Source organism: Mesorhizobium sp. M1273, assembly GCF_040318195.1.
Taxonomy (GTDB): domain Bacteria; phylum Pseudomonadota; class Alphaproteobacteria; order Rhizobiales; family Rhizobiaceae; genus Mesorhizobium.
In genome coordinates this window covers 1-53,196 of the sequence record NZ_JAMYLV010000025.1, presented here as the reverse complement: position 1 = coordinate 53,196, position 53,196 = coordinate 1, and the positions used below count along the sequence as shown (strand labels likewise).

Annotated in this window: 66 protein-coding genes and 2 pseudogenes (1 of these 68 only partly in view); 23 read left to right on the top strand and 45 right to left on the bottom strand. The window is 61.9% G+C overall.

The features are described from left to right. On the bottom strand, positions 1-97 hold the start of the coding sequence (locus tag NKH30_RS23300; protein WP_352474222.1) for a hypothetical protein. It extends 158 nt beyond the left edge of the window; only the first 97 of its 255 coding nucleotides appear in the window; its start codon is at positions 95-97; the stop codon falls past the left edge of the window. A 275-nt stretch (positions 98-372) separates the two neighbouring features. On the opposite strand from NKH30_RS23300, the gene NKH30_RS23295 reads away from it, so the two are divergent. Further along, positions 373-705, top strand: a complete 333-nt coding sequence (locus NKH30_RS23295) for a hypothetical protein (RefSeq protein WP_352491006.1) — start codon at positions 373-375, stop codon at positions 703-705. Positions 706-839: 134 nt separating this feature from the next. Here the strand turns inward: NKH30_RS23295 and NKH30_RS23290 are convergent, their stop codons facing one another. Next, positions 840-1,595: a hypothetical protein gene (locus tag NKH30_RS23290; protein ID WP_502911508.1), complete on the bottom strand. Its 756-nt coding sequence runs from the start codon at positions 1,593-1,595 to the stop codon at positions 840-842. Positions 1,596-1,974: 379 nt separating this feature from the next. On the opposite strand from NKH30_RS23290, the gene NKH30_RS23285 reads away from it, so the two are divergent. Next, positions 1,975-2,289 (top strand): hypothetical protein, encoded by a 315-nt coding sequence (locus NKH30_RS23285; RefSeq protein ID WP_352474216.1) that lies wholly within the window; start codon positions 1,975-1,977, stop codon positions 2,287-2,289. A gap of 137 nt (positions 2,290-2,426) precedes the next feature. Here the strand turns inward: NKH30_RS23285 and NKH30_RS23280 are convergent, their stop codons facing one another. The 4 genes from NKH30_RS23280 to NKH30_RS23265 form a co-directional block, all read right to left on the bottom strand. Further along, positions 2,427-2,654 (bottom strand): DUF2934 domain-containing protein, encoded by a 228-nt coding sequence (locus NKH30_RS23280; protein ID WP_352474214.1) that lies wholly within the window; start codon positions 2,652-2,654, stop codon positions 2,427-2,429. An 86-nt stretch (positions 2,655-2,740) separates the two neighbouring features. Continuing rightward, positions 2,741-2,953 (bottom strand): hypothetical protein, encoded by a 213-nt coding sequence (locus tag NKH30_RS23275; protein WP_352452715.1) that lies wholly within the window; start codon positions 2,951-2,953, stop codon positions 2,741-2,743. 124 nt (positions 2,954-3,077) lie between these two features. Beyond that, entirely contained in the window at positions 3,078-3,383 is a 306-nt protein-coding gene (locus tag NKH30_RS23270) for a DUF1236 domain-containing protein (protein WP_352474210.1), read from the bottom strand. A 343-nt stretch (positions 3,384-3,726) separates the two neighbouring features. Next, complete coding sequence (locus tag NKH30_RS23265; protein ID WP_352474209.1) at positions 3,727-4,023, bottom strand: hypothetical protein; 297 nt, start codon at positions 4,021-4,023, stop codon at positions 3,727-3,729. A 168-nt stretch (positions 4,024-4,191) separates the two neighbouring features. Between NKH30_RS23265 and NKH30_RS23260 the strand changes: the two genes are divergently transcribed. Then, entirely contained in the window at positions 4,192-4,467 is a 276-nt protein-coding gene (locus tag NKH30_RS23260; RefSeq protein WP_352927581.1) for a hypothetical protein, read from the top strand. Positions 4,468-4,481: 14 nt separating this feature from the next. Here NKH30_RS23260 and NKH30_RS23255 read toward each other — a convergent pair whose 3' ends face one another. The 6 genes from NKH30_RS23255 to NKH30_RS23230 form a co-directional block, all read right to left on the bottom strand. Beyond that, on the bottom strand, positions 4,482-4,781 hold the full coding sequence (locus NKH30_RS23255) for a hypothetical protein (protein WP_352474206.1): 300 nt from the start codon (positions 4,779-4,781) through the stop codon (positions 4,482-4,484). Positions 4,782-4,923: 142 nt separating this feature from the next. Then, entirely contained in the window at positions 4,924-5,247 is a 324-nt protein-coding gene (locus tag NKH30_RS23250; RefSeq protein WP_036245970.1) for a hypothetical protein, read from the bottom strand. Then, complete coding sequence (locus tag NKH30_RS23245) at positions 5,247-5,450, bottom strand: hypothetical protein (protein ID WP_352491004.1); 204 nt, start codon at positions 5,448-5,450, stop codon at positions 5,247-5,249. Before NKH30_RS23245 ends, NKH30_RS23250 begins: the two co-directional genes overlap by 1 nt. Beyond that, complete coding sequence (locus tag NKH30_RS23240; protein ID WP_352997253.1) at positions 5,435-5,704, bottom strand: hypothetical protein; 270 nt, start codon at positions 5,702-5,704, stop codon at positions 5,435-5,437. Before NKH30_RS23240 ends, NKH30_RS23245 begins: the two co-directional genes overlap by 16 nt. Next, on the bottom strand, positions 5,704-5,916 hold the full coding sequence (locus NKH30_RS23235; protein WP_352997251.1) for a hypothetical protein: 213 nt from the start codon (positions 5,914-5,916) through the stop codon (positions 5,704-5,706). The genes NKH30_RS23240 and NKH30_RS23235 overlap by 1 nt, the downstream gene beginning before the upstream one ends. Position 5,917: 1 nt before the next feature. After that, positions 5,918-6,715, bottom strand: coding sequence for an N-acetylmuramidase family protein (locus tag NKH30_RS23230; RefSeq protein WP_352997249.1), 798 nt, complete (start codon positions 6,713-6,715; stop codon positions 5,918-5,920). A gap of 158 nt (positions 6,716-6,873) precedes the next feature. Between NKH30_RS23230 and NKH30_RS23225 the strand changes: the two genes are divergently transcribed. The 4 genes from NKH30_RS23225 (at position 6,874) to NKH30_RS23210 (ending at position 9,070) form a co-directional block, all read left to right on the top strand. Then, positions 6,874-7,059, top strand: a complete 186-nt coding sequence (locus NKH30_RS23225) for a hypothetical protein (protein ID WP_352564268.1) — start codon at positions 6,874-6,876, stop codon at positions 7,057-7,059. Between the two features lie 502 nt (positions 7,060-7,561). Next, a complete protein-coding gene (locus tag NKH30_RS23220) occupies positions 7,562-7,729 on the top strand; it encodes a hypothetical protein (protein WP_023675755.1) in 168 nt (55 codons plus the stop codon). Between the two features lie 153 nt (positions 7,730-7,882). Beyond that, positions 7,883-8,056 (top strand): hypothetical protein, encoded by a 174-nt coding sequence (locus NKH30_RS23215; RefSeq protein WP_352452704.1) that lies wholly within the window; start codon positions 7,883-7,885, stop codon positions 8,054-8,056. Positions 8,057-8,323: 267 nt separating this feature from the next. Continuing rightward, positions 8,324-9,070, top strand: a complete 747-nt coding sequence (locus NKH30_RS23210) for a hypothetical protein (RefSeq protein ID WP_352474245.1) — start codon at positions 8,324-8,326, stop codon at positions 9,068-9,070. Between the two features lie 28 nt (positions 9,071-9,098). Here the strand turns inward: NKH30_RS23210 and NKH30_RS23205 are convergent, their stop codons facing one another. The 13 genes from NKH30_RS23205 to NKH30_RS23145 form a co-directional block, all read right to left on the bottom strand. Continuing rightward, complete coding sequence (locus NKH30_RS23205) at positions 9,099-9,683, bottom strand: acyltransferase (protein WP_352458146.1); 585 nt, start codon at positions 9,681-9,683, stop codon at positions 9,099-9,101. Between the two features lie 33 nt (positions 9,684-9,716). Next, entirely contained in the window at positions 9,717-12,473 is a 2,757-nt protein-coding gene (locus NKH30_RS23200) for an SGNH/GDSL hydrolase family protein (protein WP_352997247.1), read from the bottom strand. A gap of 142 nt (positions 12,474-12,615) precedes the next feature. Continuing rightward, positions 12,616-12,990, bottom strand: coding sequence for a hypothetical protein (locus tag NKH30_RS23195; protein ID WP_352997245.1), 375 nt, complete (start codon positions 12,988-12,990; stop codon positions 12,616-12,618). A gap of 648 nt (positions 12,991-13,638) precedes the next feature. After that, the gene (locus tag NKH30_RS23190) at positions 13,639-13,935 is read right to left on the bottom strand and encodes a hypothetical protein (protein WP_352997243.1); all 297 of its coding nucleotides are present in this window, start codon (positions 13,933-13,935) and stop codon (positions 13,639-13,641) included. Between the two features lie 7 nt (positions 13,936-13,942). After that, positions 13,943-16,564 carry a hypothetical protein gene (locus NKH30_RS23185; RefSeq protein ID WP_352997241.1) on the bottom strand — a complete coding sequence of 874 codons (2,622 nt, stop codon included), beginning with the start codon at positions 16,562-16,564 and terminating at the stop codon, positions 13,943-13,945. Further along, positions 16,564-17,055 (bottom strand): hypothetical protein, encoded by a 492-nt coding sequence (locus tag NKH30_RS23180; protein ID WP_352501172.1) that lies wholly within the window; start codon positions 17,053-17,055, stop codon positions 16,564-16,566. Before NKH30_RS23180 ends, NKH30_RS23185 begins: the two co-directional genes overlap by 1 nt. 2 nt (positions 17,056-17,057) lie before the next feature. Beyond that, the gene (locus tag NKH30_RS23175; protein ID WP_352851807.1) at positions 17,058-17,726 is read right to left on the bottom strand and encodes a hypothetical protein; all 669 of its coding nucleotides are present in this window, start codon (positions 17,724-17,726) and stop codon (positions 17,058-17,060) included. Between the two features lie 206 nt (positions 17,727-17,932). Continuing rightward, a complete protein-coding gene (locus tag NKH30_RS23170; RefSeq protein ID WP_352997239.1) occupies positions 17,933-20,386 on the bottom strand; it encodes a phage tail protein in 2,454 nt (817 codons plus the stop codon). Further along, the gene (locus NKH30_RS23165; protein ID WP_352997237.1) at positions 20,383-20,985 is read right to left on the bottom strand and encodes a phage connector family protein; all 603 of its coding nucleotides are present in this window, start codon (positions 20,983-20,985) and stop codon (positions 20,383-20,385) included. The genes NKH30_RS23170 and NKH30_RS23165 overlap by 4 nt, the downstream gene beginning before the upstream one ends. A gap of 290 nt (positions 20,986-21,275) precedes the next feature. Continuing rightward, positions 21,276-21,521 (bottom strand): hypothetical protein, encoded by a 246-nt coding sequence (locus NKH30_RS23160; RefSeq protein WP_031211513.1) that lies wholly within the window; start codon positions 21,519-21,521, stop codon positions 21,276-21,278. 201 nt (positions 21,522-21,722) lie between these two features. Then, positions 21,723-22,712: a Coat protein gene (locus tag NKH30_RS23155; protein ID WP_352749432.1), complete on the bottom strand. Its 990-nt coding sequence runs from the start codon at positions 22,710-22,712 to the stop codon at positions 21,723-21,725. A 23-nt stretch (positions 22,713-22,735) separates the two neighbouring features. Beyond that, the gene (locus NKH30_RS23150) at positions 22,736-23,644 is read right to left on the bottom strand and encodes a hypothetical protein (RefSeq protein WP_352997235.1); all 909 of its coding nucleotides are present in this window, start codon (positions 23,642-23,644) and stop codon (positions 22,736-22,738) included. A 207-nt stretch (positions 23,645-23,851) separates the two neighbouring features. Continuing rightward, a complete protein-coding gene (locus tag NKH30_RS23145; protein ID WP_352997233.1) occupies positions 23,852-24,424 on the bottom strand; it encodes a hypothetical protein in 573 nt (190 codons plus the stop codon). A 107-nt stretch (positions 24,425-24,531) separates the two neighbouring features. Here NKH30_RS23145 and NKH30_RS23140 point away from each other — a divergent pair, with 107 nt between their 5' ends. From NKH30_RS23140 to NKH30_RS23125, 4 genes are all read left to right on the top strand, one after another. After that, positions 24,532-24,720, top strand: a complete 189-nt coding sequence (locus tag NKH30_RS23140) for a type II toxin-antitoxin system HicA family toxin (protein WP_352749424.1) — start codon at positions 24,532-24,534, stop codon at positions 24,718-24,720. Between the two features lie 4 nt (positions 24,721-24,724). Beyond that, positions 24,725-25,126 carry a type II toxin-antitoxin system HicB family antitoxin gene (locus NKH30_RS23135; RefSeq protein WP_352541138.1) on the top strand — a complete coding sequence of 134 codons (402 nt, stop codon included), beginning with the start codon at positions 24,725-24,727 and terminating at the stop codon, positions 25,124-25,126. Positions 25,127-25,321: 195 nt separating this feature from the next. Further along, on the top strand, positions 25,322-25,639 hold the full coding sequence (locus NKH30_RS23130) for a YMGG-like glycine zipper-containing protein (RefSeq protein WP_352997231.1): 318 nt from the start codon (positions 25,322-25,324) through the stop codon (positions 25,637-25,639). Between the two features lie 243 nt (positions 25,640-25,882). Then, the gene (locus tag NKH30_RS23125) at positions 25,883-26,185 is read left to right on the top strand and encodes a hypothetical protein (protein WP_352997229.1); all 303 of its coding nucleotides are present in this window, start codon (positions 25,883-25,885) and stop codon (positions 26,183-26,185) included. A gap of 768 nt (positions 26,186-26,953) precedes the next feature. Here NKH30_RS23125 and NKH30_RS23120 read toward each other — a convergent pair. The 11 genes and pseudogenes from NKH30_RS23120 to NKH30_RS23070 form a co-directional block, all read right to left on the bottom strand. Next, positions 26,954-27,274: a Bbp19 family protein gene (locus tag NKH30_RS23120; RefSeq protein ID WP_352997227.1), complete on the bottom strand. Its 321-nt coding sequence runs from the start codon at positions 27,272-27,274 to the stop codon at positions 26,954-26,956. Further along, positions 27,271-29,013 (bottom strand): portal protein, encoded by a 1,743-nt coding sequence (locus tag NKH30_RS23115; protein ID WP_352997225.1) that lies wholly within the window; start codon positions 29,011-29,013, stop codon positions 27,271-27,273. Before NKH30_RS23115 ends, NKH30_RS23120 begins: the two co-directional genes overlap by 4 nt. 180 nt (positions 29,014-29,193) lie before the next feature. Beyond that, positions 29,194-30,357, bottom strand: coding sequence for an acyltransferase family protein (locus NKH30_RS23110; protein ID WP_352997223.1), 1,164 nt, complete (start codon positions 30,355-30,357; stop codon positions 29,194-29,196). A gap of 361 nt (positions 30,358-30,718) precedes the next feature. Beyond that, positions 30,719-31,312, bottom strand: a complete 594-nt coding sequence (locus NKH30_RS23105) for a hypothetical protein (RefSeq protein ID WP_352997221.1) — start codon at positions 31,310-31,312, stop codon at positions 30,719-30,721. Between the two features lie 438 nt (positions 31,313-31,750). Beyond that, positions 31,751-31,987 carry a hypothetical protein gene (locus tag NKH30_RS23100; RefSeq protein ID WP_352472079.1) on the bottom strand — a complete coding sequence of 79 codons (237 nt, stop codon included), beginning with the start codon at positions 31,985-31,987 and terminating at the stop codon, positions 31,751-31,753. Between the two features lie 51 nt (positions 31,988-32,038). Next, positions 32,039-33,064: a methyltransferase gene (locus tag NKH30_RS23095; protein ID WP_352997219.1), complete on the bottom strand. Its 1,026-nt coding sequence runs from the start codon at positions 33,062-33,064 to the stop codon at positions 32,039-32,041. Positions 33,065-33,212: 148 nt separating this feature from the next. Beyond that, the gene (locus tag NKH30_RS23090) at positions 33,213-33,353 is read right to left on the bottom strand and encodes a hypothetical protein (RefSeq protein WP_352997217.1); all 141 of its coding nucleotides are present in this window, start codon (positions 33,351-33,353) and stop codon (positions 33,213-33,215) included. After that, entirely contained in the window at positions 33,347-33,967 is a 621-nt protein-coding gene (locus NKH30_RS23085; protein ID WP_352997215.1) for a phage terminase large subunit family protein, read from the bottom strand. Before NKH30_RS23085 ends, NKH30_RS23090 begins: the two co-directional genes overlap by 7 nt. 330 nt (positions 33,968-34,297) lie before the next feature. Continuing rightward, positions 34,298-34,915 (bottom strand): annotated as a pseudogene (locus NKH30_RS23080) (terminase large subunit domain-containing protein); the annotation flags it as partial. Further along, positions 34,893-35,297 (bottom strand): hypothetical protein, encoded by a 405-nt coding sequence (locus NKH30_RS23075; RefSeq protein ID WP_352997213.1) that lies wholly within the window; start codon positions 35,295-35,297, stop codon positions 34,893-34,895. The gene NKH30_RS23075 and the pseudogene NKH30_RS23080, both read right to left, overlap by 23 nt. Positions 35,298-35,300: 3 nt before the next feature. After that, entirely contained in the window at positions 35,301-35,705 is a 405-nt protein-coding gene (locus tag NKH30_RS23070) for a hypothetical protein (protein ID WP_352997211.1), read from the bottom strand. A gap of 372 nt (positions 35,706-36,077) precedes the next feature. Here NKH30_RS23070 and NKH30_RS23065 point away from each other — a divergent pair, with 372 nt between their 5' ends. Both NKH30_RS23065 and NKH30_RS23060 read left to right on the top strand, forming a co-directional pair. Continuing rightward, positions 36,078-36,905 carry a class I SAM-dependent methyltransferase gene (locus NKH30_RS23065; RefSeq protein WP_352501191.1) on the top strand — a complete coding sequence of 276 codons (828 nt, stop codon included), beginning with the start codon at positions 36,078-36,080 and terminating at the stop codon, positions 36,903-36,905. Positions 36,906-37,619: 714 nt separating this feature from the next. Further along, positions 37,620-37,925: a hypothetical protein gene (locus NKH30_RS23060; protein WP_352472199.1), complete on the top strand. Its 306-nt coding sequence runs from the start codon at positions 37,620-37,622 to the stop codon at positions 37,923-37,925. 39 nt (positions 37,926-37,964) lie between these two features. Here the strand turns inward: NKH30_RS23060 and NKH30_RS23055 are convergent, their stop codons facing one another. Beyond that, positions 37,965-38,396, bottom strand: a complete 432-nt coding sequence (locus NKH30_RS23055) for a DoxX family protein (protein ID WP_352997209.1) — start codon at positions 38,394-38,396, stop codon at positions 37,965-37,967. A gap of 269 nt (positions 38,397-38,665) precedes the next feature. Then, a complete protein-coding gene (locus NKH30_RS23050) occupies positions 38,666-39,418 on the bottom strand; it encodes a tryptophan 2,3-dioxygenase family protein (protein ID WP_352997207.1) in 753 nt (250 codons plus the stop codon). Between the two features lie 155 nt (positions 39,419-39,573). Between NKH30_RS23050 and NKH30_RS23045 the strand changes: the two genes are divergently transcribed. After that, positions 39,574-40,050 carry an Lrp/AsnC family transcriptional regulator gene (locus NKH30_RS23045; RefSeq protein WP_502897310.1) on the top strand — a complete coding sequence of 159 codons (477 nt, stop codon included), beginning with the start codon at positions 39,574-39,576 and terminating at the stop codon, positions 40,048-40,050. A 5-nt stretch (positions 40,051-40,055) separates the two neighbouring features. Here the strand turns inward: NKH30_RS23045 and NKH30_RS23040 are convergent, their stop codons facing one another. Continuing rightward, positions 40,056-40,529 (bottom strand): Lrp/AsnC family transcriptional regulator, encoded by a 474-nt coding sequence (locus NKH30_RS23040; RefSeq protein WP_352453704.1) that lies wholly within the window; start codon positions 40,527-40,529, stop codon positions 40,056-40,058. A 112-nt stretch (positions 40,530-40,641) separates the two neighbouring features. Between NKH30_RS23040 and NKH30_RS23035 the strand changes: the two genes are divergently transcribed. Beyond that, on the top strand, positions 40,642-41,208 hold the full coding sequence (locus tag NKH30_RS23035) for an RBBP9/YdeN family alpha/beta hydrolase (protein WP_352773092.1): 567 nt from the start codon (positions 40,642-40,644) through the stop codon (positions 41,206-41,208). Between the two features lie 52 nt (positions 41,209-41,260). On the opposite strand, the gene NKH30_RS23030 is transcribed toward NKH30_RS23035, so the two are convergent. Further along, a complete protein-coding gene (locus NKH30_RS23030) occupies positions 41,261-42,220 on the bottom strand; it encodes a prohibitin family protein (RefSeq protein WP_352465360.1) in 960 nt (319 codons plus the stop codon). 226 nt (positions 42,221-42,446) lie between these two features. Between NKH30_RS23030 and NKH30_RS23025 the strand changes: the two genes are divergently transcribed. The 5 genes from NKH30_RS23025 (at position 42,447) to NKH30_RS23005 (ending at position 44,365) form a co-directional block, all read left to right on the top strand. After that, entirely contained in the window at positions 42,447-42,806 is a 360-nt protein-coding gene (locus NKH30_RS23025) for a hypothetical protein (RefSeq protein WP_352685189.1), read from the top strand. Further along, positions 42,803-43,111, top strand: coding sequence for a hypothetical protein (locus NKH30_RS23020; protein ID WP_352472092.1), 309 nt, complete (start codon positions 42,803-42,805; stop codon positions 43,109-43,111). Before NKH30_RS23025 ends, NKH30_RS23020 begins: the two co-directional genes overlap by 4 nt. Before the next feature lie 11 nt (positions 43,112-43,122). Beyond that, the gene (locus NKH30_RS23015; protein WP_023675702.1) at positions 43,123-43,305 is read left to right on the top strand and encodes a DUF3606 domain-containing protein; all 183 of its coding nucleotides are present in this window, start codon (positions 43,123-43,125) and stop codon (positions 43,303-43,305) included. A gap of 209 nt (positions 43,306-43,514) precedes the next feature. Then, positions 43,515-43,712 carry a hypothetical protein gene (locus tag NKH30_RS23010; RefSeq protein WP_352472094.1) on the top strand — a complete coding sequence of 66 codons (198 nt, stop codon included), beginning with the start codon at positions 43,515-43,517 and terminating at the stop codon, positions 43,710-43,712. A gap of 41 nt (positions 43,713-43,753) precedes the next feature. Then, the gene (locus NKH30_RS23005; RefSeq protein ID WP_352997205.1) at positions 43,754-44,365 is read left to right on the top strand and encodes a hypothetical protein; all 612 of its coding nucleotides are present in this window, start codon (positions 43,754-43,756) and stop codon (positions 44,363-44,365) included. A 15-nt stretch (positions 44,366-44,380) separates the two neighbouring features. Here the strand turns inward: NKH30_RS23005 and NKH30_RS23000 are convergent, their stop codons facing one another. After that, positions 44,381-45,286: a S1C family serine protease gene (locus NKH30_RS23000; protein WP_023675699.1), complete on the bottom strand. Its 906-nt coding sequence runs from the start codon at positions 45,284-45,286 to the stop codon at positions 44,381-44,383. Between the two features lie 248 nt (positions 45,287-45,534). Here NKH30_RS23000 and yghU point away from each other — a divergent pair, with 248 nt between their 5' ends. Beyond that, complete coding sequence (gene yghU / locus NKH30_RS22995; protein WP_352997203.1) at positions 45,535-46,422, top strand: glutathione-dependent disulfide-bond oxidoreductase; 888 nt, start codon at positions 45,535-45,537, stop codon at positions 46,420-46,422. A gap of 218 nt (positions 46,423-46,640) precedes the next feature. On the opposite strand, the gene NKH30_RS22990 is transcribed toward yghU, so the two are convergent. The 3 genes from NKH30_RS22990 to NKH30_RS22980 all read right to left on the bottom strand — a co-directional run bounded on the left by NKH30_RS22990 (position 46,641) and on the right by NKH30_RS22980 (position 49,363). Further along, positions 46,641-47,465: a hypothetical protein gene (locus tag NKH30_RS22990; RefSeq protein ID WP_352490956.1), complete on the bottom strand. Its 825-nt coding sequence runs from the start codon at positions 47,463-47,465 to the stop codon at positions 46,641-46,643. A 326-nt stretch (positions 47,466-47,791) separates the two neighbouring features. Continuing rightward, the gene (locus NKH30_RS22985) at positions 47,792-48,046 is read right to left on the bottom strand and encodes an exopolysaccharide production repressor protein (protein ID WP_352472098.1); all 255 of its coding nucleotides are present in this window, start codon (positions 48,044-48,046) and stop codon (positions 47,792-47,794) included. Positions 48,047-48,241: 195 nt separating this feature from the next. After that, complete coding sequence (locus NKH30_RS22980; protein ID WP_502898851.1) at positions 48,242-49,363, bottom strand: KamA family radical SAM protein; 1,122 nt, start codon at positions 49,361-49,363, stop codon at positions 48,242-48,244. A gap of 491 nt (positions 49,364-49,854) precedes the next feature. Between NKH30_RS22980 and NKH30_RS22975 the strand changes: the two genes are divergently transcribed. Further along, positions 49,855-50,286, top strand: a complete 432-nt coding sequence (locus NKH30_RS22975) for an SAM-dependent methyltransferase (RefSeq protein ID WP_352997201.1) — start codon at positions 49,855-49,857, stop codon at positions 50,284-50,286. 61 nt (positions 50,287-50,347) lie between these two features. Here NKH30_RS22975 and NKH30_RS22970 read toward each other — a convergent pair. Next, positions 50,348-50,641 (bottom strand): annotated as a pseudogene (locus NKH30_RS22970) (ABC transporter ATP-binding protein); the annotation flags it as partial. A gap of 405 nt (positions 50,642-51,046) precedes the next feature. Between NKH30_RS22970 and NKH30_RS22965 the strand changes: the two are divergent. Further along, the gene (locus NKH30_RS22965; RefSeq protein ID WP_352997199.1) at positions 51,047-52,918 is read left to right on the top strand and encodes a hypothetical protein; all 1,872 of its coding nucleotides are present in this window, start codon (positions 51,047-51,049) and stop codon (positions 52,916-52,918) included. Positions 52,919-53,196: the final 278 nt, after the last annotated feature.

Sequence of the window (53,196 nt, the reverse complement as noted above, 5' to 3'; positions counted from 1 at the left end):
TCGGCATGTGCTTGTCGAAGCGCCAGTTCTCCAACGCCGCCAGTTCATCGACGGTCAGCATGATCTGCAATCGTTCCGGGCGTTCCAGTTCGGACATCTCGGCCTCCTGTCACACCAGCCTAAATGCAGCTGAGTTAGTGTGTTCCTAATTTTCTGTAGAGTTAGGTACGTGAGCAGAATGCGTCAAGGCCATCGGATCAGCGAGTCATGCAGAAGTCAGATGAAGCGGATCAAGCGTCAGATAGGCAATCAACAAAATACGCTAACTATTTGACATAAAACGAGTTTTTAAGGAATTTCGCTTGCCAATCGCGAATCCTGGGCGCATCGTGGAACATGAGGGACAAACCGCTCCTGAAGGGAAGGTTTTCCATGCGCTACGGATTTTCGGTTCGCCTGCACGAAGACGTCAGTTCCCGAGTTCGGGCTGTATTGCGGTCCGGGATTGCCATCAATCTGACTGCTGTCGCCGAAGCCGCGCGACTGCAGAACCTCGCCGAGAATGTTGCGCGCGAAGACATCGAATGGCTCGTCATGCAAGCAGCCCAGCTCTACGGGGCGGCTATCGAGTTCGATGGCTTCGCGGAAACCGATCTGACGGAGTTCGCGTGCCCCGAACTGATGCAAAGCAGTCCCGCGCCGGGCTGGGACGCCTTGGAAGACGAAGCGTCCGCTTCGCCGGATCCTGGCCGTCAAACACACTGAGCGCGTGTGAGCCCCGCCATGCTGCCGCCACGTGCTCGGAAAAAAGCCCGCCGCAATGGCGGGCTTTGGACTGCTGGAGCTTTGGTGGACGAAGGCCTCTCGGCCCGGTCCGACATTCATCCGATGTATTCGCCTTAGCGGCGGGCGATCAGCAGGCACAATTGGCGCAGATCGCTGTCGTAAGTGCCTTCGCTGCTGAGCACGTCAACGCAGCGCTTCTTCATCCTGGCCAACTTGTCGCCCGACATGTCGGCAACGACCTGAGGCAAGCTGGGATTGCTGGGATTGCTGGGGTTGCTGGGATTGGAAGGGCTGCCCGGGTTGGACGGATTGCTCGGATTGGTACCACCGCCGATCCCGACACCGGCGCCGACATTGATGCCGCTGCCGATCCCGACCCCCGCGCCAGCCCTAACGCCGCTGCCGATACCTACCCCCGCGCCGGCAGCAATGCCACCGGAACCGCCGATCGTCGCGCCGGCACCGGCGTTGATGCCGCTTCTGCCCCCGACCGATGCGCCGGCGCCCGCCGCGATTCCGCTGGAACCGCCAACCGTCGCGCCGGCACCGGCGTTGATGCCGCTACTGCCGCCCAACGACGCACCGAGGCCTGCCTTGATGCCGCCGCTGCCGCCAACCGTCGCGCCGGCACCGGCGTTGATGCCGCCGCGACCGCCAACCGTCGCGCCGAGGCCGGCTTTGATGCCGCCGTTGCCGCCGATGGATGTTCCAACACCAACGGCAATTCCGTCCGCGGCATTCACGGGCATCGAGAGCATGAAAATAACTGCGCTGCCTGCCACCGCATCGGTGATTGTTTTGATTAAGGTGGTCATAACACTCTCCTTGCTGTAGTTGCGCTGAACAGCCCGCGACGTCGCCGGTTGCATACCTACTAATTTGCAAGAAGATGATCGGTTTCGTTGCCGATCAGCTCGCTGGCCTCATGGTATATTTTCAAATAACAGCCGCGTGAAATTTGTAGTGAAATCTTCCGAAAGTTTTACTTGGGATGGCCTCTACCGATTGAAGCGATGCGAGACTCAGCTGATGGCGCCGCAACAGACGAACGTTGCGACGGTCGGCGGCCAAAGAAGGCGAATTCCTAATCAGCAAACCACAACATCAAACCTACCTACGGTAATAGAACAAGGGGGGCCGAGAAGATCCGCGCTGCGCGGGTTTGCTTCACTGTGCTGCGTCATTTTTGCCGGAACCTTTCCATCACCCGGGTTGTTTTTTCTGTAGTCGCCACATGATGATAACCCAATGATGGAGATCAACATGCTTACGAAAATCGTGACAGCTTCCATACTTGCAGCCGGTCTGGCGACCGCGGCGATGGCCCAGAACGCCGGGTCGGACAACAATGCGCCTGGCAGCGAGAAGAGCATCGTCGTCCAGCCCAAGCCGAACGGTATTGACCCTGGCACGACCCGCAGCACGATGGGCACGACGGGTACCATGAACTCCAATGCGGATGAAAACTGCCCTGCAACCCCGCAAGGAGCTCAACCCGATGCATCCAACAAGCCTGCCGGGACGGTTTCACCGACTGTCAACGACAACAATTGCGGTAAGTAGTTAGCCGCGCCAATCGGGCTCGCCATCGCGGGCTTGCGGCAGCAGGACCGGTCAGGACTGGTTTTGCTGCCGATCATGCAACGATGTATGGGCCGACCACCCGCGAGATCCAGCGTTGGAATCAAATCCGCTTGCGTTCACGCTTTACGTGGTCGCGCCTTGGATTTGCTTCCGTCCTTGCTGGCGGCCGGCTTAGGCTGGCGTGCTTTCGGCTTCGGTCGGCTGGCGGTCTCCGGCGCGGCGGTTTCTGCGTCGATTTCGGCGGTAGCCTGATCCCAATGCTGCTGATGCGCCCCGTCGGGCCTGCCTGCCTGTTCCCAGATCGCGTGTGCTCGCTGGCGAATCCGTTCCTGCCTGTCCGTCACTGATACCTCCGTCGGCTCGGTTGATGCGTAAGCAACCTTGTTCTAGCTGAAATTTCGACCGGCGTCTTGAGCGGCAGGCGACACCGTCATTGAACCTCTCTGTCACACAGGACGGCGACCCCGAGGAGCGCCGCCTTCTTGATGATCAGCCCTTCAAGGTCCGCGTCCGAGCGCTCGGTTCCGGTGCGTTCGCGCAACAGTGCTATCGCCGCCTTCATCGACAGCAGGCCATCGCCTCGTTCAGCAAGCAGTTTGTCGACGGCTGCGGCCACGTTGACCGGCTCGACATGCGGCAGCATGGGAATGGCTCCTTTCCTTGTTTCGAGACGACAGCGGCTCCATCCCGATCCCTCGGGATGGAGCTCTCATTTGATAATTTAGGCCATGACCTTCCAAATCCGGTTCGCGGTTTGGCAACGCCGATCACTCGATGACCTGCACGATCTTGCGGGTGTCTGGGTCGACGAGCACGGTGCGATTGCCGACGACGACGTATCTGTACCGCACGTCTGGAACATCGATCGGTTGCAGCTCGACCGTATCGGGCAACGTGGAACCGATATTGAGCTCCACCCCCAGAAGACTGATCGACGCCAGCGGGTGCTTGTGGACGTATTCGCGGATGACCGTCTGCTGTTTGGGCGTGACAATCACCTGGTCCGCGGTGGCCACGCCGACGCCGGCAAGCAACGCCAATCCCGCCGCAGCAGGAACAAGGTGGATTTTCATCGTCTACTCCTGTTGTTACGGGCCTCGCCCTTACAATTGCGACGCGGCATTCCGGTCGAAGCGGCGAACCCTCTAGGCAAACGCCCACGCCACCTTGTTGTTCCGTAAGTGGCGGCTAATCGAACAGCGGTGAAGTGCCCGCGCGATGCGGCGAATGGACTGCGAATGAGCTTGCGGTGGCCCGCGTCGCAAGACGCGGGCCGATCGGTTTCCCGATCAGCAGCGATACCGGAGGGGGGTGATATCTACTGCGTCTGAAATAACATTTAGGACAAGCTAATGTTCCTCAGCGAGTGCAACAAACCTGCCGGCGCGAGCGGCGCGAAGTTGCCGCTCGTCGCTGCTACTGCTTTGGCGGCTGTGGCGGCACCTCGCCGGGCTTGATCACCGGGGTCTTGCCCTCATCCGGCGGTGGCGCCGCCATGCCCTGATCGCCCGTTGGCGGGGGCTTCAGGACCCCACCGCATGGCTCGAGCGTATCGGACAAATTGTTGCCGGCCGGCTTCTGCTGCTGGCTGTTCTGGTCCGGCGGCTCGACTTTGCAGCGGTCGGATTGCGCCTGTTCGCCCGGCTGCGCGGCCGCCGGCACCGCCAGCAGCAGCGCACCCAACATGTACGGCAAGAAAATGAGCGGTCTCATGTCGAGCTCCTTTCGCGCCAATATCTTCTGAATGTGAAGGCGGGCCGGCGCGATTGGTTCCGTCGTGCGGCAACGCGCGCGGACCGCGGCGGCCCGGAACCGGCCGCCAGACTTATGAGTTCAACCACAGAGCCAATTCAGGGCCGCTGACATTATGGAGAACCGGCGATGGAACCGCGCAGCAAAGAACGAACCGACGACGAGACGGAGAGCCCGACGATCGAGCAGCAGGACTGGGATGCCATCCGGAGCGGGAGAATCCTCCCTGACGGCGTGCCGCAAAACGGCGATATTCGCTATGACGTCGAGAAAAGCGGCGAACTGCCGGAGGAGGACGACGATAACGCTTACCAGGACAGCGACGAGGCCTTGCCGGACGATACGGATGAACGTGTCATTTCGCGCGATCTCGCACGCGAAGGTGGCCCTTTCGACGAGGAATGAGCCGCCGCCTGCTTTCAATTCGGGAGGTCGAAGAGCGGCTCCTGGCAGCGATAGACCAGACATTGACCGTCACGCGTCTTGATATACGCGGCGCGCGGCACCTGCGGCCAGTCGCATTCATTGCCGAATTGGCGGACGTAACGGTCGTAGGTGTTCTGGCCGGTGGTGAGCACGACAGAGCGATGCCTCTGGATCAGAAGCTGCGTCTGTTCGCATGTCATCGCGCGGCTGTCCGGCCGCGCGTCGGCCGTTGCGGCAAACAGAAGCGCCCCGGCTGTCAGGACTGCCGCTTGTGTCTGGACCTTGGCAAGCATGACACCATCTCCCATGCCTAACGCGCATCTTGGTCGGGCAGCGCCGGATCGAGCCGCCCTGTCGCGAAAGAAAGATCGTACAGAATGCGAGCAAAAATGCAAAAAGCCCGCCGCACCTTTCGGCTCGGCGGGCTTGGGCGGCTTATTCCTCCTTCACCGGCCCGAACCGGCGCACGATAACCTCGAAGACGATGTCCGAGATCCACATCGCCGAGACGCCGATGAGGAACGCCGCGGCCAGCGTCGTGGTGTCGTCGTCCGGAGAAGGAATGGGCAGGCCGGCGGCGCGGAAATAATGCACGACCGGCAGCGTCAGATAGGCCGCCGCCAGCGCGCCGCAGATCGGCGAGGCCACCATTTCGCGGACCTTGTAGCGATGGCGCGACAAGGCCCGCAAAATGCCGCCGGACAGGCCGGCGACCAACACCGGCGCCTTGATGCCCAGGACGTCGAGCAATTCGTGCATCATGGCGTCCACCCGCACCATCTGGCGCCCTGCCCGTTGAAGGCGTTCATCTCGTCGAGCTCGGGCCGGCTCATGGCGGCAACGACCGGGGAGGATGGCCGGCGCGGCTGGTTGTGGTCGCACCAGACCTGGCGCGGATTGCCGGCCGGCGCGGTTGTCGTGCAGCCGGCGAGCACCACGCAGAGGATCAGCGCCTTGCCCATTTCTCAGCCTCCGCCCTTGCTGCCGCATCGGCCATGCCGGCGGCCTTGCGCTCTTCGGCGGCGGCCTCGCGCCTCATTTCCAGACGATCCTCGGCGGCCGCGACTTTTGCCTCTGCCTGTTTGACCGCCTCCTTCCTCGCCCGGTTGATGCCGCCGGCAACGTAAAGGCCGATGCCGCCCGCCACAGCAGCGAATGCCGTCATGACGAGCTTGTTGCCGATGATGGCGCTGAGAATGCTGAGAAGCGCTGCCATCACAAGTCCTCCGCGCGGCGGCGGCGCAGGAACTCGGTCAAAACGCCGTTGATCACAAGAAACCAGGGGAACCATTCCCCCGGAACGACCGGCGAAAGAACCTGCGGGTCGACATAGGTGACGATAGTCGCGATGACGCCGATGGCCGCCTGAAGCCGCGCCCAGAATATTGTCTCGCTGTCGCGGAAAAAGCTCTTGATCCGGGTCCGCATGTCATTTCCTTCCGAATAGCTTGAGGATGGCTGATAATTTGAGGATGGCGGCGATCAGCGCTGCCCAGAAGCCGGGCCTGGCGACAGCCACGGGAGGCCCAGAGGGCGTAGCGGTCGCTTGTGGAACGGCAATTGGCTTAGCGGGCTCTGGCGGGACTGCAGGGGTGACCGCCGATGACACCGGACCGGCAGACGGCCAGGGGGTGTCCTTGATGCGCGACCATTTGCGATAGGCCTCGGCAAGCCTGGTATCGTAGGCGTTCTTGCGATAGCCGGCGCCGTTGTAGCCCTTGGCGAATCCCGACCAGTCATGATTGCGCAGATTGTCGTCGAGCCGCTTCTCGACGATGAAATCGATCGCCGCGCCGAGCTGCAGCGCCTCGTCCGCCATCATCGCCTCGGCCATCGCCTGCACGGTAAGGAAGCCTGCCGCCTTGAAATTCTCGCCGAGGACCTGACCCAGCCCCCATGACGCCGATTTGAGCGCCGCGGTTTCGTCGATCGCACAAGCTGCCCTGAGCCGTGGGTAGCTATCCCTGGGATAGGGCTTCTCGCCCCACTTCGGATAAGCGAGGCCGGCGGCTACCGCTTGTGCCCGCTTGGCACCCGACAGGCTGCGGTAGAAGACGTGCGGTTCGAACAGGATGACCGGCCGGCCAACGGCGTCGAAGCCGTGCCCGCTGGTTTCAACATCGAGGAACGCGTGCATCTCGTCCTCGCCGACGCCGATCCGGGCACCGAGTTTCGGCAAGTCTATATCATCGAGGCGCCTGGCGGCGCCCCTGAACGTCATGTCCATGGGCAGTCCTTTCCGCCCTCGCGGGCAAGGTTTTGAGGTTGAAAAAGCAGATGCGTGGCGGCAAAGCAGAATTGGGCGGCAGCCCGTGCCGATGTTGCCGTGGCAAGGAAGGTTGATGTTTTCCACCTGCCGTGTGAAATGGCCGCGGGATGGTGCACATGTCTGATGATGAACAAACCGCTGCGGCGCGCTGGTCGGTGAAGTCCGAACTCCGCGCCGTCGGTCGCGACAAGCCGCTGCTCGCGGTGCTGGCGGCGATCCTCTGCCTCTATTGTGCGTTTATCGCCGGACCGATCGTCTATGCGGTACTGGCCATCAACGGCATTGCGGATTTCTTCAAATGAAGCCAGTTCCGGCGATCTCGCTGCGGTCCGGCGCGCTGCGTCTACCCGCGCCGAAATTGCTCGGCCTGGATGAAATTGCTTAGCCGGGATGAAACTGTTCCCGTCTATCGTTCGTACCTGTAGCGGGTACGGGAGGACACGTGACGATAAGAATCAGGCTTCCAGGCGGGACTTTGAAGATCAAGAAAAGGGACGAGCTGCGGCGTCGCGAGCAGAATCGCGAGGTGCCGGTTTGGCAGGTCGGCAATTACTTTGTCATCTGGTGGCCGAGCGGCGTGTCCGATCGCCCATCCTCGCCCAGAAAATCCTCGCCCAGGAAATAGCCCGCGCACCAGACGATGCCGACTGGGTAATGACGCCTCCGTGCGGGATCGGGAACGGCCGCGCGCACCAAACTTCCGAGACCGCTCGACTAGCCCCAGAAATAGTCAGCGGGCAGGCATTGACTCTTCCGCAGCGGAAGGTCTCTGATGCTGCATTGCACAATGGGGTGGCGGAATCGATGGCGGTGCGTATCAGGATGCCTGGCGGCACACTGAAGGTGAAGGTGTACCGCGAATTGCGCGACCGCGAACGCGCCCGCCGCATACCCGTCGTCAAGATCGGCCGGATCTATTTCACCTGGTGGTCGAACCGCCAGCGCCTGATTGATGATCAGTCGCCAGGATGAAGCTCCTTCGGCCGGCCCTGCCCGCCTGGCACCGCGAAGCCTCCGCAGCTCGCAAAATAAGTTGATGATCCTGCTGTTGACTCTTCCGCAACGGAAGGTCTCTACTTACCGCATTGCACACAATTGCTGCGTTGCACAACGGGAGTTGAACCGATGGCAGTGCGTATCAGGTTGCCTGGCGGCACTCTGAAGATGAAGACCTATCGTGAGTTGCGGGCCAGGGAACGCGACCGCCGCGTGCCTGTGATGAAGATGGGCTCGCTGTATTTTGTCTGGTGGTCGAAAAGCCAGGACCCTCACCAGAAGCCGCAGGACAGCAGACGGTAGCCCGCCGGCGCGGTGGGTCTGCGTCGGCGATGAACCCTGACAATTCCGAAATACCGCCCGGTTGTAGGATTTCTGGTCGGCTTGCTGTGCCATTGTTGGTGCGCACAGCATCCCGAGCGGCCCTCGCAGAGCAATTCTTCTGACGAACTTTTCGGCGATTTTCAAATGGCCTCCAGACTGGCGGACACGCGCGTTTGCAAGCTTGCAAACCACCGCCGCTTGTCGCAAATAATTGTCCGCGGGCGGGCGATCAGGAGTCATCCATTGATGAATGTCCAATCGCGCATGCATGCTTTCCTTCGCTCAAGCCCCCTCCGATATTATTTTCACCTCGCAAAGGCTCGCCTTGCCGGGTCTCCGCAATCAGACGAAAGTGTAATCCTGTCGCAGATTGTTGGCCAAAGCCCGAAAACGTTCTTGGAATTTGGTTTCCATCCGACGGAGTACAACTGCATTGGGCTTAGTGAATTCAGGGGTCTGCTCGTCGACGGCGACGCAACGACCGTGCGGTTGGCGCGCTCGCTGCTTCCAAAGCGGATTGAAGTGCGCCAGAGCTTCATTGATCTCAACAACATCGAAAGTCTCGCCACGCATTTTCCGCAACTTGGAGTGCTTTCCGTCGATGTCGATGGAAACGACTACTGGTTTCTGCAAGCCTTGCTGCCAGTGCGCCCGGCCGTCATTGTCGCGGAGTACAATGCCAGCTTCGGGCTCAACCCCGTCACCGTGCCATACGATCCGTCGTTCGATAGGGCCGCAAAGCACGAAAGCGGTTGGTATCACGGCGCCTCGATCACCGCTCTGACGCAGCTCTGCAATAGTCACGGCTACAAACTCGTCGCTGTCTCGGCGGCTGGCGGCAACCTGTTCTTCTTGCCGCAGACTGTGGCCTTGCCCGGACTAGAGCCTGTGGAGGCGTACCGCGAGAGTGCACTTCGCAACGGCTGGTCAGGAACCACGGCGAAGGAGCAATGGGAGCGGATCAAGCACATGCCCTTCGTGACAGTGAGCTAACCGTGTGATGAGCATTAACCCAAAGGCATCATTTCACGACCCGGTCAGGCCGCACCAGGGCGTCAGCAGGGACGTCGGTTCGCACTATGGAACCGGCGGAGATAATCGCCCGATCGCCGATCGTGACACCCTTCATGATCATGGCACTGTTCCCAATCCAGACATCGTCTCCAATCACGATCGGAGCGGAGCGGATGCCAGGGTCGACTCTAGGATGGCCCCGCTTGAAGATGGCTTGCATCTGCGCGAAGCGCTTCTTCGGGTCCATAGGATGCGAGTTGGTGTCGTGGATCGCCACACCCCATGAGACGTGTACCCGCTTTCCGATCTTGATCCCCACCGGGTCTGACGACCAAATCGTCGAGCTTGGGCCAAGATAGAACCAATCATCAATCTTGATCCGACCCTCGTGGGCAAAGACCTGCAAATGCCCATCCAAATGGCTGTCCGCGCCGATTGAGACGCGAGACCGGTCGCCGTGGATATTAAAGATCTCTGCCCCGGCGCCGAACTTCGTGCGCGGCCCGATGACGGCATTCTCCCTAGCGGCGCCCGTGGCGATCCACGACCAAAAGCGGCGGCGAAGAGTGAGAACGGTGGAGAAGACGCGCATTCGCGAACATCTGCCACACAGGACCATTCCAGTCTAGGCTCCGAAGAAGCCCCGGCGCGACAGACATCGGAGTTCCTCAGCGTCGAAAGTTCCGTGACGCAGACTGCCCGCAGCATTCGGATGGAGCTCATCGCCCATGTAAAGCAACGAGGTCAGGTAGCCGATGCCACTCTCACCACCTACGTCGATTAACGGTATGGACAGCAGCTTCGCCACTTCGCGCTCGGCGTTGAAGAACTGGTCCATGGTGTTGCCCTGGCCATTCACCCGACCTATCCGGTGCGTCGCGTGTCCAGGGCTGCCGCTGTAGGTGCCAATCATGACGATCTTGGCGTTCGGCGCACGCGCTCGGATGGCGGCGCACGCCGCCCACAGCGAACCATAGTGAGTGGCGTAGGTCGTGTCGCCGAGAGCGCCCAGGGGCGTCTCCTGCGCGCCAAAGGCGTTCGGGCCCGGCTCCAGGATTACCAACTCCGCGTCGACCGGAATGTTGGTGATCGCATTGGACATTCCGTAGCTCGGATAGGCGGTGGTGCTCAGCCCCAAGGCCGAGCCACTGACGGCTAGATTGGTAGGGACCATACCGGTCAGACCGGCGAGGACGGGAACGTAGTAGGCTCCGGCCGAAATACTAGAGCCGATCAGCGTCAATTTCTTACCAACCAGGGCGGCCGAGCCGTCGTCATATGGATCGCCGCCGATGTTGGCCGGATCCGACAGTAGGCCAAGATACAGAGCGCCATTGGCGACTGCCGTCACGCCGGCGCTTTTGGTCCAGGCCGAGTTGGAGAGGTTTTCCGAAGACGAGAAGACATTCGGCCCACCATTGATGCTTAGAGCCGACCTTTGGACATAGAATCCAGACACACCATCGCCGACATACGGGTGACCGCCAGCAGACGGGAAAATACGCTGTTGCCAGTTCGTCGCGGCCGTGGCCGTTGCCGTCTTCGTGACCGTGCATTCGTACCAGCCGTTGCCAAGAGCGACGATGCTCGCGCCCGTGCCGGTCGCAGTCCCGGTGTCGAGATTGAAGGTGCAGTCGAAGATGACGGCGTTGTTGGAGTAGAGATTGAGACGATTGCGTTCGGCCTTTTTGGCGGTGACTTTCCAGACGATATTGTCGCCATTGACCACGGACCTGCCCTGATAAACGGAAGGATTGCCAGAGCCGACCATTTCGACAAGCTTCGACGCCGTCATTCGGCCTCTGACGGTCACGTCGAGGCCATCGACAAGCGGAGGCAGGGAGATCAGCACCGGTTCATAAGGGCTGACCGTGGTGGTAACCGTCACGTTCTGCTTCGTGAACGCGGCGTTGGCGGGGTCGCTGCTCGGGAACAGGTTAGCCGGCAGGCCCTGCTTGCGCAGCACGATACTGCGAATGTACATACCGCTGGTTCCATCGCCGGTGAACGGAAAAACGCCAGCAGCCGACATGCGTGCCTGCACATTGTTCGTAATATTTGCCGCAGCCAGGACGACAGCCTTGCACTCGTACCAGCCGGAGCCAATATCCGTGATGGCAGCGCTGACGAGGTTCGCGCCAGAACTGCTTGAGACGATACCCTCCTCAAGATTGAAGTTGGCTGTATAGGCCGCACCAGCCCCCGCGTGAATAAGCTGCAGAATGCTTCGCTCTCCAGCTTTGGCAATGGCAATGTGCTCGATCGTGTCGCCCGACACAAAAGAGTAGGATCGATATACAGATGGGCTGACTGATCCGGCCGCCTCAGTTAGCCTGGCGGTCGGAACGCTAAGGCCTTCGATCATTGCAAGGCTATCGACGCTCGAAAGGAGAGCAGCCGTTGCCGCGCGAACGCCCGTATCGGCCGCCACAGGCCCGGCCGTGACATTGTACAGCCTAAGCACACCAGTCGAAACCTCCGTCCAGAAATACTCGCCGACATCGACATTCCTGCCCAGCACCGCCGCGGCGGCGGCGCCGGCGAGCCCTGCCGACGCCGCAAAACTGAACGTCGGCGCCACTGTGTAGGAGCCCGGCGCCGTGATCAGTATCTGCGTCAGCGCGCCGCCCGCCACGACGAAGCGGCCGGCAGCGCCCGAACCGGTCCCGCCGGTAAACGCCAGGTCGAACGTGCCGTTGGCGCCGCCGGAGCCTGGCGTGATCGCACCGTTGCCGGCGACGCCGAAGCCGATTGCCGCCGCAGTCGTCGGGAAAATGCCCTTGCCGTAGAGCGAAGCGTCGCGTGCAGCCTGAGCGCTGATGACGGCGGCCGCGGCCGCGACGGCATCGGAATTGGTGGCAGCCCGGTCGGCTGTGGTTTGTCCGGCATTCGCGGCGGAAGCGGCGGCACTGGCGGTTGCCTGGCCGGCGCTGGCAGCGGCGGCATCCTTCAGCGCCTGGGTTTCATCGCGCAGCGCTTCAACCTCTTCGACCACATCGGCGATGTCGGGCGGAACGGATGCGGCGATGGTGATGGCATCGGCGCCGATGGCCGGCTCGTCGGCCGTGAACTCGAACACGCGGTCGGCGTTGACCGACCCGACCTGGGTGTGAACGGTCGTGCCCTTCTGCAGGGTGCGCGTAGAACGGGCGTCGGCGGCGCGGAACCAGTCGCCTTCGCTCGCCGTGTAGATGCCGTTCTGCGTCGGGTCGGCCTGGTCCTTGACCAGCACGCGGTCGCCGACCTCGGTCGGCACGCCGTCGATGGCCTGCAGGCCGTGCAGGAGGATGTCGGCCGTGGTTGCGAGGCGCACGGGTTCGCGTTCGCCGGTCAGGAGACGAACGGCGGCAGTTGCAGGTCGGGACATGAGGGCTTGCTCCATAAAAAAAGCCCCGCATAAGCGAGGCTGGAAGGGGGTTCGGTGCTGTCGGTGGGAGACTTAAGCTACGCGGCCGGACACCGCGCTATCCGGCGCAGCCGGCGATTTACATTTTCCGGACGGAGAGCGGCAACGCGGTCGAGGGCTACAGCAATCCGCCAATCAGCCTTCTTGTGCCGCCCATTGCCGCCAGCCCGCAGGCCATGCCGGCGCAGTCGGCGACCCAGTCGAGGATATCCATATCGCGCGCGATCAGCTGCACGCCCTGAAGCAGCTCGATCGCCGCGCCGGTAATGGCAAGGAGCAAAACCAGTCTCGTCTTGTGCTCCGGCCAGCCGAGGCTTCCGAGTGCCGCCAGCACCGCGAACGCCGCGGCGTGGTTGAGCTTGTCGTGCTGGAAGGTGAAGCCCATGTCCAACTCCTGCAGGAAGCGCACCGGCGAAAGCGCGAGCAGGAGGACGCCGGCCAAGGTGAGCAGAAAAACGATCCTTGCCATGGTCGGAAAAGTGTCTGTGCGCAACAGGTCAATCCTTCATCTGAAACAGGAGGCGATCCAGAAGGCACCACCGACTGGGACCGCTCGGCGGTTAGCAGGCCATAAGCCAGCATCGTGACCACAATCAGACCGCTGGCAAGTTGCCATCGCCGGCGGGGCGTACTCACCGGTGATCGCGCCAGCACTGATCTGGTCGAGCCGTGCATCACTTTGGGAGCAACGGAAGCACGTTCTCGTCAAGAAACTTCAGACGGCTGCCCAACATTTCGGCGTAGGCAGGGGTCGCCGGCACGTTGACGGGGATAATGTCCGCGACCGACTTTCCCTCTCGCGCGGCTTCGACCCACTCTTCCATGGCGCCTATCTAACCGTCCAGGGCAACATGGGGTGGACGCTGTCTAGATTCGGAGCGGCGTCATTCATGTTGTTCGCCTTCTGCTTTTGCCATCTTCTATTAGCCCAGCGCGCATAATCTCCAGCATCGCTGTGACGCTGTATATGATCGGCCCTGGTAGGGGTAGTATGTTTTGATACATGATCTGCCCCACCGTCGTCTCATCTCGAACATTAGCCTATAATCCTTGCGCACGCCAAAACCGTCGTGACTCGTCTATGCGTTCACTTCCAACCGGACCAAAGCGGAAGTAAACTCCGCCACCATTCAGAATGTGTTTAGGTGATTTTGTCGCGCTTCCATGGCGAAGACTTTGTATCGCGGCACGCACGCCAGCCTAACGGCAAATCCGCCAACTGTGCAACAGTTCCATCAAGCTCGACCACCTCGACCAAGGCCACTAAAATTAGGTCATCTTGATCAACTTCAGCTTCATTTCCGTAGAATTGCCACGACTCATTATCGTCGCCGTCATCATCATGTGACACATACGCAATCCAGCCGCCCCCCCTAAATATCTTCCGAGTCGACATAACGGCTGTGTTTTTTGGGTTTTCGAACTTCCATTCGGTCATATGTCACCTATTTATTCGATTTTTCTATATTCTCAAACCCAGCCGTAAGACGAAGATTTTTATGGCTATTTGATCCTGACGATTTTGTCTTGTCAGCGGGATTAACCGGATCTATGTGATCGATATGAGCTTCATTTTTTGGAGGAGTTACGCCTCTTTTGCTTTTCTTTGCTGGAATTATTTCTATACCACTCTCATCCGATCTCAAAATTCCATCATTCACCCTTTTATTTTCCTCGAAAATAGCTATCCTCTGCTTCTTTGTTGGATCCTTGCCGGACGCAACGTTGGGAGGATCTTCCAAATGCGTATAGGGCCTCCTTATTTCTCGGGCCTTGCCGGTCGAGATCGGAATCTCTTCTGCATTGACAGAAACCGGGGGAGCCCCACTATCCAGTACGATATCAGGTTTAGCATTCGCAGAACGCCCGGCAAGCCTTGCCACCACCTGGCTGCCAACTGCACTGAGTCCCTCGGCAAGGACATTGCCGCCCGCCTCCCAAAGCGCGCCGTTGGCAATTCCCCAGGGGACGCTCTGTCCTGTGTTGAAGGCGTATGCCCCGCCATAAGTGCCACCCGCCACACCCCCGACGCCAGTTCGGGCAGCAAGACCGATCAAGCCGTTCTCTGCCGCCGCGCCAACGCTTGCCCGGCCCAGCAAACCGAACAAACTCTCCGCCAGGTCATATCCGCTTAAGCCGGTGCCGAGGGCTTCCGCCGCCCAACCGGCCGAACCGGCCCGGTCCTCGGCGTCCTCGGTCTTGGCCTGTTCATCTTCGAGGAGGTGCTGGTAGTTTCCTCCCGACCAAGCGGAGTCCAGCCCGGCGGAGATCGCATCCGCACCGCCGGCGGCCGCGCCCTTAGCCGTGAGGCCGCCGACATCCGAGAACGCCAAGCCGAATTGCTGTAGCCACGGCATGGTGCTGTACTGGGCTTGGGCCGGATGTTCCCCGATCCACGCCAGCCCGTTCTTGAGCACTGCAACCTGGGCTTCCAACGACTCTGGCGCGACGTTCGGATCTTGGGCGGCCTCGGCTCGCCACTGGGCTTCCGCCGCCACAGAAATCTGTTGGGTTGTCGCCTTGCGGGCATCAGGATCGCGAACCGCCAGGACGATCGAACTCAACTTGGCAAGGCGTTTTTCGAACGGCACACCTTGGTCGATGTATTTCGCCGCCTGCTGGCCAGCTACGGCCCAGGGCATTGGCAGTATTCGGTCGAAGCCCAACTCCTGCTGAGCAGCGACGGCCCAGGTGACGGCAGCCTTATAATCCTCAGGAGCTGTGATCTTGTCCCAGTCCGGAGCATGGTTCGGGAACAGTTGGCCGACGTAACCGGCGGGATCGGCGCGCCTGGCACCCAGCACCAATTGCGCGGCGCCGGCCCTTATCTCATATTGCTCCCGCTCTTCCGGCGAGCCGTAGGGGCCGGGTTCAAAATCCCGAATCTGGGCGTGTATCGCCTGGTTCGGAACGGGTCGCATGTCGAAAACCGCGCGGCCGATATCAGCCGTTATGTCGAAGGCTTGGAGACGCTTGCCGCCATCTTCGGCGCCGTACACGGCAGTGAAGTCTTCGGCACCCGGTGTCTTGCCAGAATAGCTGCCGGTATTGGCAATGGCAGCCGGCGCGTTCTGCAAGGCGATGTCGATGTTCGTGCGCGCATCGACCAGGCTTGCCACAGTCGCTACCTGCGCCTTCTGGCCGAGATCCTGAACCGTGTCCGGTGACAAGTCGGCAATCCAGGGTCCTGCGGCAGCCCAAGCCGTATTTCCGACGGGCCCCACGGAACCCGTGCGGATAGGTGTTTCGTCGGACGGAAGGCCACCTACGGGCGCTTCGCGCGTCGCCAGCACGCTGGACCCACTCGCCCGAGGTCCGCCCACAGCTTCGATGGTATCGTCCTTAGTCCTGCCGTCCGTTGAGACCGGCCCAGTCCCCAGCACCTCCGCAGCGCGCTTCGGGTCCTTGGCGATCATCGCCCGGACAAGCGCCTTTGCCGTGTTGCTGCGCCAGTCGGCCTCGGCCGCCTGGCGGGCCACCGGGTTGCCCATCTTGCCGATCAGCTCGAGCCCGCTCTGCCTGATCGCCTCGAACGTGCCGCTATCGTCCGGGTCGCCCTGCGCGATGGCGCTTGTGTAGCCGTCCTCGACCTTGCTCCACTCGGCCTGCTCATAGTTCTGGCGCCGCGCGTGCTGCTGCGCGGCCATGCGCGCCGAGCCGGCCAGCCGCAATGCCTGCTTTTGGGCGAGAAAATTGGCGCGTTCGCCCTCCGGCACTTTCGCTACGGTGTCGTCGAAGATCTGGTCGAACAGGCCGGGCCTGACGACGCCGTCGCTGCGCGGATCGAGCTGGCCATACATGAAGTCGTGCAGGCCGCCGCCGTCGGCCGGCGCGGGCTGCACCGCCACGGCCTCGGCGTGGGCGATGCGTGCGTTCAGCTCGCGGCCGATAATGTCGGCGTCGAACGCGTCCTGCTGCTGCTTCTGTTGCTTGAAGCGCTCGGCAATCGCCGAGAGCTCGTCGCCAAAGCCTTGCATGGCGGCGCCCACCGGCGAGCCGTCGGGATAGGAGGCCACAGTGCCGGTATCGAGGCGGCGCTGGGCAAGCTGGAGCGGGATGGTGGCCATCAGTAGAGGCCTCCACCCGGCGCCGGCGGGAAGGCGCTTCCGCCGAACGTCACCGCCTTGGCCGGGTCGTAGATGCCGGAGATGCCGGACACGAGATTGCTGCCGGCCTTGAAAATCGAGGCGCCCACCGCCTGCCTGCCGGAAAAGCGCGCGATCGCCGCCTGCGTGGCGAGACCGTTCTGGCGCAGCTGCGAGCCGTACTGGATCGCCTTGAGGTCGAGCTGGCCCTGCCTTGCATTGGCCGCCATCACCTCGGTCGGCGAACCAGAAATAGCGACGCCCGAAGCGCCGGCCTGGGCACGCGCCTGCGCCTGCAGCAGATCCTGCTTATGGCGCTCCTGGCCCTGCTCGAAGGCCGAGCTTTGGGCGTCGGCCCGCGCCTGCTGTTCATAGGCCTTGGCCTGGTACTCGGCCATTTGCTTCGACTGCTGGCCTTCCGCCAGCGCGCCGCCGACCGAAAGCGCCGTGCCGATAAGAGCTAGTGTGCACATGGTCAGCCTCGTTCGCCGGCGGGAATGAATTTGCTTTTGATGCCGCCGACCGGTGCGCCGATCGCAGGGCGCCGGTCGAGCACACCGCCCGGGCTGAGGAAGGACAAAAGCAGCCGGTCGGCCTGGATTGCCGGGCGGCTGAGACGCGATGGCGCGGCGGCGCGCGGGCCGGCCATGGCGGTGCGCCGGATGGTGGTCAGGTTGATCTTCAGGTCGACGGCGCCGTCGGCATCGAAAAGGCCGTTGGCGGCGATGATGGCGCGGCTCAAGGCATCGGCCGCGAACAGCTCCTGGCGCAGCTGCTCGATCAGCCAGTGGACCGTGCGCCAGCGCTCGCCGAGCGCCTCGGCCTTTGTCCTGACCTCGTCGCCGGGCGCAGGCGTGGCGACGGCAGCTTCGGCGGGGGGTTCGTCCAGGGGGGCGCCAACGCGGCGCTCGTCCGCGTCCTCGATGGTTTTCTCGATCAGTGCGATTTCAGCGTTGCAGTCGTCCAATGCGGCACGCGCCGCCGTCAAATTTCCGGCGCCGAAGATCGCGTCAAACTTTTCCGTTTCCAGCTCGCCCTTGCGGGCGATCGCATCGTTGAGGTCGGTGTCGAGCAAGGCGATGACGGCTACAAAATCGGCAGCCGTCCGCGCCTTGCCGAGTTGCTCGGCATGGGTTGGGGTCACGGGTGGGTTCCTTGGTTGGGGAAGCGATGGAAGACGGAGCCGGCCATCTCCCCCCTCGAGGGGGAGATGGCCGGTAGGCCAGAGGGGGTCGTCTCGCGTGGAGCTCCAACCCCCTCAGTTTGCGATGGGAGGCCGCGTCAGGACGTGCCGACCCCCTCTGTCGCCTTCGGCGACATCTCCCCCTCGAGGGGGGAGATCAGCAGTTTCTAAGGCTCGGCGTCGAACACCGGTGTCATCGCCCTGATTGTGCAGGGCGTTGGATTGACGTGGCGGATCTTCACCCGCCCCTGCCCTTCCCAGCTATCGTCGATCGGCACCTCGACATTGCCGGTGAACAATTTCGCCATCCCGTCGGGTGCAACCACAGACGGAATGCGAACCTGCTCCCAGCGGCCGCGGATGAACGACTGGACCTGAAGCCCGGTTGTGTCGGTTTCCAGCAGCGAAAGAATGAGCTTGGCCACCTTCTTGCGCCGCCCGACGATCGATCCGTCGCGACCGCCGACGTCGAGCTCCAGCGTGTTGGCTTCGGACTGGTAGCCGAGCCCGACCTGCCATTTGGCTGCCGTAGCCCCACCGGGCAGCGAAACCGCGCCAGCAGCCACAGCAAGGCCCTTGTAGACCTTGCCATCGGCCAAGACGTCGAGTGTTTCGCCGTTGAGATGATCAAGCCCTGAGACCGTGCCCACAGCGGCGCCCGAATAGGTCAGGCCGCAGTCGACTTCGAATGCATCGCCGATCCCGCCATACTCGAACGGCGCGGTCTTGATTTCGATATAGCGCCTGGTCACGCCGCCGATCGTGCGCTTGACGATCAGCCAGAGATCGTCGTTGCCGTCCTGGCCGGGCGTCACCACGGCGCTTTCGACAACGGCCCAGTTCGATCCTGCGAAGCTTCCGGCGATCTGGTGGATGTGCATGCCGCGAACGTCCTGCGACGGCTGGTGCGTGTAGCCGCCGAGTTCGCCATCCCCGAGCGGGAACCAGAGCAGCGGATCGGGGTCGGTCTGGAAGGCGAGTTCGACGACGCCTTTCTTGGGAATGTGCTCCGATATCTGACCGACATCGTCGGAGGTGAAGCGGCCGGTGGCGTTTTGCGTCAGCTCGGCGATCGATTTCCGCGAGCGGGTGACATAGAGGAACGACTGCCCCGCATCGACGGGACGCAGCGGGGCACAACCGAAAGTCCGGGACCGGCGGTTCTTGAACGAGGACGGCGTCAGCGCCTCGTCGATGCCGGAACCCGACAGCGCCCTCACCCCGCCAAGCGTTCCGATGATCAGCGCACCGTCCGATTCCGCCACCCACGTAATGTCATTGGCCTGGCCGCCACCTGCCTGCACGAATTCCAGCGCGTCGGTGTCTTTCTCACCGGTGGCGAAGTTGTCGAAATCGCCGGTTTGCGAGGCATAGACCGAGAATTTTCGGCTGAACGCCAGGCGCTCCTCGTAAAGCGAACCGCTCTGGACATACTTGCCGGGCACGAACGTGCCGAGACGCCAGCGAATGATCGGGCTGAGATCGGGCAGAGCATGCCCGTACAACTGGACCGTGACCACCGTGGTGCTGGTCCGGGCAACGACCTTGGCCCAGCGCCAGAAGCCATCCGCGCCAAGCAGACGAATGGCGCGGCCGATATCGCTGGTCTGGAAGCCGATGCCGTCGTTGATGCCGACGATCGAGGAGGCCGAGAGATCGAACGGCGTTTGCGACGGCGCGTATTCGTGCAGGGCCAGTTCGGCGATAGCGGTTCCATCGCTGCCGCCACCTGAAAACAGTAGCTGATAATATTCGTAGGCAACCGTGTTGTTGAAGCCGTCGAAGAAACGGGTTTCCGACTTGGACCAGCCGGTCTCTCCGTCGCGGCTGTCGAGCGTCGTCCAGTCGGTGCCGTTGTGCGAGGCCTGGAATTGCCACTGGCTTGGCGATGCAGTGTCTGAGTGATCATTCGTCGCGGTAATCCAGTAGGCGTCGACCGTCTTGGCCCCGCCGCCGAACTGGTAGCGCAGATACCCGCTCGGAAAGCCCGCTATGTTCTCCCCCTTCTGCTTGTCGCCATCGAACACCTGCCACACGTCGGATGAGCCGTTGCTGTTGCTGACCGTGCCGCTTGGCAGCGTATTCGCGACCATGACCGGCATGGCGTTGCCGGTTGCGGCCGGCGTTAGCGTCGTGGCGGTGGTGTTGATCTTGTCGTAAGGGCCGTCGAGAAAGACGAAATCGGCCAGCGTCCAGGTCGTGTGCGCGGTGCGCGTCAGCACTTTGACCGGATGATCCTTATGGGTGATCCACATCTGGTCTGCCGACTGGACGAATTGCAGGTCGAAGAGATCGGCCTCGGGATAAGGCGAAACGACTTCGACCGTGCCGACGCGCGCGCCATAGGCATAGACGCGGATGTAAAGATCGCCGAATTCGAGCGCATAGGCCTGATCAGCCGAGAAGATGAACGGGATCAGCCGTGTCGCCTTTGACGGAGCCTTCACCTGCGCGCAAAAATAGGTGCCGCCACGCTTCCTGATACCGCCATGCGGCAGCGTGACGAAATTGGTGCATTTGGACAGCGCCGCCCGGTAAAGCTCGAGCGAGGCGCGAGCATGCAAGCGGGGAGAAATCTCGCCGCGGATGAAAGCATCCTGGATCGGATAGAGCGTGGTCATCGGCCGACGCCCCGGCTGTCGCCGCGCTGGAAAGCCCAGGACGTCGTCGAAAATCTGCCGCCGCGCTGGATCGCATTGGCCGAGTAGGCTGCATCCAGCGCCCTGTCATAGGCGCTACGGGCGACGTCGATCATGCTGGCCTTGTGGGTCAACGGATGGGCGATCTTGATGGCGAGCGCCGCCACTAGCACCTCGGTGAACAGCGCGTCCCAGTCGTTGGGGTCTGTCAGGTTGGCGACATAGCGGATGATGCGCGGCCCGGCCTGATCCGAATAGATCAGCCCGGCCTCCTGCCGCCATGAGAGCGGCACGCCATCCGGCTCGCCATTCCCTGTCAGCGGCAAGGGCCGCAGGCAATCGGCGGGAAGCTCATAGGCGAAGTTCAGCGTGCCAGCGCCGCCGCCGGTGTCGAAGCCGGCGACCGAGGCCGCCAGGATGGCGAAGACAAAGGCATGCTTGGTCAATTCGGCCTCGCGGGTCAGGTCGAAATGCAGATTGAGCAGGCGCGCCGCCTTGGCGTCCTGGTCGAGGCTTTCGATCGGCGCCTCGTCGAGCACGGCGAGCGCCATGTTGGCGATGTCGAGCGGGGTGATGGCCATGGCTCAGGCCTCTGTCTGTATGGTTGGTCGGAGAAAACGGGGCATGGTGCCTCCACGGCAAAAAGCCGCTTCGAAGCGGCTGGGGATTTTTTGTGATTTGTGGCTTGGGCAGAACGTTGCACGTCTCGTGCACGGGGGCCGTCACGACGCCACCCGCCCGTCATGAAACGGCGTGGCAGACGCTTCGTCAGCCGTCTTTTTCCCATTCGAGCAAGGAAGACGGCAATGCTTCGGCTATTGCAGTTTCACGACACCGCCGCGCAACGCGGCGATGTCTTGCCTGAATTGTGTCAGCCGACGTGTGCGCCGGTCGAGATCCCTGTTTCAGCTGACTTGGCAAAGACGCTTGCTTTCACCCTTCCGGCACCTCCCGCCAAAGCCAAGCCCCTGTCCAGGGCGTCCTGAAGACTTGGCGTGTAGTAGGCGGTGTCTTCCAGGCCGCTGAAGAAGTTTATGCGATGAACTTCCCCTTTCTTGCTCATGACAATGCCCGCTTTTCGGAGCACTTCCTGAACTGTTTTGTACTTCATGTTCATGGTGACCTCCCTTACCAAGACAAGGCAGCATCGCCCTTTCTTGTAACTGTTTGGTGCCGTCGATTGGCCAAAGGGCAACATGAATGTTGTAGCGAACGCCAAAATTCACATCACTCCGACGCAGCGCAGCGGGTGAACTTGGGATTCGCCGACCTGGTGTCCCGAAGGGGCGGGACGTCTGACGCCCGCTCCTTCGCCCGATCAGGCCTCGGTCGTCTTCAGCGCGATGAACGTCATGTGCTTGACGCTCGACGCCGTGCGGTCCCAGTTTGCCGCCAGTGCCAGCTCGGCATCGGTGGCGAATTCGCCGGCCGAGGACGCATCGAGGAAGCGGGTGCCCGGCACATGCGGCACGAAATGCCGGCGGCCGACCATTTCGGTGACGCCGCCGCCATGGCCCTGCCGCGGCTTGCGGTCGAACTCGAGCGGGCCGCCTTCGGTATTGACTGGCAGCTCGTTCCACAGGATTGCCTTGTCCTTGAACATGAACGCCGTGTAGACGCCGCCGGCAACCGGAATGTCGTCGTCGACGACAGCCCTGAGCCCCATGTAATAGGGGATCAGCGGCCCGCCCTGCTCGGACGACGGCACATAGTCGATGAGGTCGGCGAGCTTCAGCGCCTTCATCTGTTTCGAATGCATCCAGATCGTCTTGAACTTGTCGGCGCGGTCGCCCATCAGGTAGGCGGCCTCGATGATGTCGGTGTCGACGATGGAGGCGCCGGTGACGCGCACCAGGTCACTGCCGTCATTGGCGATGTTGTCGGCCAGCACGCCTTTCAGTATGCCCAGCAGCGTCAGCTTGTTGGCGCGCTGCCAGTAGTCGGTCTGGCGGCGCACGACAAGCTTCTGCGGATCGTCGCCGGCAAGGATCGAGGTCAGGTCCGGGATGCCCCAGGCCTGCGCACGCACATTGCGGGCCGCGACTTCGCGGCGCGCGCCGATCTTCTTCATCTCGATCGAGTCGGCCGGGTCGTCGTTGACCGGCTCGGACGGATCGTTGCCGAGGTCCTTCCAGCCGGGCATGTCGACGGAACGTCCGCCCAGGCTGAGCTTCGAGGCGATCGACGGGTCGGAAAACAGGATCCCGGCCTGGTAAATCTCCAGCGACTGGACGTGCTCCTCGAACGAGTATTGCGCATAGACGGACGGAACGATCGCGTCCGCGATACGGGTATAGGCGTCTGCCATTTTTGTCTTCCTTCAGGTTTGGGTTAAAGAGGATTGTTGGGCATCCACAGGTCGGGATTTTCGCCGGCCTCGCGTGCCAGCCGCCGGGCGCGGGCGGGGTCGCTTTTGACCAGGGCTGAGATGCCAGTCAGGTTGCGCTCGCCGGCGGCATTGCGCTTGAAGGGATTGCCTCCGCTCAAGGCAGCATTGCCGTCGATCGTGTCTTCGCGGAACATCGCCTCGCCGATGGCGTGGAACGCCTTGGCGATCTGCGGGTCGGTCAAGGCACCGTCCGGCAGAAGGATGCCCTTCGCCTTGTAGGCATTGACCAGGCCGAGCTTCTTCATCGCCCGGTTGGCGACCTCGAGCTTCTGGCGAAAGCCATCGCTGCCGGTCGGCCCCCAATCCCTGACGAGGTCGTCATGCGTCGTCTCGACCGAGCGGGCAACAGCGATTTGCTGTGCCTTGGCCTGCTCCGCCATGTAGCCGACGAAGCGGTCGTGATAGGCCTGTGCGACCTTCGGGGTAGCACCTGCCTCGACCGCCCAGGCCTTGGACGCATTGGCGAGCTCGTCCGAATAGGCGAAGTTTTCGGGGAGCCCGTCGGGGCGCCGGTACTCGACCTTGTCGGGTGAGGTCAGCGGACGCATCGCCTCGGGCAGCCGGGCATGGAACCTGTCCCAGTCTTCCGCGGCTGCATCGGCTGCCGGAACGCGCAGGCTCTCGCCCTGCTGCCGCTCCAGCTCCGCATAGGAGGCGAAGACCCGATCGAGGCTTTCAGGCTTGGTCCAGCCCTTGGTTTCAGCAAGCTTGCGGTTGCCTTCGGAAAGACCGTCAAACCAACTTTTGGCCGCAGGCGGGGCGGACCCGCTGTCCCCGTTGGCCGGTGGCCGTGCAAGGTTGCCCGCCGGTGGCGTCGCCACCACGGACCCGGCGTCTGCCAGATCTGTCATGAGAAGATTCCTTTTGTTGACGTTTCAGAGGAGAGCCGATGGCGACGCTGCCAATCTCCCCCCTCGAGGGGGAGATGGCCGGCAGGCCAGAGGGGGTAGCCGCGCGTGGAGCGCCGACCTCATCTGTCGCCGGGCGTCGCGCCCGGTCGAACCGACCCCCTCTGTCGCCTTCGGCGACATCTCCCCCTCAAGGGGGAAGATTAGCGCCTACGCATTATCGCCCCAGTTCTCCCAGAGCAGGGTGATGGTGCCCGACACCGCCAGCGTGCCGTCGGCGTCGATATCGGTGCCGGTCGCAAACGCCAGGTTGAGATAGAGGTCGACCGGCGTCACGGTGCCGTCGAGCGTCAAGGCTGCGGCAACATCGGCAATCGACGCGCTCGACGGCGCGGCACCCGCGCCATCCAGCGTGCGGCCGGTCGCGGCCAGCACATTGACCATGGTGCCGGCAAGCACCGCGCTCGATGCTGCCGTCGAGCCGAGCGACCAGGTCAGCGCGGCATTGTCGTTGATGGTCGAGGCGCGCGGCGTCAGCACGGCGAACTGCAGTCTTGCCGTGCCGCCCTTGATGCGGACCTTGCCATCGAGAAAGTCGAAGAGCTTCTGGCTGGCAAAGCCCTGCGCATCGGTGACCGGCACCGGCATGGCATTGAAGGAGAAGACGGTGCGGTAGGCGCCGCCCTGCCCAGTCGTCCTGGCGGTAAGCCCCGCCCTGGGCGGGGCAAGGCCGGCTTCTCTGGCGGCGGCACGCGAAAGCGTCCGGGGAAGACCTCGGGTCATTTGATTTCTCCATTCTTGCGGGATTGAAAACGGGGTCGGCTGGGCCGCCGCACGCAACAGCGGCAAAAGCTCATGGACATTTGGATTTATGTGTATTTATACACAACATGAAGGGCGCCGATGTCATCCACAGGCTGTCGGCGGATGGCTGGTACGAAGTGGCTCGAAAAGGAAGTCACGCCCAGTTCAAGCACAAATCCAAGCCGGGCCAGCTGACAGTTCCGCATCCCAAGCGCGACATCCCGATCGGCACTCTCAAGAGTATTGAAAAACAATCCGGCGTGAAGCTGAGGTAGAGAAATGCGGAACTATATCGGATTGATCCACAAGCAAGCGGACAGCGACTTCGGCGTCTCCTTTCCCGATTTTCCGGGCCTGGTGACAGCCGGCGTCAACCTGGATGATGCCCGTGCCATGGCCGGGGAAGCACTGGCCTTTCATGTCGAGGGGCTGGTCGAGGATGGCGAGGCCATTCCCGAGCCGTCATCCCTGGAGGAAGTGATGTCGGACAAGGACAATCTGAGCGGTGTCGCCATCCTGGTTCCCTTGAAAGCTGAAGCTGCGAAGGTCGTGCGTGTCAACGTCACCATTCCGGAAGATGTCCTCGATCAGATTGACCGATATGCGGAGCGCCACGGCTACAGCCGATCCGGATTTCTGGCCGCTGCGGCGAAAAAGGTAATGCAGATCGAGGCAGCGTAGCGCTCTCGAAGGCGCGACTGGAGATGAAGCTCTTTGGGTCTTGTTCGGTTACTTTCTTTGCGGATCAGGCCGTCAGACAAAAACAACCATGTCTTATTTCGTGAGGCACGGTGCCTATGTTCCGCCGCAAATGCGACCGTACTTGGCAAAATCAGCCTGCGAATTAGTTCATAGACTTCAAGGGAGTATCAGACGATGACCATGTCCAGAGCCATTGCCGCCATGTTCGTAACCGCCGCGCTGGCAGGCTGCGCGCAGACCGAAGCACAGCAGAGAACCAGCACCGGTGCGCTGCTCGGCGCCGGCGCCGGCGCGCTTGCCGGCCAGGTGATCGGCGGCAACACCAAGAGCACGGTCATCGGTGCCGGAGCCGGCGCCTTGCTGGGCGCCGTCGTCGGCAACGCCACCACGCCGCAGCCGCGCAGCGAACAGCTTTGCCGCTATCAGGATCGCACCAGCGGCCGCATCTACACCGCCCCCTGCGACGACCGCTATTACAACGGCGATTATTGATCGTTAGCCCCTTCTCCCCGTTTTACGGGGAGGAGGTCCCGGCAGGGGGATGAGGGGCAGCGCAAACTTCTGAAATGCCGGCACCGCCCCTCACCTGCCTGCCGGCATCGCTCTCCCCGTAGAACGGGGAGAGGGGCGCAGCGTCAACCTCGCGCATCCGTTTCCCTGACGATTTGGTCCTTCCGCTGATTAGAGGTCAGCGCTATCGTCGGCTATCCAAAGGGGGCGACGATGCGATTTTTGATGACCTCACTGCTGGTTGTTTGTTCGGTTTCCGCACACGCCAGACAGGCTGTCAGCGTCGAGCGGATCGGCGATTGTCTGGTCTTGCCGGTAACGGCGGTCGACAATCACGTCAAAGCCACTTTCGAGGTGGCACTGGACAAGGCCGGCAAGGTCTTATCGGTCGCCGTTGCATCCTATGAGCCACATTCGGAAGCGGCAGCGGAGGCGGCCCGGCAGCTTTCGAAATCGGTCCAGCGGTGTTGGCCGGCGGGCGTCAAAACGAGTCCAATGCGGATCACAGTGGATTTGAGCGAAACTTAGCTACTGCGCAATCTCAGAGAAGACCCGTTCAACCCACGAAATTTTCGTCCACGAACATCTCCGCAAATTTCTGCGGTGTGAGAGTTACATCATTGTCGCGGGCGATTTTGAGGTTCCTTGCCCACATATCCCGGATCGCTGCCGGCATTCCCTCAGGCATGTGCATAGACTGGGCTATTGCGTCATGCCATTGTCCATCGCCGCCATAGATAGATTGCAGTTTTGGGGCCCATCTTTTTCAAGCCATCCTCCGACTCCTGAGAAAGTTCTCCGATGGCCCAGAGCACATAAAGCTCCAGTAGCCTAAGCAGCGGCTGTCCATCATAACGTGGGTCAGTCGACATTTTTACTTCCTACGCATCATTTTCGGCGTAATAAATGAGCCTTTCACAGATGGCCGACAGGCTGGGCTTTTCCTTCAACGACGCAACCCAGGCCTCGCAATGAATATCTCGATAAAGTATGTCAGGCCCGCTTTGGCTGCCTCCGCTGGCACCAATCCCTCTTCCGGCTCGGTCGCAACCATTGCATCTGAACCCTCGGTCCTCTTCGTCAAAATCTGACAGCCGTCCAACGATATCCAATAACTTGATTATTCTCCCCACAAAGAAAATCCGCCTCGGCGGTTCGGGTGCAGCGTCTTCTGGAAGATAGTCCCAGCATCATGTTGGGATCTAGGGACGAGTTGCATTACACCGGGTTCGTAAACTTGCACAATGATCAGCCGAAGTGGGTCATGGCCTCCGCAAGGTCAGTGCTCCCCGCACCCTACGTCTCCGCCCTCGCCGCCTTCTCCAGTGCCGCCAGTTGCGCCTCGTCCAGCGTCAAAAACCCCATAATATGCTGCACCACTTCGGCCCGCGCATTGCTGAGCGCGCTGTGCAGCTCGAAGCCGTTCGGCGTTTTGGTCTTGGCCAGCCACTCGCCATAGGACGGGCGGCGGTAATAGCCGGTTGCGGCCGCCAGGTCGGCCAGCACCATTTCGCCGTCCTGGCCCGAGAACACTCTGAGATAGGCCTTGGCCAGGGCATCCTGCGCCTTGGCCGGGCCGCCGGCCTGGCTGGAATGGGCGAAGCTTTTTTGGCTCATACGCCCTGCCCGCCCGAAGCATCTTGCGCAGCCTGCGGCATCAGCCCGCCGAGCCCGTCGAGCAGGCCGCTGTCGCGCGCCTGCACTGCCGCCGGCACGGCATCCCTGGCGACCTTGCCGGCGGCAGCCATCGCCGCCATGCCGGCCTGTTCAGCTTGAGCCTTGGCGCGGGCATCGCGGATGCCCGCCACCTCGTCCTGGCGGCGAAAAATGCGTTGCGGGCTGCGGCCGGCGCCCTGCACGATCTTCAGCGCCGCGTCGCCGTCGATATTGTCCATCACGCCGGGATCGAACTGCGCCATCTGCATGGCGGTGGTGACAACCTGGATGGTGTCGCGCGCCTCGGCCGAACGGCGCAGCACGTCGAGCGGGCCGGTGAAGGTCGGCCGCAACGCCTTGCCGGCAAGGCTCGCCGGCGGCAGGAAGCGGCTATCTTCCTCGTAAAGTCCCTTGTCCTCGAGAATGCCCAGCTCGCGGTCGAGATTAGAGGCAAAGCCGGCCTGAATGATCGAGCCGGACGGCCCGAGCAGCGCGCCCTTCTCCTCTTGCCGGATCAAGGCCTCGGTCGCCGTCATCTGCGGGTTCTGCACCAGCGTTTGAAACAGGTTGACGAACATCATGTCGCGGATCTCCTCGGCCCGGCTGTCGGCATAATTGAAGGCATAGGTCGGGTTCTGTCCGGTGGCGATCGGCGCGATCAGCGGCCGGCCGGCATCGTCGATCAGCCCGGGATAGTTCTCGCCGGGATTGAGCACCGGCACATAGTCGAGCCTTGCCTTGGAGGCGGTCGCCGGATCGGTGATCTGCTGCAAGGCGCGCAGGCCGGAGCGCCGCACGGCGTTCTCCTCGCGCACCGTCGTCAGCGCCTCGATGGTCGGCGAGATGCCGTAGGGATCGCCCTCGTAGCGGCGCCAGTTGAAGCATGACACCGGGAACGAGCGAAAACCGCTTTCCCTGACGATCGCCTCCTCGTCCTCGATCACGTGATAGGAAGCGAACGCGGTATCGAGATACTGGTAGGAGCCGCTCAGACTGTACATCTTGCGCTCGTCGCGCGGCTGGATGCACTGGATCAGCGAGATTTTCGTCTCGCATTTGGCGGGGTCGTCGACCAGGATTTTGATCCGCGCCGGCAGTCTGTCGTAGCCGAGCAATTGCGCCGCCTGCCGCGCCGTGCGCTCGTAGCGGCGGTGGAAAATGTCGACCTGGCCCCAGCGGTTGCGCGAGAGATAGCCCTCGACCACCGGGATCGAGGCATAGCGGATCAGCGTGCCGCCAAAACCTTCCTCGGCATAGAGATAGGCCGGGCCGTAGCGCACGACATTGCGCAGGCAAGCCTGCGTTGCCGGCACGAAATTGGAATTGGCGGAATAGCGCAGCGAGAACAGGAAGTCGCGCAGCGCTTCCGCCCATTCCTTTTCCTCGTCGGTTTCCTCGTCGTTGATGGTCGCGGTCGACAGCCCGTGCCATTTCTCCGACTGCGGAATGATCAGGCTTTCCAGCCCGGCGGCCAGCCGGTTGGCGGCCGAGTTGATGGTGTTGGCGTAGACACGCGCACCGCGCCGCTCCTGCCGCTCGGCCTGCGAGTCCGTGCCCGCGTGGCGGCGGCCGCTCCACATGTCGGGAGCATCGGGATCGCAGAATTCGGACACCGCCTCCCAGACATGCTCGTATTGGCTGCGCTCGCTCTCCAGTTCAGCCTGTCGCGATAGAATATCGCGAGCACGGGAATCGCTCATGGTCAGCCTCGCTTGATGGATGAATGGGAAAAGAAAGATGGCGGGACGTCGAAACTGCCAATCTCCCCACTTGAGGGGGAGATGTCCGGTAGGACAGAGGGGGTCGTCTCGCGTGGATCGGCGACCCCCTCTGTCGCCTTCGGCGACATCTCCCCCTCAAGGGGGGAGATTGGAAGCGCCTTATTCCGCCGGCGTCGTCTCCAGCGCGGCTTTGCGCCCAAAGCGCTGCACCACGAAACGGCCCATCTTCTGGCCGGGTACTTCGATCAGCGTATAGGTGATCCAGGACAGCAGGCACACCACCGGCAAGACGACGACAACAACGACCGCGAAGCGCAACGGCGCCGACAGCTCGTGGCCGAACTGGGTGATGACCAGAGCCGCCACCGGCTGGAGAACCAGCAGATGGATCAAATAGATGCTGAAGGAAAGCTCACCCATCAAATGAAAGAACCTGTTGGCGAGCGTCATGGCGATCTTTCTGGCCACGATGCCCATCGTTCCCGGCAGCATCCGGTAGAGAACCAGGGCAAAGAACCCCAGGACGAGCGCTTCCCGCATCAACAGCTTGCTCAGCCCATAGTCGCCGCCGAAGGGCAGCGCCGCCAGCAGCATGGCCAGTGCCAGATGCACGAAAGGCCGCTTCTGCCTTTGATGGACGACGCCCGCCAGCAGCATCCCGCACAGGAAAATCTGCATCTTCAACGGCAGGAACGACGGCATCGGAAAGTGGACCGACAATTGTCCCATCAAGAACACCATCGCGCTGCCGATCGCGGCGACCAGCATGGCCGCCCATAGCCAGTCAAGCCTGCGCACCAGCAGCATAATGGCCGGGAACAGCGCATAGAACTGCATCTCCAAGCCTAGGCTCCAATCGGGCAGCGGCGTGCGATAGGCGAAATTCGGCACCAGGCCGAACAGGAACAGCAGATGGGCGCCGATATTCTTCAGGCCGCTGTCGAGATAACGCTCGGGCGCCTGCGGCGACCGCAGCAGGAACTCGTCGATGACCATTCTCGACCCGTAGAGATAGGGGCCAAGCGCCAGGGCAGCGAACAGCATGACGTAGAACAGCGGCGCTATCCTGAAATAGCGGCGGGTCCAGAATTTCAGCCAGGTTTCCGGCCTTTGCCAGGGCTCCTTGTCCTGGCGCAGCTGGTAGTGGAACACCATCAGGAAGCCGGACAGCATGATGAACAGATCGACGCCGAGGTCCGGTTCGCCAAGAATAGGAATCTGCCAGCCGGTCAACAGCAGGCAGTGCCCGATGAGCACCCAGATCGCGGCAAGCGCCCGAAGCCCGTCCAGGCACTCGATGCGCGATGACCGGGCTTCTGTCATGCCGAACTCCTCGGTAGCCATGTTGCAATGCAGCATGGCGGCTGAGGGAGGAATGTCAACCGTGCGGAAGGAACACGATTTGCGCTCGGTTGTTACGGAAAAGGCGGAACATCTGAGGGCAATTGTAGAGGCATGCACTTGAACACCCGGGGCGCGAAGGATCGCGGCTTACGCGATCCCGGCAGGCAAGCTCCCGTCTATCTCTTCTTCAACCTTGCATGCCGGCGCCAGTACCACCAGGCGAGCACGCGGTTGCGGAACACTCTTCTCATGGCGCCCATGTCACACCCCCAGCAGCACGCGGCGCTGGCCGGTGAGCTCACTGGGCGACAAATCGGTCTTCACCGTTCCGGCGGTGCCGTCATTGGCCGCAAGCTGGGCCCGCAAGGCGGCTTCGCGCGCCTGTACGTCCTTGTCGGCAATGGTCGGTGTCGGCGGCAACGGCTTCAGCGCCGGCGGCTTTTGAAAAAGGCACATGGTTTTCTCCTGAGTGAGAGGCTCTTGTCCAGTCGTAGAGCAGAAAATCCTCGCCGTTCCTGCCATAGCCCGGCAGGCGGCAGCGTTGCGTCGCGCCGAGCCGGCCTAGCCAGCGCAGCGCCAAATCATTGGCGGCCAAGGCGCGCGCCTCGACCCGCCAGGCGCCGCGCGCCGCAACCTCCGGCCCGAGCACGGCATGAAAGAACTCCGTAATCCCAGGCACGCAGCGCCTCATGCGGCGCGTGCCCCAGCTCCAGGCGATCCATAAGCCGCCGCGCTGCTCGGCAGCGCCAAAGCCGGCCTCCGGATTGCCGTCGAGCTCGGCGACATAGGCAAACCCTTGCAGCGCCGTCAGCGCCAGCAGCGCAGGCGACCAGGCATCGAACTGGCAATCGATCTCGGCCCGGTCCTCGGGCCGGAGGTTGGCGGCGATGTAGGAGAGGTCGCGCAGGGTGGCGGGAATGATGCGGAGGGTCATGTTGGGTCACTTTCCGGCACGCTGCGAAGCGGAGAGCCCTAGGGAAACGAGGCGCCAAGCTAGATTGACTCTCTTTGCCGTCTGGATTTCCTTGGCCTGTGACTTGTGGATGTACCTATGGGAACAAGCGCATGACTTGTAGTAACTGCGCGCCGATCGAGGAGACCCGTACGATCTTTAGCACCGGTTGTCTCGCGGCGGCGATCACGATGGCCAAAGAGGCCATACGCGACGGTATTCTGCAGCAAGTACCGGGTGGTCCTATGTCGAGTGTCATCCCGCTTTCGGATCTCAACCCGGATGGACCATGGGACGATCTGCTTCGTTACCGCTTTCGCTGCACGACCTGCGCACAGGTTTTCTTGCTCTCCGCAGAGACCTATCATGGCAGCGGCGGCGAATGGGCTAAGGAGCCCGGCTAAGCTTTTCGGCACTTCCTCACCGAAACGCCCCCAGCGGATCGGCCTGCCCGGCCTTCCGCCGCGCGGCTTTGAACATCGCCGGGTCGACCTGCGCCTCCCTCAGCATCATCACGCCGTAGCGGGTCGCGGCCATCAGATCGTGGCGCAGCTTCACCACTTGGCCGTCCCTGCGATGATAGAGACGGAACTCCTCGAACCAGGGCAAAAGCGTCGAAACCATCTTGAAGCGGCTTGATTGCATGCGGCCAAGCATCGGCCCGACCGCCACCGAACCGCCGGCGAACTGCGCGCGGGTGCCAAGCCTCTACTTGTAAGCCACTGCTGCGCTTGCAGGTCCCGCCAACGGAATAATCTCGCAGCGACTAAACCCTGCCTCTTTGCACCACTCGGTGAACTGGGCGCCGGTGAAGTCAAACGCCTCGCCAAATTCGATCAGCATGTTCAGCGACATCATGAGACCGAAGCCGTTTTGCCTGCGTTCGTCGTCGATGATGTTCTCGATGGCGACCAGCGCGCCGCCGGTCGGCAATGCACGGTAGGCCTTGGCGATCAGCATTTTCTTGTTCTCGAGATTCCAGTCGTGAAGGATCATTCCCATCGTGATGATGTCCGCCTTGGGGAATTCGTCCGCGAAGAAGTCGATCGTCTCGGCGATGACCCGGCCGCCGAGATTGCGCTCCCTCAAGCGCCGTTCGGCGATCGGCTGCACATCGGCGAGATCGCACGTCCGGCATTGCATGTGCGGATGCCGCGCCGCGACGATGGCCGAAAGCTGCCCGGTTGCGCCGCCTATATCGGCCAGCGTCTTATAGTTGGAAAAGTCGAATTTCTCGGCAAACGCCGTGAAATTGCCCATGGAGATGCCGCTCATCGCGTCCATGAACTGCTCCAGGCGCGCCGGGTCCGCATAGAGCTCGCCGAACATCGACTTGCCTGTCTCCTTGATCTCGTTTTGAGGCTTTCCGGTTTGCAATGCCGGTGTGAGATCGCCCCAGAACCGATACAGTCGTGCGTTCGCCATCTCAAGGATTCCACCGATGTATTGGGGGCTCCGCTTGACCAGGAACAGCGCGGTCGATGGCGTATTGCCGTATTTGCCGGTTTCACCGGCGCCGTCCCTCTGCAGCAATCCGAGCGCGACGAGGGTGTCGAGAAAATCATACGTTGCGCGCGGATGCAGCCCCATCGCGCCTTGCAGTTCGAGGCCCGTTTTGGGGCCGTCCGCAAGCAGCGAGAAGAGTCCCAGTTCCACGGCGCTCAACAATGTCTTGGCTGGCCAGAACCCAAAGCCAATTTGCAGTATGTGGTCTGGAGAAATTCCGTTTTGCATCTGATCCTCCCCTATCGGCGAATGCCCCGGCGAGGCCACGCCGATGCGTCCCTTGAGCGGGATCATTCGATGCTACACCACGTCCACGGACGTTCACTACAGTTTTCCAATCGGAGCCGGAGCGCATTGCCTCCCTCCCCGATTTTCCTCACCGAAACGCCCCCAGCGGATCGGCCTGCCCCGCCTTCCGCCGCGCCGCCTTGAACACCGCCGGGTCGACCTGCGCTTCTCTCAGCATCATCACGCCATACCGCGTCGCCGCCATCAAATCATCGCGCAGCTTCACCACCTGGCCGTCCCTGCGGTGATAGAGCCGGAACTCCTCGAACCACGGCAAAGCGTCGCAAACACCTTGAAGCGGCCTGAATGCATGCGGTCGAGCATCTCCATCAGCCCGGCTTCGACCGAGACCGAACCGTCGGCGAACTGCGCATGGCTGGCGAGCATGTTCAGCCCATGTGCGGAATATTGCTTCGCCAGTGCGGTGCCGGCGCCTTCCAGCGTCTCGCGGCGGCCGTCGCGCGGCCATGCCCAAGGCAGCCATTCGCCCCATGGTTTCAGCGTCAGCGCCTGCATGGCCGGAGTTTGCTGCGAAGCCCGGCAGGCCTTTGTGACATAGACGACATCGGCCTCCGTATCCCAGGCGAGCTCGACAGCCGCCGAGGGATGATCCCAGCCGAAATCGAGGGCACCCAGCCGCGGCCAATAGCGCGGCAGCGGGAACGGTTCGCAGCCGATCAGCTCCTCGGCCACCGGAAAGATGCGGCCGGAGCCGAGCACCGGAATGCCTTTTGCCCTGGCTTCCCGCTCATGCGCCGGATAGGCGGCAACGATCTCGGCGCGCTGCTCCGGCGTATAATGCCCGGCATCGTCGATGGTCATGAAGGTGACGTGGCGGGTCATTGAGTGGCCTCGCGGCATTGAATCGTAGTGGCAGGCGCTGGACGTATGGTGTTGTTTGACAAGGAACTTTCCGATGGCGGGACCGCGCCCCTCTCTGTCCTGCCGGACATCTCCCCCACAAGGGGGGAGATCGGATGCCACTCCAGCTTTCGCCAACCTCCAACGTCGACTGCAAAGCGCGGCCGGTGAAATTGCCAATCTCCCCCCTCGTGGGGGAGATGTCCGGCAGGACAGAGGGGGGCGCGAAGGAACGCAACGGATGAGAGGAGCGAATGCTTCTTTCCTGAACTTGCCTCACCCCCTCCCCATCCCTCCCACCTCCTCCGCCGACAAGAACAACAGCACCACATCGCTCATGCCGAGCAACGGCGTGAAGGTGACGATGGTGATGCCGCCGGTGGCGTTGGTGCGGGTCAGCCCTTCGGAGTAGATGTCGAGCGGCGGTTCCTCGTCGAACCAGACGCCGTGCAGCGTTTCGCCCTGCCATTTCTCGCGACCCTTCTCGTAGCTCTTGAACGACAGCACCGATTCACCGGCCTGGACGTCGCCGCCGCCGCCCCAGCGCACCACGACGCTGTCGAGCGCGCCCGGCGCCCGTCCCGCCATCGTGCTGACGAGGGCGTCGGCCGGGATCATGCCGGTGCCCCAGGCCGCCTGCTGCTGCGGCGGGCCGATCAGGATGCGCTGCGGGTTGTCGCGCGTGCTTTCGCCGGTGACGCCGGCCGCCCACATCCGAACCGGACAATCGAAAACCTTGCCTTGCCACCAATCTGGATAGCGGCCGGTGAGGTGCATCGCCCATTCGGCGCCGCCGGCCCTGGTCTTGCCGAGCTGGTTGCCGGCCATGAACAGGCGCTCGCGATTGGTCGCGCCGGCTGCATGGAACTCGGCCTGCCTGGGATACGGCCGATAGGCGGCAAGCTGGTTAGTGCGGCGCCTGCGGTCCAGCTCCGCCAGCAGGCTGAGATATTCCGTCCTTGCCGCCCGGCTCTGCGAGGCCTTTTGCGAAGCCCGGCTTCTCGAGGAACGGCCTAAGGACGGCTTCGAGGCCGCGGATGCGCTGCCTGATTTCGTCATCGCTCAATGCATCCAGATTGTTGATGTTGACATTAAGATCCTTGGGCAGCACCGACAGCACGAGCTTCAGGTACTGATCGGGCTTTTCGGCGCGCACCTCGGCGATGACGCCGGCGCCATGGGCGCGAAAATCGGCGCGGATCGCTTCGAGAAAGCCGTCGGCCAACGTCTTCTTCGGCCGCCTGGTTCGGCCGGGCTTGCCGGGTGCTTGATCGTGCGGCTGCGGATCGCCGGTAGAAGGAGCCTTGGCCATGCCCTACTCCGCCGTCCCGGCGGACATCGGCTTCTTGTTGCCTGGCCGCACGATGCGCTTGCGCGGCCTGGCCTTCTTGCCGGCGAGTGCGGACTTCGGCTTCCGCAGCTGGCTTGCCGGTTTCGCATCAGTCGTCGTGCCGGGCTTCATCGCACCGGCGTCGGGCAAGGCATTCAGCCTTGCCCTGAGAATTGCCACCGCCTTGTCGTCGAGTGCTCCCGACGGGAAGCCAAAGCCGCCGACCGCATCGACGGTACCGCCGCGCATCATGCCGATCCGCACGCCGGCGGCCACCTGCTCGAAGCGGCCATGGCGGGCATAGGGTGCGGCGCCGGCGAACTCGCCAATAGCGCTGACGACCTCTCGGCCGTCATCGTCGGTGATGATGGTGGCGTAACGGTTGGACATGGGGTGTTCTCTGAAATGGGCGCACGGGCGCGTTGGGAAATCTATGGACGATAGGTGATTGCGGACCGGGATAGTCGGTCGCGTTCATTCGCGCCGACATACCTCGGCAGCACACGCAACATTCGGTCGAACAGGAGCCCGAAATGAAAAACCCGCCTCGGCGGGCGGGTCGTTGGAGCCAATTGGCACCATACCCAAATTAGTAGCATAGCTGCCGGCACAAAGCAAGAACAAAATGTGGCGCGGCGGCAGAAAAATGCACTGACGACCTCGCACCCTCGTCGGTGAACGGCTGGAAGGAAGGCGAAAAGGGCGGGCATTGCGTGAGACTTGCGTTGATGGGATGGTGGTTGCGCTTGAGGGGAACGCGTCATGGGCAATGTCACCAGTCACTACGGCAGCGAGGGCAGCGACGGCATCGTCGATCGCATATTGGCCGCGATCCCGGACGCCGACCCGGCCGGCAAACTCGCGGCCGCGCAACTCTATCCGTTCGATCAGTTCCATGGCCGCGAACTGACCGCCACGCAGGAGCATGCGGCCCGTCTTGCTCCTTCGCCGACAGATCGAATCCTGGATATCGGCAGCGGCATTGGCGGGCCGGCAAGGTTTCTGGCCTCGGCCTATGGCTGCGAGGTCGACGGCATCGACCTGACACCAGCCTTTGTCGCCGCGTCGAGCCGACTGACCGCACTCAGCGGACTGGCAGACAAAGTTCGTTTCCATCAGGCCGACGCAACGAAACTGCCTTTTGGCGACAGCACCTTCGATGCGGCGATCTGCTTCTATGTGGGCATGAACATCGAGAACAAAGCCGCGGTCATCGACGAGGCCTGGCGCGTGCTGAAACCGCGAGGCAGGCTGATCTGGACCGAAGCCGTGCTCGCCGGCGGCGAGCCCTACTATCCCATGCCCTGGGCGGTTTCTGCGGCGACCAGCCACCTCGCCGATCGGGAAAAATTGAAAACCCTGTTTGTCGATGCCGGATTTCGCATCGACGAAATCGTCGACGAAACCGGCGAACATGTTGAGCTGGCGCTGAAGAGGGCCAATTCCGGCGTCGTGCCCTCGCCGGCGCAGCAGCAGGCAAATGAAGTCGTCATGGGTGCGGAATTCCTGCAGCGCCGCCGCAACTATATCCGAAGCCTGAGTGACGGAAAGCTCGCCTCGCTCGCCGTGATCGTCTCCAAACCGGCCTGAAAACAAAAAACCCGCCTCGGCAGGCGGGTCGTTGGAGCCAATTGGCACCATACCCAAACTAATAGCATAGCTGCCGGCACAAAGCAAGAACAAAATGTGGCACGGCGGCAGAAAAATGCGAATTCCGTTCAGCGCCTCGCCTTGTCCGCCTCCCGATTGACCTTCCAAGAAGACCGCTAGGCTGCATTCCTTCGCGCCCCTCTCTGTCCTGCCGGACATCTCCCCCACTTGAGGGGAGATCGGCTTTCGCGCCGGCTTTCGCCAATCTCCAACGTTGCAGGAAGAGCGCAACGCCGAAACCGCCAATCTCCCCACTTGAGGGGGAGATGGCCGGCAGGCCAGAGGGGGGGTACTGTCCCGGGCGCTGTCCCGCCGACTTAAAGCCGGCAACACAAGCAACGTTCGATCAAAAAGAAGCCTGAAAACAAAAACCCGCCTCTGTGGGCGGGTCGTTGGAGCCAATTAGCACCATACCCAAATTAGTAACATAGCTGCCGGCACAAAGCAAGAACAAAATGTGGCGTTGCGACAAAAGAACCGAATTCTCTTCGGCGCCTCGCGTTGCCCGCCAGCCACTTTGTGGGCGCGAACGCAGCGTCGGCAATTGGCGCTTCCTCCATTTGCCGAGGCATCTCACCGGCCGACGAGCAGCCGCAGCCGCGGATCAGAACAGGCATTCGCGCGTTTGAACCCCAGCCAATGGGAGCAAAAGCCATGAACGTCGCCAATCTGCAACTCGAAGGCCTGCTGATGGCCATCGCATCGATCAATCAGGTCCTGGTCCGCAAGGGCGTGGTCTCCGTCGAAGAGATAGACATCGCCTTGCGCAAGGCCGAAGCCAGCGAGACCAACGAGGAAAGGTCCGAAGGCATGTCGGCGTCGAGCCGCGATGCCGTCAACTTCCCGATCCGGTTGCTGGAGTTGGCCAATCAATGTCAGCCGGAGACGGACATGCCGTCCTTTTCGAAACTGGCGCGCATGGTCGGTCAGATCAAGGAACCTTACAACGACCAGATGTGACGCGGCGACCGAGGATGACCGCCGCAGCAAGCTTTGGCATCACCCCCTGCCAAGCCTCAGCGTCAGGACGCGGCCCGGCCCGTGCACGGCGGCAAACAGCAGCCCGGCCAGGAAGGTGAAGTGATCGACGAAGAAGCCGAACTCCGCCTGGTTGCCGGCCCAGTGCGACGGCCCGTGGAAGGCAAAGCCGAGGAACAGCACATAGGCGCCGGCGACGAGTGCTGCCCATGAGAAGAAGGCGCCGGTCAGGAAGCATAGAACGAGGACGACCTCGAGCAGGGCTGCGCACCAGGCCAGGAACAGCGGGAATGGAAACCCGGCCGCCGCGATATAGCCGGCGGTGGCGCCGATATCGACGAATTTGAAGATCACGGCCATCAGGAAGACGGCGGCAAAGATCAGGCGGGCGATAAGGATTGCCGCGGTCTGCCACGGCGACTGAACGGATGATTGAGCGGTTTCCAAGGTCATGATGTCCTCCCAGAGTTGCGATGGTTGTGCCCCAAGGACGCACCACCAGCCGCAAGCCCGACATCATCCCCCGAAAAACCTGAGAGATACAAGCGCCGGCACCAAAGTGGCGCCTTCCCTTCTCCCCTTGTGGGAGAAGGTGTCGCCGAAGGCGACGGATGAGGGGTGCTCCAGCTTGGCGCCGGCGGCACTCCGTCCAACACCCCTCATCCGTCTCGGCGCTGCGCGCCGATCCACCTTCTCCCAGAAGGGGAGAAGGGAAGGTTGTACTACCCCACCTTGACCCCCGGCTTGCTGATCGGCTCCCTTACCGTTCCATACTGGCTGCCCCAGCGGTCGGTCATCGCCCAGCGTATGTCCCAGAGTTCCGGGAAGAAGCGGTGGCGGGCGCCAGCTTCCAGCAATTCGACCGGCCGGCCCTTCAGCGATTTCGCGCCGAGGCCGATCGTGCGGTGGATGAGATAGAGGTGGTTGGCACGGAATTTCTGGAACAGCTCGTCGAACTCGATCAGCGCTTCGGCAACGACATAGCTGTCGCCGTGATCGTAGCCGGTATCGTAGACATCCTCGACCGAAAGGCCGCGGTCGTCGAGGTACGACGCCTTGAAGGCCCGCCACAGATCGGGCGGCAGACGCAGCAGCTGCTTGAAACCCGGCGATTCCTGACCGCTGCCATTGCCGAGCTGCAGCCGGATCTGCTGGTACTCCTTGGGCGACATGGTTTCGAGCAGGTCGAGCTGCGCCGTCATCAGCCGCAACAGCCGGTGCACGCGCCCCATCAGCGTGACGATGCGATGCGTGTCCTGCTTTTCCAGGAAATCAACGACATCGACCAGCGTGTAGGCGATGAGCTTCATCCACAGCTCCTCGACCTGATGCACGATCTGGAACTGCAGCTCGTCGGCATTGACCATCTCGGCCAGCGGCTTCTGGCAGGCCAGCAGCCTGTCGCATTTGAGGTAGACGCCATAGTCGCGCATCTCAGGCGTTTCGATGCGGGCATAATAATCCTGCTTGTCCATGGCCATGCTCCTTGCCGCGGCCGTTGGGCCGCAGGCGCTTGTTGGATCCCGTTCCCGAGTCTAATCGCCTTCTTGCCGAACATTGTCCCTTTCTGTTATTCGATTGGTGCAAAATGAAGGACAAACACTGCATCTGAAGCGGATAGGAAGAACGAATGATGCTGGATGCGGTCGACCGGAAGATCGTCGCGGCGCTCGAACGTGAGGCCCGCATCTCCTTTGCCGCGCTCGCCGACGAGGTCGGCTTGAGCAAGACGCCGTGCTGGAAGCGGGTCAAGGCGCTTGAGGACGCCGGCGTCATCCGCGGTTACTCGACCCGGATCGACCCGGCCAAGCTCGGCTTCGGCATCGAAGCCTTTATCCAGGTGTCGATCGATTTCGAACTGTCGGACGCCTTCGAGGCGGCAGTGCAGAAGCATCCGCTGATCCGCCGCTGCCACGCCACGACTGGCGAGGCCGACTATCTCCTGCAGATCGTCACCGTCGACATGATGGCGCTCGACAGGATGCTGCGCGAGGAGCTCAGCCGGCTGCCCGGCGTGCGGCGCACGATCACCTCGATGGCGATGCGCGAGATCAAGGGCGGCATCTCGTTCGCCAATGCCGTCGGGCATACGCAGACCAAGCGATAGACCGGTCAGGCCCTGGTCATCAATTCGCGTCCCAGCCGCTTCGGTTGCTCGGCGCGCAGAACCACATTTGTCGTCACCGTGCCGTAGTGGCCGATGCTGTCGACGATGCTTTCAAGATCGGGCGGTGACGGGACCACGACCTTGACCAGAAAACAATCCTCGCCGGTCACCCGCAGCACCTCGACCACCTCCGGCAATTGGGCGAACTTCTTCAGGCAGGCCTGGATATGCTCATGCGTGGTGCGCAGGCGGATGACCGCCATGGTGCCGAGCCCGAGCGCTGCCGAATTGATCACCGCCTTGTAACCGGTGATGACGCCGCGCTCCTCCAGCCGCTTCACCCGTTCCGAGGTGGCGGGCTGGGACAGTCCGACGCGGCGGCCAAGCTCGGAGATGCCGATGCGGCCATCCTCCTGCATGATCTCAATGATCGCCAGATCGGTGGGATCGAGCCTTGGCCGATAATCGCCGTTCCGCATGATCGCCCTTTAATCCATCGGATTTCGTCGCTGCTTTCCGATGATCTCTCATTCCGCCACCTGGGAGAAGACCTAGAATTGCACGCGCTGCATCAGGAAAGAAGGGCTTCGCATGACCGACTTCATCATTGTGCCGGGCATCGGCGGATCGGGCGAAGCCCACTGGCAGACACGTTGGCAGCAGGCAAACCCGGCGATGCGGCGGTTCAACCCGGCGAGTTGGGACGCGCCGGACGTCGACGACTGGGTGGCTGCGCTGGAAACCGCTGTATGCCAGGCAAGGACACCGCCGGTGCTCGTCGCCCATAGCCTCGGCTGTCTGCTGGTCGTACACTGGCAGCGGATCTCCCCCCGCTCTATCGGCGGCGCGTTGCTGGTCGCGGTTCCGGACCCTGCGTCGCCGGCCTTCCCCTCCTCCGCCCGGGCCTTCGCCGACGCACCGCAACAACGGCTTCGCTTTCCGTCGCTGATTGTCGCCAGCACCAACGATCCCTACGGCTCGCTGGACCATGCCAGGGCGAAATCCGAGCGATGGGGCAGCGATCTCCATATCGCCGGACCGCTTGGCCACATCAATGGCGACAGCGGGCTCGGCGACTGGCCGGCGGGAATGGAGCTGCTGACAGCTTTTCCAGGTCAAACGCAGGCAATCGCCCGAGGCGCCGTGCTTCAGCCGTAACCGCACCAGGACGGCTATCGCGCCGCCGCCCTGATCTGGTTTGCGCCGCGCCTCAGTTCGATGCTGCGGCAGGCGTGCTGAGTTCGAGGAACGGTACGGTCGAGCCCGGGATCATCGACTTCGGCAATTCGCCGTTCCATCTCTCCGCCTTGGTCAGTTCGACCAGCAGCGGATTGTTGGCGATTGCGGCGGCGCGAGCCTTGATGGCGCCCGCGGTCGCATCGCCTTCGACCCTGGTCTTGTAGGCGCTGGCCTCGGCTTCGGCCTTGACGCTGTCGGCGCGGCCCTTGGCCTGGGTGACGGCGATATCGGCCTTGATCTTTTCCTGCTGCAGGTTCTGTTCCTGCTTCTGCACCTCGACCTGCGCCGTCATCCTGGCTTCGACCGCCTGCTCGTAGGCGTCGGAGAAGTCGATGTTCTCGACCTGCACGCTGTCGATCATCACCGGGCCGTCGGTTACCGCCGCGATGGCCTCGGCGACGTCCTTGTTGAACTTCGCCCGGTTCTGGATAACCGACACCGCGTCGTACTGGCCGAACACCGTCTTGATCTCCTGCGGTGCTTTCCTGGCAATGACGCGGTCGGCCAGTGCCTCGATCGATCCATAATTGGTGTAGACGTTGCTGACTTCGGCGGCCGGCACGTGGAAATTGACGGTGACGCGCATGTCGGCCGGTTGCTGGTCGCGCGAATAGGCCTGCATGGCCGGCAGGCCGCTGCAATCGTTCTGGTTCTCGCAGCCCCATTTGAGCACCTGCTGGCGCAGGCTGATCTTCTCGACACGCTGTAACCACGGCAGCTTGAAATGCAGTCCGGGATCAACGACCGAACTCAGCGCTCCGTTGGTCAAGAGCACGCCGCGGTCGCCCTGATCGATCGTGTACCAGGATCCAAACAGCGCAAAGACGCCGAGCGCCACGATGACAAGTGCGATCAGGCCGGAACCGATCGACCCCGATGCCATCCCCGGCTTGCCCTGCGGACGGCTTGAATTGCCTTGCGTTTCGGTCATCACCCCACCCCAACCTGATTGCCCGTGCTGCTTTTGCCCACAATAGTGGCGGCATTGCAATCCTCTGGATATGGAAAGACCTTCGGGGCAGCCGGCCGGACCGGCGGGTGGTTCAGGGTGGCCAGCCGATTTCCCCTGCAGCCGCGGCTGCGGGCTGGGACGCGTTGCCTGGCGTCTGCTTCTGCCGTCCGGCATCGGTTCTGCGCTTCGGGCAATCCTCGTAGTCGTGGTCGCAGATTGCGAAGGCTTGCGCACCGGCAAGGTCGATTTCGCCACGGAACCGCTGCCGCCGCATGAAAGTTATCTGCTCATTGCAACGGGAGCACAGGACATGGCCGACGACCCGAACCGCTACGAGACCGGAGCGAGGAAATATCCGGCAAAGACGAGCCCCGACGCGGCCGACGAATTTTCGCAGGATGCGGCCGGCAACAAGCCACCTCCCGGCGGCATGGGATTGACCAGGCCGGCTGACGATTTCGACGACAGGACCCTGCATTCGGAGGGCCAGAACCCGCCGCGCGCAGCGATCCGGCCAGACGGCAAGGCCACCGCCAAGAAGCCCGGCAAGGACACAAGACGATGAACGTCGCCAATCTCCAGCTCGAAGGATTGATGATGGCGATCGCGGCCGTCAACAACGCGCTGGTCCACAAGGGCCTGCTGTCGGTCGACGAGGTCGACATGGCGTTGCGCCGGGCCGAGGCGGCGATGACCAGCGAGGAGCGTCTCTATGAAGACATGTCGCCATCCAACCGCGACGCCGTCTGCTTTCCGCTCAGGCTGCTGCAGGCGGCCAACAATGCCCAGGGTGAAACCGGCGTACCGTCCTTTGCCGAACTGGCCAGGATGGTCGGCCGGACTAAGGAGCCCTATAACGACCAGATGTGATGGAGGACGCCATGGCCGACGACAAATCCAAGACCAAGCAGGATCGCAAACTGGTCTCAGGCGAAGAGCCTTACGAGGTCGCTGCCTTTGCCCGCAAATACGGCATACCGCAAAGCGAGGCCGCGACCATCATCAAGCGCTACGGCCCCTCGAGGAGGAAGCTCGACGCGCATATGGCGAGCCGCAACGCCTGATCCAATTCTAGCGGTGGCCGCCGTTCACGCCGGAAGCGTCCCTGCCCTGCCGCCTTGTCGAGAGTATCGGCACCGTCAGCCGTGACCTGTCGGGTTCGCCCCTGTGGGGATTCAACGCCTGGTTTTGACAGCCGCGGAATACTCTCGCGGCGCAACAACTCATTTACCTCGACGCTGTACCAGTCCGATGAGCAAAGCCGGGGGGTCGGATGCAGGAACAATTATTGCGCTACGAATGTGTCATGGAGCCGAACGGCCGATGGATGGTGTGGGACATCGTTCACGATCTGCCGGCGCAATTTTCGCAAATCGCGCTGATCGGCCTGAGCCGTCGTGAAGCGGTTTCGCTCTGCCGGCTGCTCAACGAGACGAGCCGTTCCGAGACGCGGCAGAGCCGGGCCTCCTGAGAAGCGTGCTCTCAGGCCTGCCCAAGCGCGGGGGGATCTACATGCGATCGGCAATATTCGGTCTGGTCCTGCTGCTGCCGGCCTCCGCCCTGGCAGAACCGATCGAGACGCAGAAGATCATCACGGCGGCGACCGGCGACTGGAACGGCGACGGCGCCGCCGATCTGGCGATGATCGTCGAGACCGAGCCCGGCCATCCCATGGACCTGTATTTTTTCCTCAAGGATCGCGATGGCGATTTTCTAAAACCTGCCGGGGTCGTGCATGAACAGATTTACGGCGAATGGAAGGATTATGACCGGCCGGGCCCCGCCACATCCGACACCGAGCCCGAACTCACCGCGCTCCCCAACGGTTCGATCAAGCTCTATGTTCCGGCGATGGAGATCGGCAGCGAGCGGACCAACAAGACGCTGACGCTCGCCTGGCGCAACGGCACGTTCGTCGTCGCCGGTTTTGCCTACGATTATTGGGACTACATGGACGACAATGTTGCCGGCGACTGCGACTACAATGTGCTGACCGGCAAGGGCAAAAGCAGCAAGAAGCTGGCGGACGGCAGCACCAGGCAAGCGACCGTATCGGTCGAAGGCAAGGTCATCGCATTTGCGGAATGGACCCCGGGCACTGGCTTCAGCGCTTGCGGAGAGTGAGAGGTTTCAGTTGCCTCACTGCAGCGGCGGCTTCCACAGCAGGCTGTTGCGATCGGCGGACTTGACGCGCAGCCAGGTTTCGCGGCCATCGCGCAGCACCCGGAGCGGGATCTCGGCACCCGCCGGGCCGCTCTTCCAAAGCTTGCGATAAAAATCAGCAAGCCCATCGACCGCCGTGTCGCGGACATCCGAGATGACATCGCCTTGGCGAAGGCCCGCCTGGGCGGCTGGACCGCCCTCGGCGACGCTCATCACCACGACCTTGCCGTCGCTCTCGGCCGAGAAGGCGCCGAGCCACGGCCGCGGCGGCCTGGCGACCTGCCCGCGCGTCAGCAGATCGTCGAGGATGGGCGGCAGAAGATCGATCGGCACCACCATGTTGATGTCGGCGACCTCGCCGTTGCGGCTCATCTGCAGGCGCAGTGAACCGATGCCGAGCAGCCTGCCATCCGCGCCGATGAGGCCGGCGCCGCCCCATGAGGGGTGAGCCGGCGCCGTGAAGATCGCCTCGTCGAGCAGATATTCCCAATAGCCGGCGAACTCCTGCTTGGTGACGATCCGCGCCCGCACGGAGCGGCCGACGCCGTCGGCGAGCACGACGGGATCGCCGATCTTGGCCCTGGACGCATCGCCGAGCGCAATGGCGGGCAGCCCGAGCGGCGCCAGCGCCTGCACCAGGCCGAAGCCCGACTCCTGGTCGTAGGCGAGCGCATGGGCTGGAACGACGCGCCCGTCCTGGTCGGCCAGCCAGACCTCCTCGGCCTCGGTGATGAGATAGCCGATGGTGAGTACCAACCCGTCGCCGCGGATGACCACGCCACTGCCCTCGCGGCGGGTGCCAAGTGTATTTGCCGTGAAGGCGTCCTCTGGCACGGTGGCGCGGACGGCCACGATGGATCGCAAAAGGGGTTCGATATTCATGCTTTGGTTCCTGGCAATGTTCGCAGCTGATATGGGCTATAGGTATGGCGCAGGTGATCAGGCGCAAGAGGTGGCCCCGGCTTTGGCGTGGACCGGCGCCGCGCCGTTCGCGCCGGGGTTTTGCAACAGCGCCGGCAGCCCTATCTGTACCTACGGCTATCCCAAGCTGCCCTATGCAAAGTTCCTCCGCCATTGCCCAAGTTGATATCTGATATCCTCCCAACCCAACCCTTCCAAAGGCCTCCCAAATGAACGACTACGCAACGGACCAATACACGCCGCCAAAAGTCTGGACCTGGAACAAGGCAAATGGCGGCGCTTTCGCCAGCATCAACCGGCCGATCGCCGGCCCGACGCATGACAAGAAACTGCCGGTCGGAAAGCATCCGCTGCAGCTTTATTCGCTGGCGACACCGAACGGCGTCAAGGTGACGATCATGCTGGAGGAACTCCTGGCGCTCGGCCACAGCGGCGCCGAATACGACGCCTGGCTTATCAGGATCAACGACGGCGACCAGTTCGGCAGCGGCTTCGTCGAGGTCAACCCCAACTCGAAGATCCCGGCCATGATGGATCGCAGTGGGAAAAAGCCGGTCCGCATCTTCGAATCCGGCTCGATCCTGCTCTACCTCGCCGAAAAATTCGGCGAATTCCTGCCGACGGAGCAGCCGGCTCGCGCCGAGACGCTGTCATGGCTGTTCTGGCAGATGGGCTCGGCGCCCTATCTCGGTGGCGGCTTCGGCCATTTCTACGCCTATGCGCCGACGAAGATCGAATATGCCATCGACCGCTTCGCCATGGAAACCAAGCGGCAGATGGACGTGCTCGACCGACGCCTCGCCGAAAGCGAGTATTTAGGCGGCAGCGACTATACGATTGCCGACATTGCGGTGTGGCCCTGGTATGGCGGGCTGGCCAAGGGCCGTATGTATGACGATTCCGGCGAGTTCCTGCAGGTGGAGCAGTACAAGAACGTGCAGCGCTGGGCCGGCGCCATCGACGCGCGGCCGGCGGTCAAGCGCGGCCGCATGGTCAACCGCACCTTCGGCGAGCCTTCGATGCAACTGCACGAGCGCCATGACGCCAGCGATTTCGAGACCAAGACGCAAGACAAGCTCGCGGCGGCCAAAAGCTAAGCGGACGACTGAAACTGCTGATCTCCCCCCACAATGGGCAGGCTATTTCAGATGGAAAGCCGAGGCTTTCGCTCTACGACGTACCCCCACCCCTAACCCCTCCCCACAAGGGGGAGGGAGACTTCCGTTGGCGCTGACCTCGGCAAATTGCCTGCCTTTCGGCGCCAAAAGGGGAAGTAAGGGCGCGCGGCAGCATTCCCTCCCCCTTGTGGGGAGGGTTAGGGTGGGGGTCCATCTTCGTAAGAATCCAAATGCGATTGCCCTGCCACAAGGGGGGAGATCGGCAGCTTCGGCCGACTGCTCAAGCTCGCCTTCACCGCCGCCATCCACAGCCGGTCGATGTTGGCCAGGAATTTCTCGTCGAGCTTTTCGAGGTGCTTCCAGTACATGCCGTCCTCGAAGAAATAGCCGAGTTCCTTCTCGATCCTGTCGGCCTCCTCCGCCTGATCGAGCCGCAGGCCGGCAAGCATCTCGGCCTTCATTTCCGAAAGCCGCGAGGAAGAAAGCGCGCCGACTTCATCGAGCGTCAGCCGCGGGAAGACCAGCCGGCTGCGCGGCAGGTCGGATAGGTTGACGCACAGGCAGCCGCGCCGAAGCGCATGGATGAGCAGGCGGGCCGACTTCGCCTCGAGGTTGCGCAGGGTGACGTCGTTGCGCAGCGGATCGGCGCGGCCGACGCCGTAAAAATGCGTGTTGCCGGGCTGGTCGTAAATCATGTCGCAGCCAAGGAATGCCAGCACGTCCGGCTTCTGACTGTGGATCGTCCAGTAGGCCGCCGTCATCGACATGGTGCCCCCGGCATAGACGAAGCCGCCAAAGCTGTTTTGCGCCGGCACGTAATGCGAGGCGCTGAAGATCTGCGCCTGCTGCAGGGGACCGCCTTGCGGCATCCGCTCCGCCGGGAAATCGCCGGCATGGACGAGGAAATCCCAGTCGGGCCGCACGCGCCAGGCGTTGTTGATGGCGACGATCTTGCCGAAGGCCTGCTTGGGCCAGGCGGCGCAGCGCACCACATCGGGGGCGCTGCCGATCAGTAAGATCACGTTTGGTGTTCCGTCGATCACCACAACCCTCTCGACCGGCCGAAATGCATCCCGATGCCGCCCGGTTGAACGGCTTTATAGCCTCAACCGCCCATCGAAAACACCAGCCGGATTTAGGCTGGCATCAACAAAAGGGAGCTTGCCGGCCGGTTGTAAAATGTGGCCTTAGGCACAGTCGTACAAGCAGCAGGCAGGTTTTCCCGCTAGCCCAAAAACGACGATATGAGTTGGGCGATATATATTAGTTGGCTAAACTAGCGGAACGTCCAACGCACATTCCCAGAACCGAACATGTCCTGTCTAGACCATGATATCTATATGGGACATTACTGCATAAGCTGAATGCGACCTCGACGGTTCGGCGGCACAGCCCTCAGACGCCGCGGCTTTGCCGCCGCGCCTTTCGCCCCGGATCCGTAGATCAACCGGACGACGAACAGGAAATATCCAACCTGCATGACGATCAAGGTCAAGATCGTCCAGGCCAGCGTCTTCCAGATTGAACCCGTCGCAAAGTAAGTCGAGATCGCCACGATGGACGATGTGGTGGTCAGCCCCACCAGGAACTGTGGAAAGTTCATGACTTTTCTGCGCCGCCCCGAAACTCGCAACAGCCGGGACGAACTCCCCTAACCCATTACCCCGGGCCAACGTTTTCACTATTTTAGCAATTGCGCAAGCACCAAATAGAACAGCAGTTAACGCATGCTTCCGTGATCAAGGGCTGCATGTCAGGTCACCAAGGTGGGCTGGCTTGGACAGCGGCTGCGCGTCCCCTACTCCCCAGCAACCTCCCTATACGCCCTCACCGCCCCATCAAGCGCACGTATTCGCCACGTCTCCGCTTCGCGCGCCTCGAGATAGGACGGGCCGAGCGGGACTTTCCCTCCGCCGTCCGGCAGGTCCAGCACGTAGACGGGATTGCAGATGCCCGACAGGCGCGCACGCAAGGCGCTGACCAGCGCCTGGCCCTCGGCGATCGTGGTGCGCCGGTGCGCCATTCCGCGCACGAGATCGCCGTGGTGCAGGTAATAGGGTTTGACGCCAAGGCGATACATCAGCTCGCGGCACAGCTCTTCCAGCACCTCGACCGTATCGTTCACGCCTTTCAGCAGAACGCTCTGGTTCAGCAGCACGAAGCCGCCCTGCCGCAACGTGCGGCAGGCCCGCTCGGTCGCCTCCGTGATTTCGCGTGGGTGGTTGAAATGGGTGACGACAGTGACCATCAGCCGGCCCTGCAAGGCTTGAATCAACCCGCCGGTGACGCGCGACGGCAGCGCGACGGGTACGCGAGTGTGGATGCGCAACAGCCGCACATGCTGGATCGCCTCGACACGGGCGCGGATTTCCGCCAGCGCCCTGTCCGGCAGCGACAGCGGGTCGCCGCCGGTCAGGATCACCTCGCGGATTTCCGGATGGGCCGCGATATAGGCGAAGGCCGGCTCCAGCGCCTCGCGCGAAAAACCCCGGCCGATCGAGGTCAGCTGCTCCTTGCGAAAGCAGAACCGGCAATAGACCGCGCATTGATAGGTCGGGAACAACAGAACCCGGTCGGCATGTCGATGCGTCAATCTAGGCACGGGACTGAAGGCGTGGTCGGCGATCGGATCGTCGAGTTCGCCCTCCTGCTCTGCCAGTTCGGCGGGCGACGGGATGACCTGAAGCCGTATCGGATCGGCGGGGTCGTTCCAGTCGATCAGGTCGAGATAGGCCTTGGGAATGCGAACCTTGTGGCGCGTGGCCGCGGCTTTGGCCGCCGCCCGCTCGGCTGGCGACAGCGGCAGCGAATCCAGATCACCTACCTGCCGCACGCCCTCGCGAACATCGTCCCGCCATGCGGCATCCGCCTCGCGAGCGCGCCGGTCATCGGCTGCCACGCCGGCCGCATCGACCGCCATGCTGGCGTCGGGGATGTCGGGATGTGAGGTCATCGCAGGCTCCTTGAATTTCGGGCCGGGGTACAGCATTGAAGCCAGGACTTGAAGGCAATAAGCGGTGTTTGGCCGGATTGGAGGGCGCGGCAGGAAGCCACAACCGGCCATGGTCAGAACAATCGTCCAACATCGCTGACGCAAAACATTAGCTTGCTCTTATATTAGCTTGAGCGTATACACATAAACGGCCGGTGATCTACCCCCCAACCGGTTAGGCTCGGCGCCAGTTCCCTCCCTACCCCTCAGGTCAACGACGCCGGGCCGCTCGGGCCCGCCCGGTCGCCCGCGGTCGAGACCGGATCGTCGACCTCTTCGATGTCGATCATGCCCCCTGCTCAAGCAGCACCCAGCTGAACATGCCAGCTGAACACATCGGCGATGCCCGCGTCTCTCGGCCTTCCCGTCGCCGGCCGCGGTCGCTAGTCTCGGATTGTGAAAAAGCTGGAGAACAGCGTATGGCGAACGACTTGTCGCCAAGGCTTTTGGAGATCGTCAATGCGCTGCCTTTGCGGCAGGGCATGCGAGTGCTGGAGATCGGCTGCGGACCGGGTGCTGCAGCGCGCGAGATCGCGCGCCGGATCGGCGGCGGGCACGTGCTGGCGATCGACCGCTCAGCCAAGGCCATCGCGCAGGCCGGGGCCGCCTTGTGCGCCGAGATTGCGGCAGGCCGGCTGAGCCTTCGCCAGATCGCCATCGAGGATTTCGAGTTGGAGGCCGATGAGAAGCACTTCGACATTGCCGTTGCGGTGCGCGTCGGCGCGCTGGACGGGCGTCATCCCGAAGCAGGAAAAATTGCCCTGCGACGGCTCAAGGCGGCGTTGACCGCGCAAGGCCGGCTGTTCATCGACGGCGGCGATCCGCTGCGCGAAATTGCGATACATGGCTGAGCACCTCATGCTTGGCCTCCGGCATCGAGCGTCTACGTGACCGTGCGCGGCAGAGCCGGCCTCAGCTCCGCAACCCCGGCGCCTCCTGCCCGGTGCGCTCGACATATTCGGTATAGCCGCCGCCATAGGTGTGGATGCCCTCGGGCGTCAGTTCCAGCACCCGGTTCGACAGCGCCGCCAGGAAATGGCGGTCGTGCGAGACGAACAGCATGGTTCCTTCGTACTGCGACAGTGCCGTGATCAGCATCTCCTTGGTGGCGATGTCGAGGTGGTTGGTCGGCTCGTCCAGCACCAGCAAATTGGGCGGATCGAACAGCATCAGCGCCATCACCAGCCGCGCCTTCTCGCCGCCCACACACATCGCAAAAACCGAATCAAGATCAATAACTTAGATAACCATTGGTGTTGAAGGCACCGGCGCCGCGCGAGACTGCCGACATTGAAGAGACTCGCGTCTCCGGCGCGTCCCTTCGTGGTCAATCGATGTGGGCAGGGATGTGTGAGTATGATCGAGCAGATCAAGGGGTAATCTGTTGAAACAGAGCACGCCCAGGGGACACTAAGAGACCAAGCAATCAGCCTCTGATTGCTTCGGCCGAAATACCACCAACCGGATCGCCGTCTAAATATTAAACTTTTTTATCATCTGCCATAGAACTTATCCAAACAAAGGTGTAAAAGGCATCTCTAATAGCTATCACCCGTTGGTATGCGTTGAAAAATATTCTATCTTTGTTTCAAAATTGGGGGGAGGCTCTACATGTTTGGAATTCTGCAACGCAATGTCATGCTGGCTGCATGTATAGGGCTATCTGTGGGGTCTGTGACCTATCATGCCCAAAGTCAAGAATTGGAACAAGTTCAAGTCGAGTGGGCAAAGCAAACAGCAGGTTCAATCGGTAATCCGCCAGAGCGAGGCTTCGTACGTCTCGACGCGCTCAATACCAAAGAGAGACCAGAAATCACACGCAATACGGTGTTCAATCGCTACTTATCGTTGCTGGTTACAGACGTGGATACGGTCAGCGCTATCACGTTTTCCGAGGTGATGGATCGACTAGCGAAACAAAGCGGCGACCCACTTTTTGGCAAGGAAATGCTTTTTCATCAATGGTGGGACACTCAAAATCAACAGCCAGGACTACTCCGGGGTCCGCATTGCGACAACGTCCCTCCCAGAGATAAACTAGGACACTTTGCGTACGATTGCCCACGATTGGAGGGTACCCAAGCAACCGAGCAGAAAATATTTTCTGATGAGAAGGTTGCGCCCCCTAATAATCTCGCCGCATATAGCGCCATCGCTTTCAGCAATAGATTTGATCTTCTCACTCCCGGCCGCAATCTAGGGAATGGAAAGATCCGGTACAGAGATTGCGGCGAGTACCGCATCATATTTGCGCGGAACTCTGGAAAAACGATTCCGCCCTCTCTGTCTCCGGATGGCCAACTACATGAGGGGGATATTTTTAATCGGAACCTTATCTCTTTTGAATTTCGGATTAGGAACCCAAATCCTAGACGCGAGAAATCCGATGTGGTTGTTCCAGAAGGCTGCCTTCCAATTCTTAAGTTCTGGGGCAGTCTCTCAGAGCCTGCGTCGGCGACAACACGTGGCGAGAGGCTGAAAGATTTCTTCCTAAACGGCAAAATGAAAGCACCTGACGGCCGATCGTTCGGTCGACTTCCGTCAGAGGTTGTAAACATTCGTAATATTTCTTTCGATTCCGGACAGATTCGCACTAACCAGTTTATTAACAACGTTTTGGTCAAGCCCTCCATTCCACCGCACGATTATACACCAGGAACGCCCGGGTCGATTAATATTGACCCGAACAACTGGGTTCTAAGGGAGTTTCGTACCCTGACCGTTAATAAGATTGTTCTCATTGTTCCAGACACAACTAAGTCAAATCCTGATATTTCTCTATTCAAGCCGGGTAGTGTCGGCACAGAGGCTGATCCGCGACTTCCGCCATTGATCACCGCTATTGGAGTCCAGACAAGGAGCCTTTTGGGGGGCGGTCAATTCGATCGCATAGATGACATCAACTCAATTATATTCTCCCTCCCCAAGAGCAGCGCAAATGCCTACGATAGCGTTGCCGGAAGTCCAGTGCCATGCGTAGGCCCGTCGAAATGCAACCCGAATGGAGTGGACGACGTTTTAGCTGCATTCGCCACTAATGAGAACGCTGCTACAGATCTTCAAGACTATCTTGCAGCTATTGGGGCTCCGGCGGCAATTACGGCAAACAACGTAGTTGATCGCCTTCGCACTCAAACGTGCGCAGGTTGCCATCAATTTAGTGATACAAAAGAGGGTCCCGTTGGTTTTGACGACAAAGACGGCTTAGGCGGCGGCGCACATTGGCCAACTAAGGCATGCGGGGATTATGGGCCGTCTTGTACGCTTCCGTCTTTCCTAATCAGTGACAAAGCCAAACTTCACCCGCCAATGCAATTTACGCAGGTTTCCGAATTGGTGCTGACACCCTCTATCGCCGATGACGGCAAGGGTTGGAGATACGCTATTTCGAGCACGGCAGAATGTATGCTGGATTTCAGAGAGAACCTTATGAGGCGTGCGATCGGCTTGCCTCTAAGTAACGCAAATAATTGTCCAAAGTAACAGAATGCTGGGCAACGGAAGACGGCGGGGCTGGTGACGACGTACGATGCGGTTGAAGGTACCGCATACGCTGCCGGATCAACGCCGTAGGCCGCCAGCGGTGGTTGAAGGCAGTCTTTTGGAAATCGCGCTAGACAAAATCGCATTAGACAGAGAACGCTGCCTCACCTTACCCCCGCAACCCCGGCGCCTCCTGCCCGGTGCGCTCGACATATTCGGTATAGCCGCCGCCATAGGTGTGGATGCCCTCGGGCGTCAGTTCCAGCACCCGGTTCGAC

Bases quoted from the DNA above. Each gene is read 5' to 3' on its own strand.
- NKH30_RS23045 (WP_502897310.1), top strand. From the start codon at position 39,574: ATGATGCTGGATGCGGTCGACCGGAAGATCGTCGCGGCGCTCGAACGT.
- NKH30_RS22975 (WP_352997201.1), top strand. From the start codon at position 49,855: ATGGCGAACGACTTGTCGCCAAGGCTTTTGGAGATCGTCAATGCGCTG.
- NKH30_RS23225 (WP_352564268.1), top strand. From the start codon at position 6,874: ATGTCTGATGATGAACAAACCGCTGCGGCGCGCTGGTCGGTGAAGTCC.
- NKH30_RS23230 (WP_352997249.1), bottom strand. From the start codon at position 6,715: ATGGACATGACGTTCAGGGGCGCCGCCAGGCGCCTCGATGATATAGAC.
- NKH30_RS23020 (WP_352472092.1), top strand. From the start codon at position 42,803: ATGAACGTCGCCAATCTCCAGCTCGAAGGATTGATGATGGCGATCGCG.
- NKH30_RS23160 (WP_031211513.1), bottom strand. From the start codon at position 21,521: ATGAACATGAAGTACAAAACAGTTCAGGAAGTGCTCCGAAAAGCGGGC.
- NKH30_RS23135 (WP_352541138.1), top strand. From the start codon at position 24,725: ATGCGGAACTATATCGGATTGATCCACAAGCAAGCGGACAGCGACTTC.
- NKH30_RS23215 (WP_352452704.1), top strand. From the start codon at position 7,883: ATGGCAGTGCGTATCAGGTTGCCTGGCGGCACTCTGAAGATGAAGACC.
- NKH30_RS23210 (WP_352474245.1), top strand. From the start codon at position 8,324: ATGAATGTCCAATCGCGCATGCATGCTTTCCTTCGCTCAAGCCCCCTC.
- NKH30_RS23050 (WP_352997207.1), bottom strand. From the start codon at position 39,418: ATGGACAAGCAGGATTATTATGCCCGCATCGAAACGCCTGAGATGCGC.
- NKH30_RS23010 (WP_352472094.1), top strand. From the start codon at position 43,515: ATGCAGGAACAATTATTGCGCTACGAATGTGTCATGGAGCCGAACGGC.
- NKH30_RS23115 (WP_352997225.1), bottom strand. From the start codon at position 29,013: ATGAGCGATTCCCGTGCTCGCGATATTCTATCGCGACAGGCTGAACTG.
- NKH30_RS23055 (WP_352997209.1), bottom strand. From the start codon at position 38,396: ATGACCTTGGAAACCGCTCAATCATCCGTTCAGTCGCCGTGGCAGACC.
- NKH30_RS23275 (WP_352452715.1), bottom strand. From the start codon at position 2,953: ATGCTGCCGCATGTCGAGCCGGTCAACGTGGCCGCAGCCGTCGACAAA.
- NKH30_RS23145 (WP_352997233.1), bottom strand. From the start codon at position 24,424: ATGACCCGAGGTCTTCCCCGGACGCTTTCGCGTGCCGCCGCCAGAGAA.
- NKH30_RS23140 (WP_352749424.1), top strand. From the start codon at position 24,532: ATGAAGGGCGCCGATGTCATCCACAGGCTGTCGGCGGATGGCTGGTAC.
- NKH30_RS22965 (WP_352997199.1), top strand. From the start codon at position 51,047: ATGTTTGGAATTCTGCAACGCAATGTCATGCTGGCTGCATGTATAGGG.
- NKH30_RS23220 (WP_023675755.1), top strand. From the start codon at position 7,562: ATGGCGGTGCGTATCAGGATGCCTGGCGGCACACTGAAGGTGAAGGTG.
- NKH30_RS23185 (WP_352997241.1), bottom strand. From the start codon at position 16,564: ATGGCCACCATCCCGCTCCAGCTTGCCCAGCGCCGCCTCGATACCGGC.
- NKH30_RS23285 (WP_352474216.1), top strand. From the start codon at position 1,975: ATGATGGAGATCAACATGCTTACGAAAATCGTGACAGCTTCCATACTT.
- NKH30_RS23035 (WP_352773092.1), top strand. From the start codon at position 40,642: ATGACCGACTTCATCATTGTGCCGGGCATCGGCGGATCGGGCGAAGCC.
- NKH30_RS22980 (WP_502898851.1), bottom strand. From the start codon at position 49,363: ATGGCGGTCGATGCGGCCGGCGTGGCAGCCGATGACCGGCGCGCTCGC.
- NKH30_RS23130 (WP_352997231.1), top strand. From the start codon at position 25,322: ATGACCATGTCCAGAGCCATTGCCGCCATGTTCGTAACCGCCGCGCTG.
- NKH30_RS23040 (WP_352453704.1), bottom strand. From the start codon at position 40,529: ATGCGGAACGGCGATTATCGGCCAAGGCTCGATCCCACCGATCTGGCG.
- NKH30_RS23120 (WP_352997227.1), bottom strand. From the start codon at position 27,274: ATGAGCCAAAAAAGCTTCGCCCATTCCAGCCAGGCCGGCGGCCCGGCC.
- NKH30_RS23250 (WP_036245970.1), bottom strand. From the start codon at position 5,247: ATGCACGAATTGCTCGACGTCCTGGGCATCAAGGCGCCGGTGTTGGTC.
- NKH30_RS23060 (WP_352472199.1), top strand. From the start codon at position 37,620: ATGAACGTCGCCAATCTGCAACTCGAAGGCCTGCTGATGGCCATCGCA.
- NKH30_RS23190 (WP_352997243.1), bottom strand. From the start codon at position 13,935: ATGACCGAATGGAAGTTCGAAAACCCAAAAAACACAGCCGTTATGTCG.
- NKH30_RS23070 (WP_352997211.1), bottom strand. From the start codon at position 35,705: ATGTCCAACCGTTACGCCACCATCATCACCGACGATGACGGCCGAGAG.
- NKH30_RS23030 (WP_352465360.1), bottom strand. From the start codon at position 42,220: ATGACCGAAACGCAAGGCAATTCAAGCCGTCCGCAGGGCAAGCCGGGG.
- NKH30_RS23095 (WP_352997219.1), bottom strand. From the start codon at position 33,064: ATGCAAAACGGAATTTCTCCAGACCACATACTGCAAATTGGCTTTGGG.
- NKH30_RS23100 (WP_352472079.1), bottom strand. From the start codon at position 31,987: ATGCTTGGCCGCATGCAATCAAGCCGCTTCAAGATGGTTTCGACGCTT.
- NKH30_RS23105 (WP_352997221.1), bottom strand. From the start codon at position 31,312: ATGACCCTCCGCATCATTCCCGCCACCCTGCGCGACCTCTCCTACATC.
- NKH30_RS23085 (WP_352997215.1), bottom strand. From the start codon at position 33,967: ATGACCCGCCACGTCACCTTCATGACCATCGACGATGCCGGGCATTAT.
- NKH30_RS23235 (WP_352997251.1), bottom strand. From the start codon at position 5,916: ATGCGGACCCGGATCAAGAGCTTTTTCCGCGACAGCGAGACAATATTC.
- NKH30_RS23205 (WP_352458146.1), bottom strand. From the start codon at position 9,683: ATGCGCGTCTTCTCCACCGTTCTCACTCTTCGCCGCCGCTTTTGGTCG.
- NKH30_RS23110 (WP_352997223.1), bottom strand. From the start codon at position 30,357: ATGACAGAAGCCCGGTCATCGCGCATCGAGTGCCTGGACGGGCTTCGG.
- NKH30_RS23180 (WP_352501172.1), bottom strand. From the start codon at position 17,055: ATGTGCACACTAGCTCTTATCGGCACGGCGCTTTCGGTCGGCGGCGCG.
- NKH30_RS23065 (WP_352501191.1), top strand. From the start codon at position 36,078: ATGGGCAATGTCACCAGTCACTACGGCAGCGAGGGCAGCGACGGCATC.
- NKH30_RS23170 (WP_352997239.1), bottom strand. From the start codon at position 20,386: ATGACCACGCTCTATCCGATCCAGGATGCTTTCATCCGCGGCGAGATT.
- NKH30_RS23125 (WP_352997229.1), top strand. From the start codon at position 25,883: ATGACCTCACTGCTGGTTGTTTGTTCGGTTTCCGCACACGCCAGACAG.
- yghU (WP_352997203.1), top strand. From the start codon at position 45,535: ATGAACGACTACGCAACGGACCAATACACGCCGCCAAAAGTCTGGACC.
- NKH30_RS23255 (WP_352474206.1), bottom strand. From the start codon at position 4,781: ATGCTTGCCAAGGTCCAGACACAAGCGGCAGTCCTGACAGCCGGGGCG.
- NKH30_RS23165 (WP_352997237.1), bottom strand. From the start codon at position 20,985: ATGGCCATCACCCCGCTCGACATCGCCAACATGGCGCTCGCCGTGCTC.
- NKH30_RS22985 (WP_352472098.1), bottom strand. From the start codon at position 48,046: ATGAACTTTCCACAGTTCCTGGTGGGGCTGACCACCACATCGTCCATC.
- NKH30_RS23265 (WP_352474209.1), bottom strand. From the start codon at position 4,023: ATGAGACCGCTCATTTTCTTGCCGTACATGTTGGGTGCGCTGCTGCTG.
- NKH30_RS23075 (WP_352997213.1), bottom strand. From the start codon at position 35,297: ATGGCCAAGGCTCCTTCTACCGGCGATCCGCAGCCGCACGATCAAGCA.
- NKH30_RS23240 (WP_352997253.1), bottom strand. From the start codon at position 5,704: ATGGCAGCGCTTCTCAGCATTCTCAGCGCCATCATCGGCAACAAGCTC.
- NKH30_RS23260 (WP_352927581.1), top strand. From the start codon at position 4,192: ATGGAACCGCGCAGCAAAGAACGAACCGACGACGAGACGGAGAGCCCG.
- NKH30_RS23015 (WP_023675702.1), top strand. From the start codon at position 43,123: ATGGCCGACGACAAATCCAAGACCAAGCAGGATCGCAAACTGGTCTCA.
- NKH30_RS23245 (WP_352491004.1), bottom strand. From the start codon at position 5,450: ATGGGCAAGGCGCTGATCCTCTGCGTGGTGCTCGCCGGCTGCACGACA.
- NKH30_RS23270 (WP_352474210.1), bottom strand. From the start codon at position 3,383: ATGAAAATCCACCTTGTTCCTGCTGCGGCGGGATTGGCGTTGCTTGCC.
- NKH30_RS23150 (WP_352997235.1), bottom strand. From the start codon at position 23,644: ATGACAGATCTGGCAGACGCCGGGTCCGTGGTGGCGACGCCACCGGCG.
- NKH30_RS23000 (WP_023675699.1), bottom strand. From the start codon at position 45,286: ATGAATATCGAACCCCTTTTGCGATCCATCGTGGCCGTCCGCGCCACC.
- NKH30_RS23290 (WP_502911508.1), bottom strand. From the start codon at position 1,595: ATGCAACCGGCGACGTCGCGGGCTGTTCAGCGCAACTACAGCAAGGAG.
- NKH30_RS23295 (WP_352491006.1), top strand. From the start codon at position 373: ATGCGCTACGGATTTTCGGTTCGCCTGCACGAAGACGTCAGTTCCCGA.
- NKH30_RS23200 (WP_352997247.1), bottom strand. From the start codon at position 12,473: ATGGAGCAAGCCCTCATGTCCCGACCTGCAACTGCCGCCGTTCGTCTC.
- NKH30_RS23005 (WP_352997205.1), top strand. From the start codon at position 43,754: ATGCGATCGGCAATATTCGGTCTGGTCCTGCTGCTGCCGGCCTCCGCC.
- NKH30_RS23155 (WP_352749432.1), bottom strand. From the start codon at position 22,712: ATGGCAGACGCCTATACCCGTATCGCGGACGCGATCGTTCCGTCCGTC.